The 56581-nt window shown below is 69.4% G+C and carries 50 protein-coding genes and 2 pseudogenes (1 of these 52 cut by a window edge); 32 read left to right on the forward strand and 20 right to left on the reverse strand.

The window, feature by feature from the left end; all coding sequences use genetic code 11:
• The first annotated feature begins 7 nt into the window (after positions 1–7).
• Positions 8–817 (forward strand): outer membrane lipoprotein, encoded by an 810-nt coding sequence (locus AC3A84_RS11975; RefSeq protein ID WP_487969844.1) that lies wholly within the window; start codon positions 8–10, stop codon positions 815–817.
• Between the two features lie 140 nt (positions 818–957).
• Here AC3A84_RS11975 and AC3A84_RS11980 read toward each other — a convergent pair whose 3' ends face one another.
• The gene (locus AC3A84_RS11980) at positions 958–1731 is read right to left on the reverse strand and encodes a ferredoxin--NADP reductase (RefSeq protein WP_487969845.1); all 774 of its coding nucleotides are present in this window, start codon (positions 1729–1731) and stop codon (positions 958–960) included.
• 245 nt (positions 1732–1976) lie between these two features.
• On the opposite strand from AC3A84_RS11980, the gene AC3A84_RS11985 reads away from it, so the two are divergent.
• The 4 genes from AC3A84_RS11985 to AC3A84_RS12000 are packed head-to-tail and all read left to right on the forward strand — an operon-like array spanning position 1977 to position 6664.
• On the forward strand, positions 1977–3200 hold the full coding sequence (locus tag AC3A84_RS11985; RefSeq protein WP_487969846.1) for an ABC transporter substrate-binding protein: 1224 nt from the start codon (positions 1977–1979) through the stop codon (positions 3198–3200).
• A gap of 25 nt (positions 3201–3225) precedes the next feature.
• Complete coding sequence (locus AC3A84_RS11990) at positions 3226–5136, forward strand: ABC transporter permease (RefSeq protein WP_487969847.1); 1911 nt, start codon at positions 3226–3228, stop codon at positions 5134–5136.
• Positions 5133–5915 (forward strand): ABC transporter ATP-binding protein, encoded by a 783-nt coding sequence (locus AC3A84_RS11995; protein WP_487969848.1) that lies wholly within the window; start codon positions 5133–5135, stop codon positions 5913–5915. Before AC3A84_RS11990 ends, AC3A84_RS11995 begins: the two co-directional genes overlap by 4 nt.
• Positions 5912–6664, forward strand: a complete 753-nt coding sequence (locus AC3A84_RS12000; RefSeq protein ID WP_487969849.1) for an ABC transporter ATP-binding protein — start codon at positions 5912–5914, stop codon at positions 6662–6664. The genes AC3A84_RS11995 and AC3A84_RS12000 overlap by 4 nt, the downstream gene beginning before the upstream one ends.
• A 116-nt stretch (positions 6665–6780) precedes the next feature.
• Here the strand turns inward: AC3A84_RS12000 and AC3A84_RS12005 are convergent, their stop codons facing one another.
• Complete coding sequence (locus AC3A84_RS12005; protein WP_487969850.1) at positions 6781–7695, reverse strand: LysR family transcriptional regulator; 915 nt, start codon at positions 7693–7695, stop codon at positions 6781–6783.
• A 113-nt stretch (positions 7696–7808) separates the two neighbouring features.
• Here AC3A84_RS12005 and AC3A84_RS12010 point away from each other — a divergent pair, with 113 nt between their 5' ends.
• The gene (locus AC3A84_RS12010; RefSeq protein ID WP_487969851.1) at positions 7809–8624 is read left to right on the forward strand and encodes an SDR family NAD(P)-dependent oxidoreductase; all 816 of its coding nucleotides are present in this window, start codon (positions 7809–7811) and stop codon (positions 8622–8624) included.
• Positions 8625–8959: 335 nt separating this feature from the next.
• On the opposite strand, the gene AC3A84_RS12015 is transcribed toward AC3A84_RS12010, so the two are convergent.
• Complete coding sequence (locus AC3A84_RS12015) at positions 8960–10507, reverse strand: YifB family Mg chelatase-like AAA ATPase (protein ID WP_487969852.1); 1548 nt, start codon at positions 10505–10507, stop codon at positions 8960–8962.
• Positions 10508–10754: 247 nt separating this feature from the next.
• Between AC3A84_RS12015 and glnK the strand changes: the two genes are divergently transcribed.
• Both glnK and AC3A84_RS12025 read left to right on the forward strand, forming a co-directional pair.
• Positions 10755–11093, forward strand: a complete 339-nt coding sequence (gene glnK, locus AC3A84_RS12020; RefSeq protein ID WP_092937737.1) for a P-II family nitrogen regulator — start codon at positions 10755–10757, stop codon at positions 11091–11093.
• 49 nt (positions 11094–11142) lie between these two features.
• The gene (locus tag AC3A84_RS12025) at positions 11143–12585 is read left to right on the forward strand and encodes an ammonium transporter (protein WP_487969853.1); all 1443 of its coding nucleotides are present in this window, start codon (positions 11143–11145) and stop codon (positions 12583–12585) included.
• Positions 12586–12863: 278 nt separating this feature from the next.
• Here AC3A84_RS12025 and AC3A84_RS12030 read toward each other — a convergent pair whose 3' ends face one another.
• From AC3A84_RS12030 to AC3A84_RS12040, 3 genes are read right to left on the reverse strand one after another with little or no spacing between them, the layout of a single operon-like run.
• Positions 12864–15425 (reverse strand): response regulator, encoded by a 2562-nt coding sequence (locus tag AC3A84_RS12030; RefSeq protein WP_487969854.1) that lies wholly within the window; start codon positions 15423–15425, stop codon positions 12864–12866.
• Positions 15426–15462: 37 nt separating this feature from the next.
• Positions 15463–15921, reverse strand: coding sequence for a response regulator (locus tag AC3A84_RS12035; RefSeq protein ID WP_487969855.1), 459 nt, complete (start codon positions 15919–15921; stop codon positions 15463–15465).
• On the reverse strand, positions 15914–18130 hold the full coding sequence (locus AC3A84_RS12040) for an ATP-binding protein (protein WP_487969856.1): 2217 nt from the start codon (positions 18128–18130) through the stop codon (positions 15914–15916). The genes AC3A84_RS12035 and AC3A84_RS12040 overlap by 8 nt, the downstream gene beginning before the upstream one ends.
• A 189-nt stretch (positions 18131–18319) precedes the next feature.
• Here AC3A84_RS12040 and AC3A84_RS12045 point away from each other — a divergent pair, with 189 nt between their 5' ends.
• The 5 genes from AC3A84_RS12045 to AC3A84_RS12065 all read left to right on the forward strand — a co-directional run bounded on the left by AC3A84_RS12045 (position 18320) and on the right by AC3A84_RS12065 (position 23694).
• On the forward strand, positions 18320–19252 hold the full coding sequence (locus AC3A84_RS12045) for an SMP-30/gluconolactonase/LRE family protein (RefSeq protein WP_487969857.1): 933 nt from the start codon (positions 18320–18322) through the stop codon (positions 19250–19252).
• A 97-nt stretch (positions 19253–19349) separates the two neighbouring features.
• Positions 19350–20477 carry a glycolate oxidase subunit GlcE gene (gene glcE, locus AC3A84_RS12050; RefSeq protein ID WP_487969858.1) on the forward strand — a complete coding sequence of 376 codons (1128 nt, stop codon included), beginning with the start codon at positions 19350–19352 and terminating at the stop codon, positions 20475–20477.
• A 14-nt stretch (positions 20478–20491) separates the two neighbouring features.
• On the forward strand, positions 20492–21310 hold the full coding sequence (locus AC3A84_RS12055) for a YoaK family protein (protein ID WP_487969859.1): 819 nt from the start codon (positions 20492–20494) through the stop codon (positions 21308–21310).
• A 58-nt stretch (positions 21311–21368) separates the two neighbouring features.
• Entirely contained in the window at positions 21369–22634 is a 1266-nt protein-coding gene (gene glcF, locus AC3A84_RS12060; protein ID WP_487969860.1) for a glycolate oxidase subunit GlcF, read from the forward strand.
• Positions 22635–22776: 142 nt separating this feature from the next.
• Positions 22777–23694 (forward strand): ProQ/FINO family protein, encoded by a 918-nt coding sequence (locus AC3A84_RS12065; RefSeq protein ID WP_487969861.1) that lies wholly within the window; start codon positions 22777–22779, stop codon positions 23692–23694.
• Between the two features lie 260 nt (positions 23695–23954).
• Here the strand turns inward: AC3A84_RS12065 and AC3A84_RS12070 are convergent, their stop codons facing one another.
• The 4 genes from AC3A84_RS12070 to AC3A84_RS12085 form a co-directional block, all read right to left on the reverse strand.
• Positions 23955–24440 (reverse strand): glutathione peroxidase, encoded by a 486-nt coding sequence (locus AC3A84_RS12070; protein ID WP_487969862.1) that lies wholly within the window; start codon positions 24438–24440, stop codon positions 23955–23957.
• Positions 24441–24504: 64 nt separating this feature from the next.
• Entirely contained in the window at positions 24505–25311 is an 807-nt protein-coding gene (locus AC3A84_RS12075) for an SPOR domain-containing protein (RefSeq protein ID WP_487969863.1), read from the reverse strand.
• Between the two features lie 36 nt (positions 25312–25347).
• A complete protein-coding gene (locus AC3A84_RS12080; protein ID WP_487969864.1) occupies positions 25348–26238 on the reverse strand; it encodes a biotin--[acetyl-CoA-carboxylase] ligase in 891 nt (296 codons plus the stop codon).
• Positions 26235–26846 carry an SET domain-containing protein gene (locus AC3A84_RS12085; protein ID WP_487969865.1) on the reverse strand — a complete coding sequence of 204 codons (612 nt, stop codon included), beginning with the start codon at positions 26844–26846 and terminating at the stop codon, positions 26235–26237. Before AC3A84_RS12085 ends, AC3A84_RS12080 begins: the two co-directional genes overlap by 4 nt.
• A 96-nt stretch (positions 26847–26942) precedes the next feature.
• Here AC3A84_RS12085 and AC3A84_RS12090 point away from each other — a divergent pair, with 96 nt between their 5' ends.
• The 4 genes and pseudogenes from AC3A84_RS12090 to AC3A84_RS12105 all read left to right on the forward strand — a co-directional run bounded on the left by AC3A84_RS12090 (position 26943) and on the right by AC3A84_RS12105 (position 31275).
• On the forward strand, positions 26943–29906 hold the full coding sequence (locus tag AC3A84_RS12090; RefSeq protein WP_487969866.1) for a DNA topoisomerase III: 2964 nt from the start codon (positions 26943–26945) through the stop codon (positions 29904–29906).
• Positions 29903–30181, forward strand: coding sequence for a hypothetical protein (locus AC3A84_RS12095; RefSeq protein ID WP_487969867.1), 279 nt, complete (start codon positions 29903–29905; stop codon positions 30179–30181). Before AC3A84_RS12090 ends, AC3A84_RS12095 begins: the two co-directional genes overlap by 4 nt.
• Positions 30182–30301: 120 nt before the next feature.
• Positions 30302–30628 (forward strand): annotated as a pseudogene (locus AC3A84_RS12100) (GNAT family N-acetyltransferase); the annotation flags it as partial.
• Between the two features lie 266 nt (positions 30629–30894).
• Positions 30895–31275, forward strand: a complete 381-nt coding sequence (locus AC3A84_RS12105; protein WP_487969868.1) for a hypothetical protein — start codon at positions 30895–30897, stop codon at positions 31273–31275.
• A gap of 44 nt (positions 31276–31319) precedes the next feature.
• On the opposite strand, the pseudogene AC3A84_RS12110 reads toward AC3A84_RS12105, so the two are convergent.
• Positions 31320–32296: pseudogene (locus AC3A84_RS12110) on the reverse strand (Fic family protein); the annotation flags it as partial.
• A gap of 153 nt (positions 32297–32449) precedes the next feature.
• Between AC3A84_RS12110 and AC3A84_RS12115 the strand changes: the two are divergent.
• The 9 genes from AC3A84_RS12115 (at position 32450) to AC3A84_RS12155 (ending at position 39955) form a co-directional block, all read left to right on the forward strand.
• Positions 32450–32833, forward strand: a complete 384-nt coding sequence (locus AC3A84_RS12115) for a VOC family protein (protein ID WP_487969869.1) — start codon at positions 32450–32452, stop codon at positions 32831–32833.
• 111 nt (positions 32834–32944) lie between these two features.
• Positions 32945–33550, forward strand: a complete 606-nt coding sequence (locus AC3A84_RS12120) for a class I SAM-dependent methyltransferase (RefSeq protein ID WP_487969870.1) — start codon at positions 32945–32947, stop codon at positions 33548–33550.
• Between the two features lie 78 nt (positions 33551–33628).
• Positions 33629–33814 carry a hypothetical protein gene (locus tag AC3A84_RS12125; protein ID WP_487969871.1) on the forward strand — a complete coding sequence of 62 codons (186 nt, stop codon included), beginning with the start codon at positions 33629–33631 and terminating at the stop codon, positions 33812–33814.
• A gap of 65 nt (positions 33815–33879) precedes the next feature.
• Complete coding sequence (locus AC3A84_RS12130) at positions 33880–34707, forward strand: tRNA-uridine aminocarboxypropyltransferase (protein ID WP_487969872.1); 828 nt, start codon at positions 33880–33882, stop codon at positions 34705–34707.
• Positions 34708–34850: 143 nt separating this feature from the next.
• The gene (locus tag AC3A84_RS12135; RefSeq protein ID WP_487969873.1) at positions 34851–35417 is read left to right on the forward strand and encodes a DUF1439 domain-containing protein; all 567 of its coding nucleotides are present in this window, start codon (positions 34851–34853) and stop codon (positions 35415–35417) included.
• A 181-nt stretch (positions 35418–35598) separates the two neighbouring features.
• The gene (locus AC3A84_RS12140; RefSeq protein ID WP_487969874.1) at positions 35599–36480 is read left to right on the forward strand and encodes an SDR family NAD(P)-dependent oxidoreductase; all 882 of its coding nucleotides are present in this window, start codon (positions 35599–35601) and stop codon (positions 36478–36480) included.
• Between the two features lie 13 nt (positions 36481–36493).
• A complete protein-coding gene (treF, locus tag AC3A84_RS12145) occupies positions 36494–38287 on the forward strand; it encodes an alpha,alpha-trehalase TreF (RefSeq protein WP_487969875.1) in 1794 nt (597 codons plus the stop codon).
• 160 nt (positions 38288–38447) lie between these two features.
• Positions 38448–39599: a mechanosensitive ion channel family protein gene (locus AC3A84_RS12150; RefSeq protein ID WP_487969876.1), complete on the forward strand. Its 1152-nt coding sequence runs from the start codon at positions 38448–38450 to the stop codon at positions 39597–39599.
• Positions 39600–39700: 101 nt separating this feature from the next.
• Positions 39701–39955, forward strand: coding sequence for a hypothetical protein (locus AC3A84_RS12155; protein WP_343590070.1), 255 nt, complete (start codon positions 39701–39703; stop codon positions 39953–39955).
• An 18-nt stretch (positions 39956–39973) separates the two neighbouring features.
• Here AC3A84_RS12155 and AC3A84_RS12160 read toward each other — a convergent pair whose 3' ends face one another.
• From AC3A84_RS12160 to AC3A84_RS12185, 6 genes are all read right to left on the reverse strand, one after another.
• Positions 39974–40471, reverse strand: a complete 498-nt coding sequence (locus AC3A84_RS12160; RefSeq protein ID WP_487969878.1) for an NUDIX hydrolase — start codon at positions 40469–40471, stop codon at positions 39974–39976.
• A 69-nt stretch (positions 40472–40540) separates the two neighbouring features.
• A complete protein-coding gene (locus AC3A84_RS12165; protein ID WP_487969880.1) occupies positions 40541–41098 on the reverse strand; it encodes a GNAT family N-acetyltransferase in 558 nt (185 codons plus the stop codon).
• Between the two features lie 212 nt (positions 41099–41310).
• The gene (locus AC3A84_RS12170; RefSeq protein WP_487969881.1) at positions 41311–42015 is read right to left on the reverse strand and encodes a riboflavin synthase subunit alpha; all 705 of its coding nucleotides are present in this window, start codon (positions 42013–42015) and stop codon (positions 41311–41313) included.
• A gap of 138 nt (positions 42016–42153) precedes the next feature.
• A complete protein-coding gene (locus tag AC3A84_RS12175) occupies positions 42154–43533 on the reverse strand; it encodes an esterase-like activity of phytase family protein (RefSeq protein WP_487969883.1) in 1380 nt (459 codons plus the stop codon).
• A 123-nt stretch (positions 43534–43656) separates the two neighbouring features.
• Complete coding sequence (locus AC3A84_RS12180; RefSeq protein ID WP_487969884.1) at positions 43657–44145, reverse strand: DUF2127 domain-containing protein; 489 nt, start codon at positions 44143–44145, stop codon at positions 43657–43659.
• A gap of 115 nt (positions 44146–44260) precedes the next feature.
• Positions 44261–46183, reverse strand: a complete 1923-nt coding sequence (locus AC3A84_RS12185; protein WP_487969885.1) for a methyl-accepting chemotaxis protein — start codon at positions 46181–46183, stop codon at positions 44261–44263.
• A gap of 417 nt (positions 46184–46600) precedes the next feature.
• On the opposite strand from AC3A84_RS12185, the gene AC3A84_RS12190 reads away from it, so the two are divergent.
• Positions 46601–46855, forward strand: coding sequence for a DUF2061 domain-containing protein (locus AC3A84_RS12190; protein WP_487969887.1), 255 nt, complete (start codon positions 46601–46603; stop codon positions 46853–46855).
• A 204-nt stretch (positions 46856–47059) separates the two neighbouring features.
• Here AC3A84_RS12190 and AC3A84_RS12195 read toward each other — a convergent pair whose 3' ends face one another.
• Both AC3A84_RS12195 and AC3A84_RS12200 read right to left on the reverse strand, forming a co-directional pair.
• Positions 47060–47404, reverse strand: a complete 345-nt coding sequence (locus tag AC3A84_RS12195; RefSeq protein WP_487969888.1) for a flagellar basal body protein — start codon at positions 47402–47404, stop codon at positions 47060–47062.
• A gap of 44 nt (positions 47405–47448) precedes the next feature.
• Positions 47449–48366 carry a LysR family transcriptional regulator gene (locus tag AC3A84_RS12200; protein WP_487970070.1) on the reverse strand — a complete coding sequence of 306 codons (918 nt, stop codon included), beginning with the start codon at positions 48364–48366 and terminating at the stop codon, positions 47449–47451.
• A 263-nt stretch (positions 48367–48629) separates the two neighbouring features.
• On the opposite strand from AC3A84_RS12200, the gene aptA reads away from it, so the two are divergent.
• Both aptA and AC3A84_RS12210 read left to right on the forward strand, forming a co-directional pair.
• A complete protein-coding gene (aptA, locus tag AC3A84_RS12205; RefSeq protein WP_487969889.1) occupies positions 48630–50006 on the forward strand; it encodes an omega-aminotransferase AptA in 1377 nt (458 codons plus the stop codon).
• A gap of 65 nt (positions 50007–50071) precedes the next feature.
• Positions 50072–51589, forward strand: coding sequence for a CoA-acylating methylmalonate-semialdehyde dehydrogenase (locus AC3A84_RS12210; RefSeq protein WP_487969890.1), 1518 nt, complete (start codon positions 50072–50074; stop codon positions 51587–51589).
• Between the two features lie 45 nt (positions 51590–51634).
• Here AC3A84_RS12210 and AC3A84_RS12215 read toward each other — a convergent pair whose 3' ends face one another.
• On the reverse strand, positions 51635–52408 hold the full coding sequence (locus tag AC3A84_RS12215) for an OmpA family protein (RefSeq protein WP_487969891.1): 774 nt from the start codon (positions 52406–52408) through the stop codon (positions 51635–51637).
• A gap of 272 nt (positions 52409–52680) precedes the next feature.
• Between AC3A84_RS12215 and AC3A84_RS12220 the strand changes: the two genes are divergently transcribed.
• The 3 genes from AC3A84_RS12220 to AC3A84_RS12230 all read left to right on the forward strand — a co-directional run.
• Positions 52681–53838 carry a sensor domain-containing diguanylate cyclase gene (locus AC3A84_RS12220; protein ID WP_487969893.1) on the forward strand — a complete coding sequence of 386 codons (1158 nt, stop codon included), beginning with the start codon at positions 52681–52683 and terminating at the stop codon, positions 53836–53838.
• A gap of 192 nt (positions 53839–54030) precedes the next feature.
• On the forward strand, positions 54031–56343 hold the full coding sequence (locus AC3A84_RS12225) for an NADP-dependent malic enzyme (protein ID WP_487969894.1): 2313 nt from the start codon (positions 54031–54033) through the stop codon (positions 56341–56343).
• Between the two features lie 155 nt (positions 56344–56498).
• A protein-coding gene (locus AC3A84_RS12230; protein ID WP_487969895.1) for a guanyl-specific ribonuclease crosses the window boundary here: on the forward strand, positions 56499–56581 show its 5' end (the start). The gene runs 322 nt beyond the window's last position; only the first 83 of its 405 coding nucleotides appear in the window; its start codon is at positions 56499–56501; the stop codon falls past the right edge of the window.

The following is a 56581-nucleotide window of genomic DNA, read 5'->3' on the forward strand; positions in this document are numbered from 1 at the left end:
CTTCATCATGAGTCTGATCGTTCAATCTCCCCATTCGGCTTCCTCTTCGTCCACGCCCGGCGCCACCGGCACGGGCGGCGCATCGGCCAAATGGATGTGGGCGGCCATCGGCGCACTGGGCGCCAGCGTGCTCGCCCTGGGCGCCACGCTGATCGTGCAGCAAACCCACCGCGATGCCGCTGCGGCCCAGCCGGTGGCTGCGCTTGCCGCACCGGCCGCCGCCGACACCCGGGTCGCCCAGGCGGCTCCAACGCCTGCACAGAATGCGCCCGCAGCCCAGGCACAGCGCCCGCAGGCCGCTATCCATCAAGGAGCAACGCGCGTCCGCAGCGGCTCCGGCCGCGAGGACTACGCTCAGGGCGGCTATGCATCGCCCTCATATTCCCGCCCCGTCTCGGCCCAGCCGGTGGCCCGCGCGCCCGTGTGCGCCAGCTGCGGGCGGGTGGAATCGGTGCAGGCCGTGCAGGAAGCGGCGCCGGCGACGGGCGTCGGCGCGATCGCCGGCGGCGTGCTCGGCGGCGTGCTGGGCAACCAGGTGGGCAAGGGCAATGGCCGCACGGCAGCCACCTTGATCGGCGCATTGGGCGGCGGCTATCTGGGCCACACGGTGGAGCAGCGCACCCGCACCACCACGGCCTACCAGGTCCGCGTGCGCATGGATGACGGCTCGATCCGCACCTTCACCCGTTCGCAGCCGGTGGCCCAGGGCACGCCGGTGCGCGTGGATGGCAGCTCCTTCCAGGTCTATCAGGGTGGCGGCGATGCCGGCTACTACGGCAACAACCAGCCAATGCGCGTGGTGAACAACACCTACTGACCCGCCGAAGCCGCCCGGGTGGCGGCAGGCAACGCAAAAGGCCGGCCCGGAAGCGATTCCGGGCCGGCCTTTTTCTTTGCTTGTGCGGCTGCGCGGCAGAAGGCTGCCTGCCGCGCGTGCCGTGCGGGTTTGGGGAGGGCTTACTTCTCCACGAAGGCGCGCTCGACGACGAAGTCGCCCGGCGTGCTGGTGTTGCCTTCGTTGAAGCCGCGCTTTTCCAGCATCTCCTTCAGGTCGGCCAGCATGGCGGGACTGCCGCAGAGCATCACGCGGTCGTTGGCCGGGTCCAGCGGAGGCAGGCCGATGTTGGCGGGGAAGGTGCCGTCTTCGATCAGGTCGGTGATGCGGCCCTGGTTGCGGAAAGGCTCGCGCGTGACGGTGGGGTAATAGACCAGCTTGTCCTTGAGGATCTCGCCCAGGAATTCATGCTCGGCGAGATCCTTCTCGAACAGCTGCTGGTAGGCCAGCTCTTCGACCTGGCGCACGCCGTGCACCACCACGACCTTGTCGAAGCGCTCGTAGGTCTCGGGGTCGCGGGCCACGGCCAGCCAGGGGGCCAGGCCCGTGCCGGTGCCGATCAGATACAGGTTCTTGCCCGGCAGCAGGTAGTCGATCAGCAGCGTGCCGGTGGGCTTCTTGCCGACGATGATGGTGTCGCCCACCTGGATGTTCTGCAGGCGCGAGGTCAGCGGGCCTTCGGGCACCTTGATCGACAGGAACTCGAGGTGTTCCTCGTAGTTGGGGCTGGCGATGGAGTAGGCGCGCAGCAGGGGCTTGCCGTCCACCTTCAGGCCGATCATGGTGAAGTGGCCGTTGGAGAAACGCAGGGCCGGGTCCCGCGTGGTGGTGAAGGAGAACAGGCGGTCGGTCCAGTGGTGAACGGTCAGGACGCGTTCTTCGAGAAAAGCGCTCATGGAATGGCTGTATCCGGGTAGAAAGAGGAGATCGGGAAGATCAGGGGCGGCGGCGGACCCGTATCGGGGCAGGGCCGGTGGCCGGAAGGGATCGAAGGGCCACGCACCGTGGGCGCGGCCTCCGCCGTTCCTGAAGCTGCCCCCTGCCGTGCGGGCAAACCCCAGCATTGTCGGGCAAACCGGCGGGGCGGGTACATTCCATTTCCGCTGAAGCTCATGCCATCTTGGACCTAAGACCTCACACCATGCCTTCGACCCGCCGCCCCCTCCTGGCCGCCCTGCTGGCCGCAATCGCCTCGTCCGCCCTGCTGCCCGCCGCCCGCGCCCAGGCGCAAAGCGCGTACAAGATCGGCGAGATCAACAGCTACAAGGCCCAGCCGGCCTTCCTGGAGCCCTACAAGAAGGGGATGGAGCTGGCGCTGGAGCAGATCAACGCCGGCGGCGGCGTGCAGGGCAAGAAGCTGGAGCTGGTCACGCGGGACGACAACGGCAACCCGGGCGACGCCGTGCGCGCGGCCGAGGAACTGCTGGCCCGCGAGAAGGTGGACGTGCTCATGGGCAGCTTCCTCTCGCACGTGGGTCTGGCGCTGACCGACTTCGCGCGGCAGAAGAAGGTGTTCTTCCTCGCGGCCGAGCCGCTCACCGACAAGATCGTGTGGGAGAACGGCAACCGCTACACCTTCCGCCTGCGGCCCTCCACCTACATGCAGGTGGCCATGCTGGTGCCTGAGGCGGTGCAGCTACGCAAGAAGCGCTGGGCCATCGTCTATCCCAACTACGAATACGGCCAGTCGGCCGTGGCCACCTTCAAGACGCTGATGAAGGCCGCCCAGCCCGACGTGGAGTTCGTCGCCGAGCAGGCCACGCCGCTGGGCAAGGTGGATGCCGGCAGCGTGGTGCAGGCCCTGGCCGACGCTAAGCCCGATGCGATCTTCAACGTGCTGTTCGCCGCCGATCTGGCCAAGTTCGTGCGCGAAGGCAACACGCGGGGCCTGTTCCAGGGCCGCGGCGTGGTGAGCCTGCTCTCGGGCGAGCCCGAGTATCTGGACACCCTCAAGGGCGAGACGCCCAATGGCTGGATCGTCACGGGCTACCCGTGGCAGGGCATTCAGACGCCCGAGCACAAGGCCTTCCTCGCGGCCTACCAGAAGCGCTTCGGCGACTACCCCCGCGCCGGATCGGTGGTGGGCTACAACGCCGTGCTCTCGCTGGCCGCCGGCCTGCAGCGCGCCGGTTCGGCCGACACCGAGCGCCTGATCGCCGCGTTCCGCGGCCTGCAGGTGAACACGCCCTTCGGCCCCATCACCTACCGCGCGCAAGACCATCAGTCCACCATGGGCGCCTTCGTCGGCACGACGAAGAACGAGGGCGGCAAGGGCGTGATGGTGGACTTCCGCTACCTGGACGGCGCCAAGTACCAGCCCTCCGACGCACAGGTGCGCCAGCTGCGGCCCGCCGCCGCGAACTGACCGGCGCTGTCCGTCCCTCACGCGCATGGATCTCTCCGGCCTGCTGCTGCAGCTGCTGAACGGGCTGGCGGGCGCTTCCACCCTCTTTCTGGTGGCGGTGGGCCTGTCGCTCATCTTCGGCGTGACGCGCATCGTCAACTTCGCGCATGGCTCGTTCACCATGCTGGGCCTCTACGCGGCCTATTCGCTGGTCGATCGCCTGGCGCCCAGCATCGGCTTCTGGCCCGCGCTGCTGCTGGCGCCGCTGGCCGTGGGGCTGCTGGGCGCGCTGGTGGAGGTGGCGCTGTTGCGCCGCATCTACCGCGCGCCCGAACTCTTCCAGCTGCTGGCCACCTTCGCGCTGGTGCTGGTCATCAAGGACGCCGTGCTCTGGGCCTGGGGCCCCGAAGAGCTGTTCGGCCCGCGCGCGCCGGGGCTGGAAGGCGCGGTGCCGCTGCTGGGCCGGCAGTTCCCGGCCTACGACCTGTTCCTGATCTGCGTCGGGCCGCTGGTGCTGGCCCTGCTCTGGCTGCTGCTGCACCGCACGCGCTGGGGCACGCTGGTGCGCGCCGCCACGCAGGACCGCGAAATGGTCGGCGCACTGGGCGTCAACCAGGCCTGGCTCTTCACCGCCGTGTTCGCGCTGGGCGCGCTGCTGGCCGGCCTGGGCGGCGCGCTGCAGCTGCCGCGCGAGCCGGCGAATCTGGAAATGGACATGGCCACCATCGGCGCCGCCTTCGTGGTGGTGGTGGTGGGCGGCATGGGCTCGCTGCCCGGCGCCTTCGTGGCGGCGCTGCTGATTGCGGAACTGAAGGCGGTGTGCATCTGGCTGGGCGTGGTGGAGGTGGCGGGCGTCGCCATCGCCTTCCCGCGCCTCACGCTGGTGGTCGAATTCCTGGTGATGGCCGCCGTGCTGGTCTGGCGGCCCTGGGGCCTGCTGGGCCGGCCGCAGGCCGTGCCGCGCCTGGCCGCCCCGGCCGAGGCCCCGCCGCGCCCGGCCAGCCGCGGGGCCCGCTGGGGCGCAGTGGCCGGCGTGGCGGCGCTGGCGCTGCTGCCGGTGGCGGCCGGCGCCTGGCCCTATGCCACGGTGCTGGTGCAGGACATGCTGATCGCCGCGCTCTTCGCCGCCAGCCTGCATGCGCTGATGGGGCCGGCGGGCCTGCATTCCTTCGGCCATGCGGCGTATTTCGGCGTGGGCGCGTATGCGGTGGCCCTGTTGGTGCGCACGGCGGGCCTGCCCGTGCCAGCCGCGCTGGCGCTCGCGCCGCTGGCGGGCGGCGCCTTCGCGCTGGCCTATGGCTGGTTCTGCGTGCGCCTCTCGGGCGTATATCTGGCGATGCTGACGCTGGCCTTCGCGCAGATCACCTGGGCCATCGCCTTCCAGTGGGATGCGGTGACCGGCGGCAGCAACGGCATCACCGGCGTATGGCCCCAGGGCTGGCTGGCCGAGGGCCCCGCCTTCTACTGGCTGGTACTGGCCTGCGTGGCCGGCGGCATCTGGGCGCTGCGCCGGCTGCTGCAGTCGCCCTTCGGGCTGGCGCTGCGCGCGGCGCGCGATTCGGCGCTGCGGGCGGATGCCATCGGCATCGACGTGCACCGGCTGCGCTGGGCGGGCTTCGTGGCGGCGGGCATGGCCGCCGGGCTGGCCGGGGCGCTCTACGCACTGTCCAAAGGCGGGGCCTCGCCTGGGGTGGTGTCGGTCGGCCAGTCGGTCGATGGGCTGGTGATGGTGCTGCTGGGCGGCGTGCAGTCGCTGGCCGGCCCGCTGGCGGGCGCGGCGGCCTTCACCTGGCTGCACGACACCATCGCCCGCCACACCGATTACTGGCGCGCCGTGCTGGGCGCGACCATGCTGGTGCTGGTGCTGCTGTTCCCGCAAGGGATTGCGGGCTTTGCCCAATCGCTACGCGGGCTGATTGCTATGAAAAACAAAGCAAAGCCGGAGGCGCGGCCATGAGCCTGCTGCAGGTGAGCGGCCTGGCCAAGGCCTTCGGCGGCGTGCGGGCGGTGGACGGCGTGGGCTTTTCCATCGCGCCGGGCGAGCTGCTGGCGCTGATCGGCCCCAACGGCGCGGGCAAATCGACCACCTTCAACCTGGTGGGCGGGCAGCTCAGGCCCGATGCGGGGTCGATCCTGCTCGACGGCCGCAGCATCGCGGGCCTGCCGCCGCGCGCCATCTGGCGCCGGGGCGTGGGCCGCACCTTCCAGATCGCGGAGACCTTCGCCTCGCTCACCGTGGTGCAGAACCTGCAGATGGCGCTGCTGGCGGCCGACCGGCGCGTGTTCGACGGCTGGCGGCCGGCCCACACGCACCGCGTGGCGGACGCGCTGGCCCTGCTGGAGCGCGTGGGCATGCACGCCCAGGCCGCGCGCCCCTGCAGCGAGCTGGCCTACGGCGACGTCAAGCGCGTGGAACTGGCCATGGCGCTGGCCCACGCGCCGCGCCTCCTGCTGATGGACGAGCCCACCGCCGGCATGGCGCCGGCCGAGCGCCTGGCGCTGATGGCCCTCACGCGCGAGCTGGCGCTGGAGCGCCGCATGGGCGTGCTGTTCACCGAGCACAGCATGGACGTGGTTTTCCAGCATGCCGACCGCGTGATGGTGCTGGTGCGCGGGCGCATCCTGGCCGAAGGCCCGCCCTCGGCCATCCAGGGCAACCCGCAGGTGCAGGCGGCCTACCTCGGCACCGGCCGCATCGGCGTGCACAAACCTGCCGCCGAAGGAGCCATGCCATGAACGCAGCGATCCCTCTGCGCGGCGATGCGCCGCTGCTGCAGATCGAGGCCCTGAAAGCCTGGTACGGCGCCGCGCAGATCCTCTTCGGCCTCAGCCTGGAAGTGGGGCGCGGTGAAGTCGTGGCGCTGATGGGCCGCAACGGGGCAGGCAAGTCCACCACCCTGAAGAGCATCGCTGCGCTGGTGCAGCGCCGCGAGGGCGCCGTGCGGTTCATGGGCAGCGATGTGGCGCGCCTGGCGCCGCACCAGATCGCGCGCCTGGGCCTGGGCTACGTCCCGGAAGAGCGCCGCATCTTCACCGACCTGACCGTGCTGGAAAACCTGGAGGTGGGCCGCCAGCCCGCACGCCGCTGGCCCGATGGTGCTGCCGCCCCGCTGTGGACGCCCGCACGGCTCTTCACCCTGTTTCCCAACCTGGGCGAGATGCCCCAGCGCCCCGGCGGCCGCATGAGCGGCGGTGAGCAGCAGATGCTGACCGTGGCCCGCACGCTGATGGGCCAGCCGCTGGTGGTGTTGCTGGACGAGCCGTCGGAAGGCGTGGCGCCGATCATCGTGGAGCAGATGGCGCAGACCATCCTGCAGCTGAAGAGCCAGGGCATCGGCATCCTGCTGTGCGAACAGAACCTGCCGTTTGCCGAGGCTGTGGCCGATCGGGCTTATGTGCTGGAGAAAGGGCAAGTCGTGCATGCGGCGCCGATGACCGACCTCGCCGCCGATGCCGCCGCGCGGCGGCTGTACCTGGGCGTTTGAGCCCCCGCCGCTTGGCGCGCACGAGAGGCGGCCCAGCCAGGTCGAGCGGGAACAACGGCCGTGCGAGGCGGGCTGGGGCGGTCGCTCGCGCCTCAGGGATGGCGATCCTGCACGGCCTAAGCGTCCTGCGTCAGGTGCGCACCCACCACCTCCGCCAACCAATCCATCACCGTCCGCACACGCCGCGGCAGGTTGCGGCGGTTGGCATACATCAGCGTGAGCGGCATCGGCGGGGCAGCGTATTGCGGCAGCACCTCCACCAATTCGCCGCGCGCCAGCAGGTCCACCACGCCCAGGCGCGGCACCTGGATGATGCCCAGGCCCGCGAGGCAGCCGGCCATGTACGCCTCGGCGTTGTTGACGGTGAGCGCGCCGGGCATGGGCGTTGACGCCAGCGTTCCGTCCACCAGCGCCTCGAAGCCCGCAGACCTCGCGCCCAGCGTGTTCACGAAGTGCACCAGCCGGTGGCCGGGCAGGTCGGCCAGCGAGTGCGGCGTGCCGTGGGCGCGCAGGTAGGCCGGGCTCACGCAGTTGACGAGCCGCGCCAGGCCCAGCGGGCGAGCGATGAGGCTGCTGTCCACCACCGCGCCGGTGCGCAGCACGCAATCGAAACCCTCGCGCACCACGTCCACGCGGCGCTCGGTGCTGCTCAGTTCCAGCTCCAGCGCGGGGTGGCACGCCAGCAGCTCGGGCAGGCGCGGAACGACCACGTTGCGGGCCATGCCGGTGGACATGTCGATGCGCACGCGCCCGCGCAGCCCCCCGGCGCCGTCGGCGTGCTGGAACATGGACTGCAGCTCGTCCACATCGGCCAGCAGATCCTTGCAGCGCTCGTAATAGGCCTGCCCATCCTGCGTGAGCTGCACGCGCCGCGTGGTGCGGTGCAGCAGGCGGGTGCCGAGCTGCGACTCCAGCTGCTGCACGGCAGTGGAGGCACTCCCCTTGGGAATGCCCAGCGCCTCGGCGGCCTGCGTGAAGCTGGCCAGTTCGGCGACGCGGGCAAAGATCTGCATGCGGTCGAAAGGGTTCATTGTTCGGCTGGAGTGAACGATCTGATTGATTTTGCGGGATTTATGGGCTGCGTTCCGATTAATAGACTGCATTCCGTCGCTTCTTTCCTCCACCCTCTCGAATGGACTTCGCCATGGCGCACACCGCAACTCCCGCCTCCGCATCTTCTGATCACCCCACCCCTGGCACCGCACAGCCTCCCATCGCCCTGATCACCGGCGCCAGCCGCGGCCTGGGCCGTCACGCAGCGATGCATGTGGCGCGCGCCGGCACCGACGTGATCCTCACCTACCGCAGCCAGGCCGCCGAGGCGCAGGCCGTGGTCTCGGAGATCGAGGCCCTGGGCCGCCGCGCCGTGGCGCTGCCGCTGGACGTGGCGCACCACCGCAGCTTTGCTGCCTTTACAGACCAGGTGCGCGGCGCGCTCGCCCAGCATTGGCAGCGCGAACGCTTCGACTACCTGGTGAACAACGCGGGGGTGGGCGTGCATACCTCCTTCATGGAAACGACCGAGGAACAGTTCGACGACATGGTCAACATCCACCTCAAGGGGGTGTTCTTCCTGACGCAAAAGCTCCTGCCGCTGATGAACGACGGCGGACGCATCCTGAACGTGTCCTCGGGCCTGGCGCGCTTCGCGCTGCCGGGCTACGCGGCCTACGCAACGATGAAGGGCGGGGTGGAGGTGCTGACGCGCTACCTGGCCAAGGAGCTGGGCGTGCGCGGCATCGCGGTGAACGTGGTGGCGCCAGGCGCGATCGAAACGGACTTCGGCGGCGGCGCCGTGCGCGACAACGCGCAGCTCAACGCCTTCATCGCCGGACACACGGCGCTGGGCCGCGCAGGCCTGCCGGATGACATCGGCGGCGTGATCGCGGCGCTGCTGCAGCCCGGCACCGGCTGGGTGAATGCGCAGCGCATCGAGGCATCGGGTGGCATGTTCGTCTGAGGGGCGACGCCCCGACCGCGTCACACCCTGCGCACTCCCCCCCGGCGCAGGGACAACCACCCGGCAAAGTCGACCGACCTCAGGCCTTTTGAGGCTCTAGCGCTTATCGCATAAGCACATATAGCTATCAATAAAATAGCAGCCCGAAGCCCTGACGGGGCCGGGGTGGTCATCGGGCCGCCCGGCAGATCGCAAGAGCGCCCCGCCGTTCCACGGCCGGCGGCTCCGCGTCACGGCGCTGCGGGCACGCCGCGCGCGGTGATCTGCCCCATGGCGGCATGGTTTCAGAACGAGGGCGACGCGCCGGCCCGTAGGCCATGGCGTGGCAGACGTTGTCAATGCGGCAGGCTGCGCAGCACCCGGCGGTACTGCACCGCCTCCGCCACGTGAGCGGGCTCGATCTGCGCGGCGCCCGCCAGGTCGGCGATGGTGCGTGCCACCTTCAGCGCCCGGTGCGTGCTGCGCGCAGACCACGCCAGCCGCGTGGCAGCCGTGCGCAGGAACTGGGTGGCCGCGTCCTGCAGCACCAGGTGCTCGTCGATCTGGCGGCCCTGCAGCGCCTGGTTGGTGCAGCCCTGCCGCGCCATGGCGCGCTCCCGCGCGGCCACCACGCGTTCGCGCACGGTGGCGGTGGATTCGCCGGGCAGCGCAGCCAGCAGTTCGTCGGTGGGCAGGGCGGGCACCTCCACATGCAGGTCGATGCGGTCCAGCAGCGGCCCGCTGAGCTTGCCCTGGTAGCGCGCCACCTGGTCGGGTGTGCACCGGCAGGCCCGCTGGGACGAGCCCTGGAAGCCGCAGGGGCAAGGGTTCATCGCCGCGACGAGCTGGAACCGCGCCGGAAAGTCCACCCGCCGCGCCGCGCGCGCGATGGTGATGCGCCCGGTCTCCAGCGGCTCGCGCAGGGCCTCCAGCGCGGTGCGGGCGAATTCGGGGAATTCGTCCAGGAAAAGCACGCCTTCGTGGGCCAATGAAATCTCTCCAGGGCGCGGGGGCGAGCCCCCGCCCACCAGGGCGATCGCGCTGCAGGTGTGGTGCGGATGGGCCGTGGTTCGCTGCATCCAGCGGCTGGCATCGAAGCGGCCGGCCAGGCTGGCCACGGCCGCGCTCTCCAGCGCCTCCTGCACCGTCATGGCCGGCAGCAGCGAGGCGAAGCGGTGTGCCAGCATGGACTTGCCCGAGCCGGGCGGCCCCACCAGCAAGAGGCCGTGGCCGCCGGCGGCGGCGATCTCCAGCGCCCGGCGGGCGGCGGCCTGGCCCTTGACGTCGGCCAGGTCGGCTTCGGGCGCCCGCACGGGCGGCGGGACGGGCAGCACACGGGCCCAGCCGCCCTCGCCTTCATCGTCAGGCTCCGCGGCGCCCTGCCCTGCGGGCAGGAAGTGCCGCACCACGTCCAGCAAATGGCGGGCGCGATAGACCTCGGTGTCCGGCACCAGTGCGGCCTCTTCGGCGCTGCCGGGCGGCAGCACCATGCGCGGGGCCTCGCCCAGCGTGCGCAGCGCCAGGCTGGTGGCCAGGGCCCCGCGCACGGCGCGCAGTTCGCCCGAGAGCGATAGCTCGCCCGCGAACTCGTGCCCGGCCAGCCGCGCCCCGTCGATCTGACCGCTGGCCGCGAGAATGCCCAAGGCGATCGGCAGGTCGAACCGCCCGGAGTCCTTGGGCAGATCGGCGGGCGCCAGGTTGACGGTGATCTTCTTGTTGGCCGGGAACTCCAGCCCCGCGTTCTGCAGGGCCGAGCGCACGCGCTCGCGCGCCTCCTTGACCTCCACCTCGGCCAGGCCGACCAGCGTGAAACTGGGCAAGCCGTTGGCCAGATGCACTTCGACGGTGACCGAAGGCGCCTGCAGCCCCAGCAGCGCACGGCTTTGCACCAAAGCAAGACTCATATCGACCCCTCTCCCCATACAGGTGCATCAGGAACGCATCCCTATGCGTGGCTTTCTGGTTTGCACCACTCGAGTGCATTACGTTACGGCGTGCGTAAAGGGTAACGCAGCGGTACAGGCCGTGACTGTAAGCACGGCCCACCAACACGGCCGCACCCGAGTGCGATGGCACGTTCCATGCTTTGAGGCCCTTATCCTGATACCCACTCACAGCAGGCGCACTGCGCCCGACCCGGAGGAAACGCAAATGAAAATGGTGACAGCCATCATCAAACCCTTCAAGCTCGACGAGGTGCGCGAAGCCCTCTCGGACATCGGTGTGCAAGGCATCACCGTGACCGAAGTCAAGGGCTTCGGTCGCCAGAAGGGCCATACGGAGCTGTACCGCGGCGCCGAGTACGTGGTGGACTTCCTGCCCAAGGTCAAGATCGAAGCCGCCGTCGCGGACGAGCTGGTCGAGCGTGTCATCGAAGCGATCGAAGGTGCAGCGCGCACCGGCAAGATCGGCGACGGCAAGATCTTCGTGGGCCACCTGGAGCAGGTGGTGCGCATCCGCACCGGCGAAACCGGCAAGGAAGCCCTCTAAAAGCCGGCCGCACACGCCCCGTACCCCGATACACATCCCGAGTACTGCCATGAAAAAACTGCTTGCTTCCTGCCTTCTGGGCTTGAGCCTGATGACCGCCGGCACCGCCGTGCTGGCCCAGGCGCCTGCCGCCTCTGAACCCGCCGCCGTGACGGCGCCCGCCGAAGCCGCATCCGCTGCCGCGCCGGCGCCTGCCGCTGCTGCCGAGCCAGCCGCCAAGGCCGATGCAGCACCCGCTGCCGCTGCCCCGGCTGCCGCCCCCGCTCCCAAGGTGGACTCTGGCGACACCGCCTGGATGCTGACCTCCACGCTGCTGGTCATCCTGATGACCATTCCCGGCCTGGCCCTGTTCTACGGCGGCCTGGGTCGTTCCAAGAACATGCTGTCGGTGCTGATGCAGGTCTTCGTGATCTTCTCGCTGGTGTCGCTGCTCTGGGCCATCTACGGCTACAGCCTGGCGTTCTCCGGCGAGGGCAAGTTCTTCGGTGGCTTCGACAAGCTGTTCCTCAAGGGCGTGACCCAGGAAACCTTCGGCGCCCTGACGACGATCCCTGAATACGTGTTCTTCGCGTTCCAGGGCACCTTCGCCGCCATCACCGTGGCGCTGATCGTGGGTTCGTTCGCCGAGCGCATCAAGTTCGCCGCCGTGCTGATCTTCTCGGTGCTATGGTTCACCTTCAGCTACGTGCCCATGGCCCACATCGTGTGGGGCGGCGGCCTGCTGGGCGCCGACGGCGCGCTGGACTTCGCCGGCGGCACCGTGGTGCACATCAATGCCGGTATCGCCGGTCTGGTGGGTGCCTACATGGTGGGCAAGCGCCTGGGCTTCGGCAAGGAAGCCTTCACGCCCCACTCGCTGACGCTGACGATGGTGGGCGCCTCGCTGCTGTGGGTGGGCTGGTTCGGCTTCAACGCCGGCTCCGCCGGCGCCGCCAACGCCAACGCCGGCCTGGCCTTCGTGAACACCGTGCTGGCCACCGCTGCCGCCACGCTGTCCTGGATCGGTGCCGAAGCCCTCTCCAAGGGCAAGGCCTCCATGCTGGGCGCTGCCTCCGGCGCCGTGGCCGGCCTCGTGGCCGTAACGCCCGCTGCCGGCTTCGTGGGCCCCATGGGCTCGATCGTGATGGGTCTGCTGGCGGGCGTGGTCTGCCTGTGGGGCGTGGGTGGCCTCAAGCGCATGCTGGGTGCCGATGACGCGTTCGACGTGTTCGGCGTGCACGGTACGGGCGGCATCCTCGGTGCCATCCTGACCGGCGTGTTTGCATCGCAAAGCCTGGGCGGCACGGGCGGCCTGACGCCCGACACGTTCAGCATGGGTGCTCAAGTGTGGGTGCAGGTCAAGAGCGTGCTGTTCACCATCGTGTGGTCCGGCGTCGTGGCTTTCATCTCCTACAAGATCGCCGATCTGCTGGTGGGCCTGCGCGTCAGCGAAGAAGCCGAGCGCGAAGGTCTGGACATCACCTCTCACGGCGAAACGGCCTACCACCGTTGATGCCCCCCGATCCCGCCCGGTGTCTGGTGGCATCGGGTGGGTGGTAAGCAGAGCCCCTGACGGGGTTCATTGACGAGTGACTCCTCTATGGATATTTGGCCCGCCGCCCGGCGGGCCTTTTTTTTGCCCGTGCGGCCCTGATGAAAAGCCGGCACGGGGAGGCGCGCAGGCTGGCCGGCGACGGCGCGTCTGGGCAGCGCTGGGCCGCCGCAGCGCTGGGCCGGTGGACGCGGCCGGAGGGGAATCGGGGGCCGCTGCCGCTGGCCAGACAAGAGCCGCTACCGGCCTGCAGACGACTGCATCAGCGCCTGGATGCGCTGACTGAAGACCTGCAGTTCGAACGGCTTGGTCAGCACCTGCATGCCTGCGGGCAGGTGGCCATGGCTGAGCACGGCACTTTCGGCATAGCCGGTCACGAACAGCACGCGCAGCGACGGGTACAGCTCGCGTGCCGCATCTGCCACCTGCCGGCCGTTCATGCCGCCGGGCAGGCCCACGTCGGTGACGAGCAGGGCGACATCCGCATGGCGCTTGAGCACATCCAGCGCCTCGGGACCGTCTTCGGCCTCCAGCACCTGGAACCCCATCTCGCGCAGCATCTCCACCATCAGCACCCGCACCGGGGCCTCGTCGTCCACGACCAGAACGGTCTCGCCGCGGCCCACGGGGACCACGGGCGCCGGCGGCGCGCCGGCGTCTTCCATCGGCAGGTCCGCGCCCTGGTAGCGAGGCAGGTAGATGCAGACCGTGGTCCCGACACCGACTTCGGAATAGATCCGCACCTGCCCGCCCGACTGGCGGGCGAAGCCATAGACCATGGACAGGCCCAGGCCAGTGCCCACGCCCAGAGGCTTGGTCGTGAAGAAGGGGTCGAAGGCCCGCGCCATCACCTCGGCGGGCATGCCTGCGCCGTTGTCGCTCACCGCGATGGAAACGTACTGGCCGGGGGAGATATCGTCCTCCCTGGGTACGGGCCCGTCGATGGTGCGGTTGGACGCCTCGATCACCAGCCGCCCGCCGTCCGGCATGGCGTCGCGGGCGTTGATGCAGAGGTTGAGCAGCGCGTTCTCCAGCTGGCCCGGGTCGGCCTGCACCGGCCATACACCCTCGCCGGCAATCACGTCCAGCGTGATCTGCGGACCGATGGTGCGGCGCACGAGTTCGTCGAAACCCGCGATCAGCTGGTGGACCTTCAGCACCTTGGGCTCCAGCGTCTGCCGGCGCGAAAAGGCCAGCAGGCGGTGGGTCAGCGCGGCGGCGCGTTTGGCGGCGTTCTGGCCGATGTCCACGTAGCGGATGCCGGGCGATTCCGGGCCCAGGTTGCGCCGCAGCAATTCGAGCGCGCCGGAGATCGCGCCCAGGATGTTGTTGAAGTCGTGCGCCAGCCCGCCCGTGAGCTGGCCCACGGCCTCCATCTTCTGCGACTGGCGCAGCGCCGCCTCGGATTTCATCAGCTCGGCCGTGCGTTCCTGCACCTTGCGTTCGAGCGAATTGGCCAGCGCATGCAGCTTCTGCTCGACGCGGCGCCGCTCCACGGCATGCCGCGTTCGGTGGGCCACGTCGCGGATGAGGCTCATCTCTTCCGCCGTCCAGTGCCGGGCGCTTTCATGGTTGAGGTAGAGCAGGGCGACCAGACCGCCCTCCTCGCTCACCGGCATGTTGATGACCGACTGCGCGCTGATGGCGATCAGCGCGTCGGCGTTGTCGCGCGTGCGCGGGTCTCGGCGCGCGTCGGCGAAAACCACCGTCTCGCCGCGCTTCAGGTCATCGATGTAGCTGCCGTAGTCGCGAAAGCTCAGGGTGCCGGCCAGCGTCTGGATGCCCGGCGCGTTCCAGTCGCGCTCGATGGTGATGGTCTCCGCCTTGCGATCGACCAGGCCGTAGCCGGCACGGCTCACGTCCAGCGCGCGCCCCAGCGCCTCGGCGGCGCGGTAGGCGATCTCGCGCGGATCGGGGATGACGCCATAGACCTCGCGGTCCAGGTAGTCCAGCAGCTCGGCGCGGCGCAGCGACAGCATGGTGTCGGTGATCTCCTGCGAGACGCCGGCGATGTTGACCGGGCGGCCCTGGGCGTTCTTTTCGAGCCGACCCATGACGCGCACCCAGGCCAGCTGCCCATCGGGCCGCACGATACGGTATTCGATCCGATAGTCATCACCCGAGGCCTCGGTGTGCGCCACGGCGGCCAGCATGCGCGGGCGGTCGTCCGGATGGACGGCCTCCAGCAGCTGCTCGTAGGAAAAAGGCAGGTGTTCGTCGCGGCCGAAATGGCGCTTGCAGTGGGCGGACGCGATCAGCTCGTTGCGGACCAGGTCGAGCTGCCAGACGCCCAGGCCGCCCGCATCGGTGGCGGCGCGCAGGCGGGCCTGGCCGGCCTCGACTTCGCGCACGCGCTCGGCCAGTTCGGCCGTGAGGCGCTCGGCCTCTTCCTTGGCCGCGCGCAGCTCGCGCTCCGCGCCGGCGCGGGCCTGGCGCTCGGCTACTTCGCGCAACGCGCGGTCCAGCACCGAGGCGAGGCGCGAGAGGCGGCCCTTGCTCACGTAGTCCCGGGCGCCGCGCTTGAGCAGCTCGACCGCGTTGTCCTCGCCGATCACGCCGGATACGAAGATGAACGGCACCTCGGGCGCTCGCTCGCGCGCGAGGGTCAGGGCCTCGGTGCCGCTGTAGCCCCCCAGTTCGTGGTCGGACAAGATGATGTCGATGCCGCCGCGCTCCAGCGCGGCCGCGAAGCTCGCGCCGTCGCCCACCAGCTCCAGCCGGGCGCGGGGATAGGCGGCGAGCAGCGCCTCGTGCAGCAGCTCGGCGTCGAACGCCGAATCCTCCAGAAGGAGGACCTGCAAGGGCTGCTGGGACGGCACTGGGGAGCCCGCCGCCCGCTCAGTCATAGCGGCGGTTGGCCCGCAGCGAACCCGGCGGCGGCTCGTTGAGCACCGCCCAGAACACGCCCAGGTCGGCGATCGCCGAGACGAACTGCTTGAATTCCACGGGCTTGACCACGTACGCATTGACGCCCAATTCGTAGCTGCGCAGCAGGTCGGACTCTTCCTGGGAAGACGTCAGCATGACCACCGGGATGCTGCGCAGCACAGGGTTGTTGCGCACGGCCTCCAGCACTTCCAGCCCGTTGACCTTGGGCAGCTTCAGGTCCAGCAGGATGACGGCGGGATTGCCCTCCTCGCGGACCGCATGCTCTCCCTCGCGGCGCAGATAGGCCAACGCCTCGGCGCCGTCGCGCAGCACTACGACTTCATTGGCCAGCTGGCTGCGCTCCAGCGCGAGCAGCGTGAGTTCCTGGTCGCGCAGGTCGTCTTCGACCAGCAGAATCGGTTTAAGCATGATCGGCCGAGGCTCCATCGGGGGAATGCATGGCGGCATTTTGCCGGGCTTCGGGCAGCACGAAGCCGAAGCGGGCGCCTTGTCCCGGCTCGCCCCAGGCCCAAACCTGGCCGCCGTGGCGCTCCACGATGCGCTTGACGTTGGCCAGGCCGATGCCCGTGCCCTCGAACTCCTCGCTCTGGTGGAGCCGCTGGAAGACGTTGAAGAGCTTGCCCACGTACTGCATCTGGAAACCCACGCCGTTGTCCTCCACCTCCAGGCCCTCGCCCTCGGGGCGGCGCAGGGCGCGCACGGTGATGACGGCCGGGTCGCGCTCGCGGCTGTACTTGACCGCGTTGCCCATGAGGTTGCGTACCGCCACCTGCAAGAGCAGCGGGTCGGCGGTCAGCTCGGGCAGGTCGGGCGCGATGCGCCATTCGATGCGGCGCCCGGGCTCGTGGCGAGAGAGCTCGCGCGCCAGGCCCTGCACCAGGCCGACGGTCTCCACCCGCTTGAGTTTGAGCGCCGTGCGCCCCATGCGGGAGAAGTCGAGCAGCGCGTCCACCAGTTGCCTGGCGAACGCCGCCGCGCTCTTGACGTGCCGCATGTAGCGGTGGGCGCGCTCGCTCAGGGCCGCGCCCTCGGTGTCCATCACCAGATCGACATAGCCCGCGATGTGGCGCATGGGCGCGCGCAGGTCGTGCGAGACGGTGTACGAGAACGCCTCCAGCTCCTTGTTGACCCGGCCCAGCTCGCCGGCGATGGCGGCCAGCTCCTCGGCGCGCCGCAGCACGATGCCGATCAGCGCCTGCCGCAGCTCGCCCGCGGCGGACACCTCGGCGCCCGACCAGGGCAGGCAGCGGCCGCCGATCTGCTGGGCCCAGCGCTGGAAACTCAGGCGCGGGTGGATGCGCCCGCGCGCATCGGGCTGCTGCGACTTGCGCGGATCGCCCGCCCAGGTCACGGTCTGCACCACTTCGGGCCGGAACCACAGGATCACGTGGCGGTGCACCTGCGAGATGGAGATGGCCAGCACGCCGGCCGCAGTGCCCTGCCAGCCGGCGGCCGGCGGATAGTGGACCGCGAGCTGATCGCTCTGATAGACCTCGGAGCCCAGCCCCGCAACCCAGCCGGCCAGCTCCACCAGCGCCAGAGGCGGCGGCGTTTCGCCCGTCGTCCAGACCTGCTCGTCCAGCACCACGGCGGCTCCGCTGGCGCGAGCCATGCGCAGCAGGACGGCGGGCTCGTCCAGGATGCGGCGCAGGCTGGCGTCGCTATCCGCAAGATGGGCGACGAGTTGCAGGGTCAGCTGGCGCAGGTCCAGGCGGGCCGCCACCTCGGCATTGGCCTGCTTGGCCTCGATCTGCATCGACAACAGCTGCCCCAGGTGGCTGCAGGCGGCGCGCACGCTGGATTCGAGCAGGCGCGGCTCGTGGTGGTGGCAGGACACCAGGCCCCAGAGACGGCCATCGACCACGATGGACACCGACATGGACGCCAGCGTGCCCATGTTGCGCATGTATTCCAGGTGCACCGGCGAGACGCTGCGCAGGAAGGCCTGCGACAGGTCGATCTCCCCCGGGGCAGGGCCGTCCGGCGCCGCGAGCAGCGGCACGGGTTGGTAGTTGGCGTCCGGAATCAGCCGGAAACGGTTGGACAGGTAGAGCGCGCGCGCCTGCTGGGGAATGTCGGAGGCAGGGAAATGCAGCCCCAGGTAGCTCTCGTAGCCCGGCATCAGCGCTTCGCCCAGCACCTCGCCATGCCCCTCATCGTCGAAGCGATAGACCAGCGCGCGGCCGAAGCCCGTCAGGCGCTGCAGTTCGTGCGCGGCCAGGGCGACCAGCGCCTGCACCGTGCCGGCGGCCTGCAGTCGTGGCAGGAAGTCGCGCGCCAGGCCGTAGATGGGCGCCTCGGGCCGCAGAAGCTCGGCCTGGGGCTCGCATTCCACGATCAGCTGCGTGGCGTTGCGGTGCGCCCAGCAGACGTGCCGGCAGCCCGCCAGATCCATCACACCCACCTGTACCGAAGAGCCGTCCGCCGGGGTGTCGTTCAGCACGTGGGGATCCAGCGCGCTCAGGGCCGCGGTCGCGCCATCGGCCCAGTTGGCGCTCCAGGCCCGGAGCGCATGGGTCGTTCCATCCAGCACGAGCATACGGCCGTGCGGCTGGATGGCGCCGGGCACCCGGATGGGCTCGCGGTCGCAGACGTGGAGGTCGGGAATCGGTTTCAAGATGTAATGCCGAGAGGAATCAGCGCGCAAAAGGGGCCTTTGAAAAGGGCCGGGAACCCTGCGCCGCCGTCGGTCCGGTGGCGCCGCGAAGCGTCGATCATGCCAGCGCCGGGCATCGAAGGTTGGAGTAGATTCCCCCGGCAAGTCCCCTGGCACTCGCCTCCCACCGCTTTCAAGGAACCCCTCTGCATGACCTGGACCGCTGCCACCACCGAGCCCTCCCAACTGGGTGAATCACCCTTCTGGCACCCCGATGAGCGGCGCCTGTACTGGGTGGACATCTCCGGGCGCAGGGTGTCGCGGCTGGACCCGGCCTCGGGCGCCGTCGAGCACTGGCCCATGCCCACAGAACCCGGCTGCATCGCGCCGGTACCGGGCGGCGGCCTGGTGATGGCGCTGCGCGCCGAAGTCGTCCTGGCCCGGCAGTGGCAGGGTGTGCTGGAGCCCATCGCCCGCCTGCCCTTCGACCCCGCCACCCAGCGCGCCAACGACGGCAAGTGCGATGCGCTGGGCCGCTTCTGGGTCGGCTCCATCCATGAACCGCAGGCCGGGCCGCGCCAACCCGTCGCAGCGCTCTACTGCATCGACGCGCGCGGCGCCGGCCCGGCCACCGTGCGCCGCGTGTTGGACGGCGCGGCCACCGCCAATGGCCTGGCCTGGTCGCCCGACGGCAGCACCATGTACTGGTGCGACACGCCCTCGCACGCCATCCACGCCTGGGCCTGCGATGGCGACCTGATGCCCCAGGGCGCGCCCCGCGTGCTGCGCAGTTTCGAGCCCAAGCCGGCCGGCTGGCAGCCCGGCCAGACGGGCTACGGCGGCCGCCCCGATGGCGCGGGCGTCGATGCCGAAGGCGCCTACTGGAGCGCGCTCTACGAAGGCGGCCGTGTGGTGCGCCTCTCGCCCCGTGGCGAGCTGCTGGCCGACCTCGCCCTGCCCCTGCGCTGCCCGACCATGCCCTGCCTGGGCGGCGACGACGGGCGCACGCTGTTCGTCACTTCCGCCAGCCACGGCCGCCCGGCCGATGAACTGGCCGCGCTCCCGCAATCGGGCTGCATCGTCTCGACGCGGGTGGAGGTGCCGGGCCTGCCGGTGGCCTTCTTCGACGCCGGCTCGCACTGAGGTTCGCCGCCTGCCGGGCAAACCTCACGCGCCCCGTTCAAAAAATTCAAGCCCGGCCGACGGCCCCTGCACGGGGCACTGCCGTACCATCCTCGGCATGGATTCAGCCCTCAGCCAGATCGTGGAGCGCGTGCGAGCCAGCGCCTCCGACCGCCGCCCGCTGCGCTTGCGCGGCGGCGGCACCAAGGATTTTCACGGCGCAGCCGTGCTGCAGGGCGAAGTACTCGACCTGCGCCCGCTCGCCGGCGTCATCAGCTACGAGCACAGCGAACTGGTCGTCACCGCCCGCGCCGGCACCCCGCTGGCCGAGCTGGAGGCCCTGCTGGCCTCCCAGGGCCAGTGCCTGCCCTTCGAGCCCCCGCATTTCGCGCCCGGCGCCACCGTGGGCGGCATGGTGGCCTCGGGCCTCTCGGGCCCGGCCCGTGCCAACACCGGATCGGTTCGCGACTACGTGCTGGGGCTGGAGACCGTCAACGGCCGCGCCGAACTGCTGCGCTTCGGCGGCCAGGTCATGAAGAACGTCGCGGGCTACGACGTCTCGCGCCTCATGGTGGGCGCCTGGGGCACGCTCGGCGTCATCACCGAGGTGAGCCTGAAAGTGCTGCCCGTGACACCGGCCGACGCCACCCTGCGCTTTGCCTGCACCCAGGCCGAGGCGCTGGAACGGCTGCACGCCTGGGGCGGCCAGCCCCTGCCCTTGAACGCCAGCCGCTGGCAGGCCGATGCCCCGGGCTGCGCAGGATCGGACGGCGCAGGCACCCTGCACCTGCGCCTGCGCGGCGCCACCGCCGCCGTGCAGGCCGCCTGCCGCACGCTGGGCGGCGAGCGCGTGCCCGACGCCGAGGCCGTGCAGGCCTGGGCCGATTGCCGCGACCAGGCCCTGCCCTGGTTCGCCGCCCGCACGCCCGGCCAGGCGCTCTGGCGCCTCTCGGTGCCCGCCACCGCGCCGGTGCTGTCGCTGCCCACCGGGGTGGCGCCGCCCCTGATCGAGTGGCACGGTGCGCTGCGCTGGGTGCAGGCCGCACCGGACCACGGCGAGGCGCTACGCGCAGCTGCCCGTGGGGTGGGTGGAGATGCTACGCTTTTCATAGCTGCCAGCGCAAACCCAGTGGGCGCACAAAGCACTTCCGGCCTGCAATCTCCGGCGCTGGCGCAGATCCATGCGCGGCTGCGTCACGCGTTCGATCCCGCCGGTATCTTCAACCCCGGCCGGCTCGGTTACTGAGCCGGTCTGTCGCCATGCGGCTGCTGCGCCACCTGACCGGACTGCACCGGACGCACTTCACCAACCGCATGCTGGGCCTGCTGCTGGCCTTCAACGCCGGCGCGGTCAATGCAGGCGGGTTCCTGCTGCTGGCCCGGTACACATCGCACATGACGGGCTTCACCTCGCAGGTGGCCGACTCGCTGGTGATGGGCGACATGCAGATGCTGCTCGGCGCGCTGGGGGCCATCGTCTCCTTCCTGGCCGGCGCGGCCACCGCCGCCATCCAGATCAACTGGGGCCGGCAGTACCGGATGCGCCACCTCTACGCCCTGCCCCTGCTGCTGGAAGCCGCGCTGATGCTGCCCTTCGGCCTGATGGGTGCCATCACGCTCGAATGGACCACGCCCTTCGCCGTGCCGCTCACGGTGCTGCTGCTGTCCTTCATGATGGGCGTGCAGAACGCGGTGGCCTCCAAGGTTTCGGGCGGCAAGATCCGCACCACGCACATGACCGGCAACTTCACCGACTTGGGCATCGAGATCGGCAAGGCCCTCTACTGGAACCGCAAGCGCACCGAAGCCAACCGCGTGCAGCCGAACCTGCAGCGCGTGCGGCTCTTCGGCGGACTGATCCTGGCTTTCGTGCTGGGCGGCGTAGCCGGCGCGGCCGGCTTCAAGTACGTGGGTTTCATCTGCGTGCTGCCGCTGGCCGCGCTGCTGCTGTGGCTGTCCCTGCCCGCCTATCTGGACGACCTGCGCCGCAACCGCGCCCTGCGCGAATGGACCTTCGGCTGGCTGCGCCTGCGGCGCCCGCCCCGCCCCGCCTCCGACGATGCCCCGCCGCCAGGCTGACGGGGCCCCTGCCCGCCTGCACGCCAGCCCCTTCCCGCCCCACACCCCCAAGACCACGATGCAAACCACGCTAGCCCCCCAATACCAGGGCACGCCCGAAGGGCAGGAGGCCGAAGCCATCCTGCGCAAGTGCGTGCATTGCGGCTTCTGCACCGCCACCTGCCCTACCTACCAACTGCTGGGCGACGAGCTCGATGGCCCGCGCGGCCGCATCTACCTGATCAAGCAGGTGCTCGAAGGCGCCGAACCCACGCGCAAGACGCAGCAGCACCTGGACCGGTGCCTGACCTGCCGCAACTGCGAGAGCACCTGCCCGAGCGGCGTGCAGTACGGGCACCTGGTGGACATCGGCCGCAAGCTGGTGGACGAGCGGGTGCCGCGCCCGCTGGCCGAGCGCGCCAAGCGCTGGGCGCTCAAGGAAGGGCTGCCCTCGCCCCTCTTCGGCCCCGCCATGAAGGCCGGCCAGGCCGTGCGCAGCCTGCTGCCCGAGTCGCTGCGCGCCAAGGTGCCCGCCCCCCAGCAAGCCGGCGCCTGGCCGGTGCGCGAGCACGCCCGCAAGGTGCTGATGCTCGCCGGCTGCGTGCAGCCCGCGATGCTGCCCAACATCAACCGTGCCACGGCCCGCGTGCTCGACGCCGCAGGCATCCAGACGGTGATCGCCCCGCAGGCCGGCTGCTGCGGCGCGGTCAAGTTCCACCTGAACGACCAGGCCGGGGGCCTGGCCCAGGCGCGCGCCAATATCGACGCCTGGTGGCCCTACGTGGAGGCTCAGGGCGGCGTCGAGAGCATCGTGGTCAACGCCTCGGGCTGCGGCGTGATGGTCAAGGACTACGGCCATCTGCTGCGCGGCGATGCGGAATACGCCCAGCGCGCCGCCCGCATCAGCGCCCTGGCCCGCGACCTGTCGGAGCTGCTGCCCGAACTGCTGCCCGAACTGGCCGAGCGGCTGCAGGGTCGCATCGACCCCGCCCGGGCGCTGCTGGCCTACCACCCGCCCTGCACCCTGCAGCACGGCCAGAAGCTGCGCGGCGGCGTGGAAACGCACCTGACCGCGCTGGGTTTCCGCGTGCGCACGGCACGCACCGAATCGCACCTGTGCTGCGGCTCGGCCGGCACCTATTCGGTCCTGCAGCCCGAACTGGCCTATCCGCTGCGCGACCGCAAGCTCGCCGCGCTGGATGATGCCTTCGCCGAAGGCGAGCAACCCGTCGCCATCCTCTCGGCCAACATCGGCTGCATCACCCACCTGCAAAGCGGCACCGACGTGCCCGTGCGCCACTGGGTCGAAGTGCTGGACGAGGCGCTGCGCCCCGGCGCCCTCTAGGCACCGATGCGGGTGGCGTGGCGGGGCCACCGGCCCTGCACTGCGGCGAACTGGCATGATGGCGGGTTTTCCGCCGCGCAAGGCGCGCCCCGCAGCCGGGCCGCATCGCCCGACAACCGACCGCCCGCAACTTTCGATTGCCATGACCGACAACGCGACCGCTGAAGCCTCCCAGAACCCCGTCCCCGCCGCTGCCGCCACCGAGGGCGCGGCCGCCGTGGACCACGCTGCGCCGGCCCCAGCAGCCACCGCCGAAGCCGCCGCACCGGATGCCGCAGGCGAAGCCACCCTCACACCTGCTGCTGACGGCGAGGCCCGCGCTGCGCGCCCGCCCCGCAACGGCTCCCGGCGCGGTGGCCGGGGCCGGGGCGGCAACCGCGCGGCAGGCACGACCGCCCCAGCGCCTGCATCCGCCGCCCCTGCGCAGGGCCAGCCCGCACCCAAGGCCCAGGGCCCGCGCCGCACCCACCCGGTGCTGGAACAGCTCGCGGGCTTCTACCCCCACCTCTTCGGCGCGCAGTTCCTGCCGCTCAAGCGCGGCATCTTCCAAGACCTGCAGGACGCCCACCCGGGCGCCTTCGAAAAGGAAGACCTGAAGGCCGCGCTCGGCATCCACACCCGCTCCACCCGCTACCTGCAGGTGGTGGCCGAGGGCCGCCAGCGCCACGACCTGCAAGGCCAGGCCGTGGAAGCCATGGCGCCCGAACACATCCACCACGCGCTGCTGGAGGTCTTCCGGCGCAAGAAGCCGCGCGACGGCGAAGACCTCGTCGCCAAGCTGCGCCGCCGCATCGCCCAGGCGTATGAAGCCTCGGGCCTCACGCGCGAGGCCTACGACACGCTGGTGCGTGGCCGCGACGAGCACGCCAACGCCCTGCTCGACGAAGCCTTCGCCGAGGTCGCCGAGCGCGACGCCAAGGCTGAAGCCCTGCTGCGCGCCTACGAGGCCAGCGGCAGCACGTCGGTGGAGCAGTTCGCCGACATGTACGGCATGGACCAGCGCAACGTGCACCAGATGCTGGCGCGCGCCCGCCAACTGCGCGGTCCGGCAGCGGCCTGATCCCGCCAGGCCCAGGCAGCGCAAGGGCTGCCGAGTGCCGCGGCCGTGGGCGCATCGAGGCCTTCGCCCGCCGAGGGCGGGAACCGGTCCGTGCGACCGGCACCCTTCGGCGCTTTTCGCGGTGATGTCGCAACGGCTCGTTGCGGGGCATTCATGGCGGGGCAACCGCCTGCCCGCGCCTTAGCGGGCGTCCGCAAACCCCGCCAACCCCTGCGGGTATCTCGCGCGTCGGATGGACCGCGATGGGCTCGGGGGCGGGCTCAGGCGGCCAGCGCGGCCTCGATGTCCTGCGCCAGCGACGCAGGCTTGTCGGTGGGTGCATAGCGGCGAATGACCTGGCCGTCACGGCCGATCAGGAACTTGGTGAAGTTCCACTTGATGGCCTTGGTGCCCAGGATCCCCGGTGCCTCGGCCGTGAGCCAGCGGTAGAGCGGCGCGGCGTCGGCGCCGTTCACGTCGATCCTGGCCATCATCGGGAAGCTCACGCCGTAGTTCAGCTGGCAGAAACTGGCGATCTCGTCGTTGCTGCCCGGGTCCTGCCCGCCGAACTGGTTGCACGGAAAGCCCAGCACCGCCAGGCCCCGGCCGGCGAACTGCTGGTGCAGCGCCTCCAGCCCCGCGAACTGGGGTGTGAAGCCGCAGGCGCTGGCGGTGTTGACGATGAGCAGCACCTGGCCCTCGTACTGGCGCAGCGGCACCGGCGGGCCGCTCATGGGCTGGGCTTCGAAGTCGTAGAGGGTGGTCATGGGCGGTAACTCCTGGGGGTGAGGACGCGAAAAGCCCATTGTGGCGGCCGTCGCCGCGGCGGCGTCAGCTGCAGGGGCGCAGCGTGCGGCCCACGAGCGCCGGGCGGGCGCGCTCCAGCCGGGCGGCCTGTGCGGCATCGCCAGCGGGCAGGTTCAGGCGCAGCATGTATTCGCTGGGCGTGCCAGTGCGCTCCTGCACCACGCGGGCCGTGCGCACACCCTGCACCGCCAGCGCATTCAGGGCGCGCTCCGCGGCCTCCTGGGTGGCATAGCGGCCCAGCGACAAGCCGGGCTCCAGCGCGCTGCCCGGACGGTCATAGGCCACCTTGCGCGCCTTCAGTTCGGCGCGCTTGCGGGCCAGAGCGTCCTCGTCGGGGAAACGGCCCATGTAGACCATCCAGCGGCCGGAGGTGGGCGTGAAGTCCAGGCTCCAGCTGCCGGCCGTGAAGCCCGCTGCCGGCAGGGCCACGCGCAGGGTGTCGGCCTGGTTCTGGTCGAAGGGGCCGGCCTGCTGGCAGACGGTGGCATTGATGGGCCCGACCGCGCCGATGGCGGAGCTTGCCGGGGCCTCTGCAGAGGCCCCGGGTGCGCTGGCCGCCTCAGGCACTGAGGCTGCAGCGGATGCCCCCGGCGCCGCTGGCAGGGCCGCCGGCGCGCTGGCTGCCGCTGGAGCAACGGGTGCAGCAGCGGATGCCGCAGGCTGGGGCGGCGGCACATGCAGCTGCAGGACTTCCGGGTGGATCTGCTGCGCCAGGCGCTGCGGCTCCGACGGTTCCTCAGGCCCTGCCCCCCAGCCGCGCAGCATGCCGCCCGACCAGGCGTAGTAACCGGCGTTGGCCAGCAGCAAAACGAGAAAGGCGATGCGCAGCATGGCGAGGCGGACCGTACGAGTGGAAAGGACGACAGGCTACTGTGCCGGAAGCGCCTGCCCGGCCGGGCGCACGCTGATCTCGGAGCTGGTGACGGTCTGCAGCCCGCACGGCGTCTGCACCAGCAGGGCGCCGTCGGTCGCCACACCCTGGGCGATGCCGGTCTGGCCGTCGCTCAGGGTCACGTCCCGGCCCGCCAGCGCGTCGCGCAGGGCGAAGCGCGGCTGCACGGGCGCGAAGCCCTGGCGCTCGAAGGCCTGCAGCATGCCCACCAGCGGCGCAGCGATGCGGGCCAGCGCGGCGGGTGCGTCCAGCGCGGCATCGATCTCGCTCAGGCTGGCAGGCGGCCGGTTCATGCCGTCGCCCGGGCGCGGCAGCAGGTTGATGCCGATGCCCACCACCACGTAGCGCGCGCCGCCCGGGGCCGATCCGCCGGCCTGGGGCGCGACGAAGCTGGCGGTTTCGACCAGGATGCCGGCCAGCTTGCGGTCGCCGTCCAGCCACACGTCGTTGGGCCATTTCAGGCCGATGCGCGGGGCGCCGCTGCCGGGCGCGGGCAGCACGGGCTGCAGGCTTTCGGCCACGCTCACGCCCACGGCCAGCGACAGGCCCGACCAGTCGGCCGGCGCCAGCGGCAGGCCCAGCGAGAAGGTGAGCGAGGCCAGCGCGCCCGAGCCTTCGGCCGGCGTGCCCTGCGCCTGGCTCTGCCACGGCCGGCCCATGCGGCCCCGGCCGGCGGTCTGCGATTCGGCCACCAGCAACGTGGGCTCGGCGCGGCCGGCGCGGGCTCGGCGCATGAGTTCGGTGCTGGTGGAGTCGATGCTGGGCAGTACCTCAACGGTGAAGCCAGGCAGCACCGGCTCCACGGCCAGCCAGATGTCTTCGGCGAACCAGCGCACGGGGGCGGTGCCGTTGTTGTTGTTGCTCATGCCCGGCGCCCCCGGCCCGGGGCGGGCGCCGGCGCTGCGGCCTGGGGCCGGGGCGGGCTCTTCTTCTGCCTGGCCTCGGCCGGCTTCGCCTGGGGCTTGGGCGCCAGCCCCGGCGGCACCCAGCCGCGCTTGGGCGCCAGCAGCGTGCCCCGGCAGTTGGCGCTGCCGCACCAGCAGGGGTATTCGGCCTTGAGCTTGGGGGTATAGCGCTCCTCGACGATCAGGCCGTAGTCGTAGCTCAGCTCTTCGCCGGCACGGATGTTGCGCAGCGCGGTGATGAAGATGCGGCCGCCCTGCTCGTCGGCGAAGCAGTTGGGGTCGCAGCTGTGGTTGATCCAGCGCGAGGAGTTGCCGCCGTAGTTCGCGTCGATCACGCGATCTTCATCGACGTGGAAATAGAAGGTATGGTTCGGCTGCGCGGGATCGTGCGGATGCCGGTCCTGCGCTTCCTGCCAGGAAATGATCTCGCCGGTGTACTCGATGATGGGCTCGCCCTCGGCGATGTCCTGCACCGCGAAGACACCCTTGCCGTGCACGCCCGAGCGCCGGGTCTGGATGCGCCGCCCCGGAGCGAATGGGGAAACGGCGGACGAGGCAATGCGGGGCATGGCAAAACTCTGTTAGTTTGAATAGGCACACATGCGTGCGCATGCGCGCGTGAGGCTCACGAATTGTAGAAGCGCCTCTGGAGGCGAGACCCCAAAATGAACAAGACTCTGGTAATTGCAGAAAAACCATCGGTGGCGCAGGACATCGTGCGTGCGCTCACCCCCATTGCCGGCAAGTTCGACAAGCACGAAGACCATTTCGAGAACGACCGCTATCTGGTCACCAGCGCGGTGGGCCACCTGGTGGAGATCCAGGCGCCCGAGGAGTTCGACGTCAAGCGCGGCAAGTGGAGCTTCGCGCACCTGCCGGTGATCCCGCCGCACTTCGACCTCAAGCCCGTGGACAAGACCAAGAGCCGCCTGAACGCGGTGGTCAAGCTGGCCAAGCGCAAGGACGTGGGCGACCTGGTGAACGCCTGCGACGCGGGCCGCGAAGGTGAACTGATCTTCCGCCTGATCGAGCAGTACGCCGGCGGCGCCAAGGGGACCTTGAGCAAGCCCATCCGGCGCCTCTGGCTGCAGTCGATGACGCCCCAGGCCATCCGCGACGGCTTCGAGAACCTGCGCAGCGACCAGCAGATGCAGGGCCTGGCCAGCGCCGCGCGCAGCCGCTCGGAGGCCGACTGGCTGGTCGGCATCAACGGCACGCGGGCGATGACGGCCTTCAACTCCCAGGGCGGCGGGTTCTTTTTGACCACCGTCGGCCGGGTGCAGACGCCCACGCTGTCGCTGGTGGTCGAGCGCGAGGAGAAGATCCGCAAGTTCGTCAGCCGCGAGTACTGGGAAGTCCACGGCGGCTTCCACGCCGAGGCCGGCGAATACCTGGGCAAGTGGTTCAACCCCCAGTGGAAGAAGAGCGAGGACCCCGAGGCCCGCGCCGACCGCATCTGGGAGATCCACGAGGCCCTGGCCATCGCCGAGGCCGTGCGCGGCAAGGCCGCCACCGTCACCGAAGAAAGCAAGCCCACCAGCCAGGCATCGCCCCTGCTGTTCGACCTGACCAGCCTGCAGCGCGAGGCCAACGGCAAGTTCGGCTTCTCGGCCAAGACCACGCTGGCGCTGGCGCAGAGCCTGTATGAACGCCACAAGGCGCTGACCTATCCGCGTACCGATTCGCGCGCCCTGCCCGAAGACTATCTGCCCGTGGCCCGCGACACCTTCGGCATGCTGGCCACCAGCGGCATGCGCCACCTGGCGCCCTTCGCGCAGCAGGCGCTGGACCAGAACTACGTGCGCCCCACCAAGCGCATCTTCGACAACGCCAAGGTCAGCGATCACTTCGCCATCATCCCGACCACGCAGGCGCCCAGCGGTCTCTCGGAAGCCGAACAGAAGCTCTACGACCTGGTCGTGCGCCGCTTCATGGCCGTGTTCTTCCCCAGCGCCGAGCATCTGGTCACCACCCGCATCAGCCAGGTGGTGGGCCACAGCTTCAAGACCGAGGGCAAGGTCCTGGTCAAGCCCGGCTGGCTCGCCATCTACGGCAAGGAAGCGGCGGGCGAGGTCGAGGACGGCAAGGCCGGCGACAAGGGCCAGCCGCTGGTGCCCGTGCAGCCCGGAGAGATGGTGCGCACCGAATTCGCCGAGGCCAAGGGCCTGAAGACCAAGCCGCCCGCGCGCTACTCCGAAGCCACCCTGCTGGGCGCCATGGAAAGCGCCGGCAAGCAGGTGGAAGACGAGGAACTGCGCTCCGCCATGCAGGAAAAAGGCCTGGGCACCCCGGCCACGCGCGCGGCCATCATCGAAGGCCTGCTGACCGAGAAGTACATGCTGCGGGAAGGCCGCGAGCTGATCCCCACCGCCAAGGCCTTCCAGCTGATGACCCTGCTGCGCGGCCTGGAGGTGGACGAGCTCTGCCGCGCCGACCTGACCGGCGAGTGGGAATACAAGCTCTCGCAGATGGAAAAGGGCCAGCTCAGCCGCGAAGCCTTCATGCAGCAGATCGCCGCCATGACCGAGCGCATGGTCAAGAAGGCCAAGGAATACGACCGCGACACCATCCCCGGCGACTACGCGACGCTCTCGGCCCCCTGCCCCAACTGCGGCGGCGTGGTCAAGGAGAACTACCGCCGCTACGCCTGCGTGGGCAAGTCCGGTGACGGCTCAGACGCCTGCGGCTTCTCGTTCGGCAAATCGCCCGCCGGCCGCACCTTCGAGACCGCCGAGGCCGACCAGCTGCTGCGCGACCGCCGCATCGGCCCGCTGGAAGGCTTCCGCTCCAAGGCCGGCTGGCCGTTCACCGCCGAAGTCACCATCGTGCGCGACGAAGAGGCCGGCAACTACAAGCTCGAATTCGACTTCGGCGACGACCGCGCCGCCGAGGAATCGGGCGAGCTGGTGGACTTCGGCGAGCAGGTCAGCCTGGGCGACTGCCCCGTCTGCGGCGCGCCCGTCTATGAACACGGCGCCAACTACGTCTGCAGCAAGTCCGTGCCCACCGCCGCCCAGCCCACGCCCAGCTGCACCTTCAAGACCGGCAAGGTCATCCTGCAGCAACCCGTGGAGCGCTCGCAGATGAGCAAGCTGCTGGCCACCGGCAAGACCGACCTGCTCGACAAGTTCGTCAGCATGCGCACCCGCCGCAACTTCAAGGCCTTCCTGGCCTGGGACAAGGAAGCCGGCAAGGTCAACTTCGAGTTCGAGCAAAAGGCCAGCAAGTTCCCGCCGCGCAAGACCGCTGCGGGCAGCACCACCGCCGCCGCTACCAAAACCGGAGCAGCCAGCGCAAGCCGCACGGGCGCTGCCGCCAAGAAAACCACCAAGCCCGCCGCCAAGAAGGCCGCCTCTGGCACCACCGCCGCCAAGGCCCCGCGCAAGAGTGCTGCCGGCAAACCACCCAGCCCCGCCCTGGCCGCCGTGATCGGCCCCGAACCCGTCGCCCGGCCCGAGGCGGTCAAGAAAATCTGGGAATACATCAAGGCCCACAACCTGCAGGACCCCAAGGACAAGCGCACCATCGTCGCCGACGCCAAGCTGCGCGCCGTGTTCGGCAAGGACAGTGCGGGCATGTTCGAGCTGGCGGGCATCCTGGGCAAGCATCTGCAAGGAGATGGCGAATGACGACGATCACCACGGCCACCGGCGAGAGGGGCCCCGCCCCTTCTTCTTCTGCCGCCACGGCCCGCGAGGGCCAGCCCCTGGCCCCAGGGCGCGCGCGCCGCGCCGGCGCGGCGGCCTTGCTGGCCTGCTGCGCAGCCCTGGCCCTCAGCGGCTGCGGCACCATCGCCTCGCGCCCCTCCAACGACCCGGCCACCAGCACCCAGGCGAGCGAAAGCGGGGTGACGGTGTTCGGGACGGTCGATGTGGGGGTGGGGGGAGTGCGGTCTTCGCGGTGAGCTGTGGGAGATAGGAAAACGCCCAGGCTGGCTGTGGCTTCAAGGCACCACATCGACAACGCAGAACCTGTCGGCCCGTGGAGACCAGCATCCAACTCCTGACGCGCTTGGTTTTCATCGCCGCACGCCATTCCGCTCGGTGCATTCGATGGCGTCAGGCTTGTCGGCGTAGCTCTCGTGTCTGCATCCAGCCTCAGCCTTTGCTATGTGGGGCCCGAAGCCCTCCACTGCGGCATAGGCAAGAGCCTTCTGGCCGCCGCCGAAGCAATGGCTCGCCAAAGAGGTGTCGAGGAGCTCCATTTGGAAAGCACCCGCACGGCAGAAGCGTTCTACCGGAGAAATGGGTTTCAGCCGTCCGGCCCGGTGCAGGTCTGGGCGGACCTGCGGGCGCTTCCGATGGGCAAATCTTTAATTTCCCTCCATCCTCTCGGGCAACCTGAGCATTAGATAGCCATGGCAGTGAAGAGTGGGCATGGAAACCCCAAATGGACACGCGAAGAGGTCATCCTCACCCCAAGAGCTTTACATCGAATGAGGGGAAAGAACTCATCCAGCATCGGACTGGAATTCGGAAGGCCGCTGGATCGACTTTGTGGAAGCAAGAAAATCCATCTACGGCGAATAACCTCTGACAAAACCACCCAGAAGACATCGAAATTCTTCTCAGTTAGCACCCATAAAGCGCACATTGAAAATCAACATCCCGGAATCTCATGGGCGTAGAACTGAACATCACCCGCGCAGAATTTTTCGCAGATAACGAGAACGCATCCATCGCTGCCGAGGAATGGCTGGCTTACGTTCATGGCGATTCAGAAATGGCATTGATTTCAGCGAATAGCCCATATCACGCTGTCTGGCTGGGCAAATCCCTTCATGAAGAACCTTGGCTCGACTGGCGCCACGGCAACATATACACAAAGTGGCCGGACACCGCGCTCTATCTGAAGATGCTGGACATTGCCAAACATTTCGGCGGAAGCGTTCAAGATGACAACGGCACGGTCTATACGCAACCCGCGGACTGGGAATACGACCCCAAAACGAGGGTGGTTCTGCCCATCCCCCAAAGGCCATGGTGGAAGCTCTGGTGACATGGCCTGGTTGACTGATTGATTGGCGGGCCCGTGTGCCGCCGAGAACATTTGGCAAGGGCTGCCCACTCGGCGTTGTTCAGGTTCCCCTCCATGCCGCCCAGCACGCGGTTCAGCGCCAGGGTCTGCCGGGCATTCATGGGCGCATCCGCCCAGCGCTGCCAGAACTGCGCCTTGGCCAGCACGTCGGCCACCAGGCCATCGGCGCGCTGTACGGCGCGCAGCAGGCAGCCCAGGAACCAGGCCAGCCAGGGCGTGACGTCGAGCGTGCCGCGCTGGGTGGCTTCCAGCTGGTCGTAGTAGTGCTTGCGTTCGCGCTGGATCTGCGCGCTCAGCGCTGTAGAAGCGCTGGGCGCTGCCTTCGGCGCGGGTCAGGGCCATATCGCCCACGGCGCGGCTGATGCGGCCATTGCCGTCGTCGAAAGGGTGCAACGTGACCAGCCACAGATGCGCCAGCCCGGCATGCACGAGGGGATCGCCCTGGGGCGAGGGGTGGTTGAACCACTCGAGGAACGCGGCGGTTTCCGCGGGCAGCGGGCGGTGCTTCGTAATGCACTGTCTCGCGCCGGATGGGGCCGGAGACGACCTGCATGGGCCCTGCGGCATCGTTGCGCCAGGCGCCGGTCTGGATGCGCAGGCGGCCGCCGTAGCCGGTGGGGAAAAGCGCTGCATGCCAGCCGAAGAGGCGTTCGGCCGTCAGCGGCTCGGCAAAGCGCTGGGTGGCATCCAGCACCATGTCCCCCACACCGTCCACATGCCGGTCGGCGGGGGCCAGCGCACCGATGTCCACGCCCAGGCGGCACGCGATGGACGAGCGCACGGCCTCACGGCTGAGCGCTTCGCCTTCGATGGCGCTGGTGGTGATGACTTCTTGCGTCAGCGCCTGCAAGGTGGCCTGGGCGCGGTGCACTTCGGCCAGGGCGGCGGCATCGAACCGCCACTGCGGCCAGCCGGCGCGTTGCCGGAAGTAGGTGCGGCGGCGGGGCTTTTTCTGACCACATGCGGTGACTATGCGGCGCATCCACCGCAATAACTGCGGCGAATCAACCCCCTATTCCCCGCAACCCGTGCGAGACAGACCCCGCGCCGGCGCCCGGCTAATATCCCCAGCCCTGCCCACCCAGGCCGGTTTTCTTTCTTTCCCCCTTCCTACTACCCACGGAGATAGCACCTCATGTTCAGCCATGTCATGGTCGGCGTCGCGGACCTCGAACGTTCCAAGCGTTTCTACGACGCCCTGCTGGGCACCCTGGGCGTCGGGCCCGGCGTTGCCAACAAGAGCCGGTTCTTCTACCGCAGCCCCTCCGGCTTGTTCGGCATCACGCTGCCCATCAACGGCGAGCCAGCCACGCACGGCAACGGCAGCACGATCGGCTTCACCATGGCTTCGCCCGAGCAGGCCGACGCCTTCCACGCCGCCGGCGTGGCCCACGGCGGCACGACCTGCGAAAACCCGCCGGGCTGGCGCGAATTCGGTGACAGCAAGATCTATCTGGCCTATCTGCGCGACCCGGACGGCAACAAGCTCTGCGCCCTCTTCCGGCCGCAGCAGGCGTGAGATAGCCCACCGCCCATTGCTTCACTTTTGATAGCTGCTGGCGCCCATTCTTCGTGCGCTGGCAGCCGATTTCACTTCCAACCTTTCGCCCACCCCACCAAGGAACCCGCATTGCAATCCGCCAGCCCCAGCACCTTCGACGCGGCCTATTACCAGCGCTTTTATTTCGACAAGAAGACCAGCGTGGTGGACCCGGCCCACATGGAGCGGCTGGGCGCATTCGTGTGCAGCTACCTGCACTACCTCCGGGTGCCGGTGCTGCGCGTACTGGACGTGGGCTGCGGCATTGGGCTGTGGAAGGGCATCGTGGAAAAGCACATCCCGGCCGCCCGCTACCGGGGCGTGGAGTTCAGCCCCTATCTGTGCGAGCGCTTCGGCTGGCAGCAGGGATCGGTGGTGGACTATGCGGCGCCCGAGCCGTTCGACTTCGTGATCTGCCAGGGCGTGCTGCCCTACCTGAGCGAGCCCGACCTGCAGGCCGCGCTGCGCAACCTGGGCCGCCTGTGCCACGGCGCGCTCTACATCGAGGCGGTCTCGCGCGAGGACTATGAGCGCGACATCATCGACGAGGACCTGACCGACGGCCGCGTCTTCCGCCACAGCGCCGAGCTCTACCGCAGCGGCCTGCGCGAGCATTTCGTGGAGCTGGGCGGCGGGCTGTGGCTGAGCCGGGAGGCGGAGGTGCCGCTGTTCGAGCTGGAGCATGTCGGCCGCTAAGGCCACTGGCTGCCGCTGGCACCGCAAGCCAGAAAGACAATAGCGACAGCGCGGGCCGCACCGGAATTCAAGGAGTTCTTGCGCAAAGCCTTGTTTGAGCAACGTACCAGCCTGCTCCTGATCGGCCTGATCGCCTTGGGAAGTATGTATTTCCTCGGCGTTTCGGCACTTCGCTGCAAGAGTGCCCGCGAATTGCGCGCACGCCAGCTCGATCCCGCAATGCCCGCACAGCAGCTGGAGCTGGATTTCGGCAACCCGCCGTAAGCAGGTGACAAGGGCCGCAACAGCCAGGCCGGCGAAGGGAGTCGTCAGTCACAATCGCGGGCCCGATGCATGCGCCCATTCCCCCCTCCCCCCACGCCGTCTCCCGCCTGCGCGCCGCGCGCCTCGCCCGCAGCGCCAAGCCCTTCCTGGCCCGGGGCGGGCCGCGGGGCGAGCGCTGCCCGGGCTGCCGGCTGCCGCCCAGCCACTGCCTGTGCGCGGCGCGGCCGCAGGTGCCGGTGGAGGCGGGCATGTGCCTGCTGATGGCCGACATCGAGCCGCTCAAGCCCAGCAACACCGGCTGGCTGATCGCCGATGTGGTGGCCGACACCTTCGCCTTCGGCTGGGCGCGCACGCAGGTGGACCCGGGCCTGCTGGCGCTGCTGCGCGATCCGCAGTGGCAGCCGTATGTGGTGTTTCCGGGCGAGTTCGTCGATCCGCAGCGCGTGGTCACGCAACTGCTGCCGGCCGCCGCGGCGGCCAACGCCGCTCAGGCGGCACAGGAAGCGCCAACGGCAGCCCCCCGGCGACCGCTCTTCGTGCTGCTGGACGCCACCTGGCCCGAGGCACGCAAGATGTTCCGCAAGAGCCCCTATCTCGACAGCCTGCCGGTGCTGAGTCTGGAGTCGGGCCAGCTCTCGCGCTACAGGCTGCGGCGGTCCACGCGGGGCGACCATTTCTGCACATCGGAGGTGGCGGCCCTGTGCCTGGAGCTGGCGGGCGAGACCCGCGCCGCCCGCGTGCTGGAGGCGTATCTGGATGTCTTCACTCACCACTATCTGCAGGCCAAGCACCAGCTGCCGCCGCACTGGGACGGCGACGAGCACCGGCAGCTGCGGGCCCTGGCGGCGGGCGATGCGCTGCCGGATGAGGCCGTGGAGCCCCCCTCAGCCTGACCCTGCGGCCCGACAGCCGCTGAGAACGTGTTCACGATCTCGCGGGGGATCGTGAACACGCTCTTACATCCGCCCCACGATCGGGCGATAGGATGGCCGGCCCGACATTCACCGCGGCCCGACCGCCGCAGCCGCACAACTCCATGCAACGCCGCCTCCTGATCGCCACCGCCCCTGCCGCCGTCTTCGCCGCCCTGCTGGGCTGCGCCGCGACGGCATCGGCCGGGCCGCGCTACACCATTCCCCGCGAAGAGATCGAAGAGACGCTGGCCCAGCGCTTTCCGCGCCGCTTTCCGCTGGCTGGGCTGGTGGAGCTGAACGTGCAGGCGCCGCGCATCGCGCTCAAGTCCGAGCGCAACCGGCTGGCTGCCGAAATGGCAGTGGACGCAGGCGGCCCGCTGCTGCGGCGCAGCTACCCCGGTCGGCTGAACGTGGAGTTCGGCCTGCGCTACGAGCCCAGCGACCGCACCGTGCGGGCGCACGACATCCAGCTGAACACGCTGGAGTTCCCCGACCTGCGGCCCGATGCGGCGGCGCTGCTGGCGCAATACGGGCCGCAGCTGGCGCGCGAGTCGGTGGGCGAGGTGGTGCTGCACACCCTGCGCCCGCAGGACCTGGCCCTGCCCGACGGGCTGGGCATGCAGCCCGGCGCCATCACCGTGACCGACCGCGGGCTGGCGGTGGAACTGGTGCCCAAGCCGCTGTCCTGACGCACAGCGTCCCCACCGCGCCGGCCACGACGGCGCCCACAGCGCTATGAAAAAGAGAGCTAAATGCGCGCACTCCACCTGGGCCGGCGGCATGAATGGCATGCAGGGCGGCCTGCCGGGTGACTTGCAGGTGCGCTGCCGTCCTGCACCGCGCGCGCGGCGTTGGGTCCACCCTGTGAGGATGAACGCCCCAGCCGCTCCCACCCCCACCACCTCCCACGCCCCAGCGTCCTCCGCCGCGCCTGGGGCCCACTCCACGCAACAGCCTGAGCCCGCCGGCACCCCGCAGCCCAGTCCGCGCCTGGCCGGCCAAGTGGCGCTGGTCACCGGCAGCGCGCAGGGCATCGGCCTCGCGGTGGCCGAGCGGCTGGCGCAGGAGGGCGCGCACATCGCCCTGCATGTGCGCAAGGAGGACGAGCGCTCCGCCCGCGCGCAGCAGCGCATCGCCGCCACCGGCCAGCGCTGCGAGGTGTTCGCGGGCGACCTGAGCGACGTGCCGCGCATGCAGGCCCTGGTGGCCGAGGCCGATGCCGCCTTCGGCCGGCTGGACGTGCTGGTCAACAACGGCGGGCTGGAGCTGCGCGCCGACTTCCTCGACACCACCGAGGCCGACTACGACACGGTGCTGGACGTGAATCTCAAGGGCGCGTTCTTCACCGCCCAGGCTTTCGCCCGCCAACTGCGCGACGCCGGGCGGCCCGGCCGCATCATCCACATGAGCTCGGTGCACGAAGACCTGCCCTTTCCGCACTTCACCTCGTACTGCGCCAGCAAGGGCGGCCTGCGCATGCTGATGCGCAACATGGCGATCGAGCTGGCGCCGCTAGGCATCACCGTGAACAACGTGGCGCCCGGCGCCATCCGCACGCCCATCAACGATGCGCTGATGCAGCAGCCCGCCAAGCTGGCAGCGCTCAAGGCCCAGATCCCGCTGGGCCGCCTGGGCGCGCCGCCCGACGTGGCGGGCGCGGTGGCCTTCCTCGCCTCGCCCGATGCGGCCTACATCACCGGCGCCACGCTGGTGGTGGACGGCGGACTTTTATGGAACTATGCGGAGCAATGAGGACCGCACAGACATGAGCAGCATGAGCGCCACCACCGCACCGCCCTCCGTCGCCCCGGCTGCCGCGGCACCCGCTGCGGCCAGCCAGCGCATTTCCGACCGGCACCCGGCCTACCGCATCCACCTGAACCTCGCGCGCGTGCAGGCGCCGGGTGCGCCGCCCTGCGACCACTGCACGCCCGCCGACCGCTACCAGGAACTGTTCATCGCAGTGCAGAGCCAGCAGGTGTTCGCCGACAGCAAGACCTTCGTGGACTGCGCCCCGCTGCAGGAGCCCGAGACGATCCTGGCCGCCTACCGAGCGCTGCACGCGCAGCCCGGCTTCGACCTGGGCGCCTTCGTCATGGAGCATTTCAGCTCGCCCGAGGTGACGAACGACGACTACGTCGGCACGCCAGGCCTCTCGCTGGCCGAGCACATCGACGCGCTCTGGCCCGTGCTCACGCGCAGCCCCAAGGAGCACCCGCAGCGCGGCTCCGCCCTGCCGCTGGCCCACCCCTACGTGGTGCCGGGCGGGCGCTTCGCGGAGCTCTACTACTGGGATTCGTACTTCGCCATGCTGGGCCTGGCGGCCTCGGGCCGCACCACGCTGCTGCACCACATGACGGACAACTTCGCGCGGCTGATCGACGCCTTCGGCTTCGTGCCCAACGGCACGCGCACCTATTACCTGAGCCGCTCGCAGCCGCCGCTCTTCGCGTCCATGGCCGAACTGGGCGCGCTGGCTGGCGGTCCGCCCGTGTCGCACTACCTGCCGCAGCTGCTGCAGGAACACGCCTTCTGGATGGACGGCCTGCACGTGCTGCACCCCGGCGATGCGCGCCGCCGCGTGGTGGCGCTGCCCGGCGGCGAAGTGCTCAACCGCTACTGGGACGACCGCGACACCCCTCGCGAGGAATCGTGGCGCGAGGACGTGGAGACCGCGTCCCTGGCCGACCGCCCCTCGCCCGAGGTCTATCGCGACCTGCGCGCGGCCTGCGAGTCGGGCTGGGATTTCTCCACCCGCTGGCTGCGCGCCCCCGACGCGGCCGATCCGGCCACGCTGCAGCTCTCGCAGATCGTCACCACGCAGCTACTGCCCGTGGATCTGAACGCCTTCCTCTACCGGCTCGAAGTCTCCATCGCCAAGGCCAGCCAGAGCCTGGGCGACGCCGCCACGGCGCGTCACTTCCACGAGCTGGCCGCGCACCGGCGAGAGGCCGTCAACCGGCTGCTCTGGAACGAGGCCGAGGGCGCCTATTTCGACTACGACTGGAAGGCGGGCACGCTGCGCACCTGCCTGACCGCCGCCACGCTGGTGCCGCTCTACGCCGGCATGGCCACCGAGGCGCAGGCCGCCGCCGTGGCCCGCACGGTGCAGGCACGGCTGCTGGCGCCCGGGGGACTGTCCACCACCGAATGCGCCAGCGGCCAGCAGTGGGACCGGCCCAACGGCTGGGCACCGCTGCAGTGGATGGCCGTGCGCGGGCTGGAACGCTACGGCCACCGCGAGCTGGCGCTGGAGGTGCGCCGCCGCTGGATCGACACCGTGCGCGCCGTCTATCAGCGCGAAGGCAAGCTGGTCGAGAAATACGCCCTGCGCGCCCATGAGCACGACACCGCCGCGGGCGGCGATGGCGGCGAATACCCGCTGCAGGACGGCTTCGGCTGGACCAACGGCGTGGTGCAGTGCTGGCTGGATCCGCGCTATGACACCGAAGCCGCCGCCCACGCCATCTACTACGGCCCCCCGGACGAAAGCCTGATGCGCCAGGGCTGGGCCGACGAGCCCACCGCCACGGACGACAACCCCGCGCCCGGCGGCTGATCCGCCGGCGGCAGGCACGGGCGCATCCGTCTGCGCCCGGCCTCGCGCCACTGCCTCAGAACCCGCAGAGCCACGCGCTGCAGCCGCGCCGCAGCGGCGTTCCCGCCTTCGCCAACAGCTTTCAAACCTTCGTCATTTCACAGAGAGAGGATTCACCCGCATGGATAAAGAGCTCGCTTCCGCCACCGCCTGGCTGCACACCGAAACCTTCTGGGGCCTGACGGCCTCCAGCCTGCTGATCGCTGCAGCAGCCTCTCTGCTGACCTACCTGGTGCTGACGCTGCTGCTGCGCTGGGCCGTGGGCCGGGCGCAGAAGGTCGCGGCGGAGCAGGCTCCCGATGCGCCGCGCGGCGGGCCGGCCTCCATTGCGCTGCAGGTGCTGGCCGGCACCAGCCGCCTGCTGATCCTGCTGGCCGCGCTGCTGGTGGGCGCGGGCCTGCTCGATCTGCCAGGCCGCTGGCCGGCCAAGGTGGACCAGCTCTGGTTCCTGGCGCTGGCGCTGCAGGTGGGCCTCTGGGGCACGCGCGCCACCGCGCTGGTGGTGGACCGCTACCGCCAGCACCACGGCGCCACCGGGCCGGCGCAGATGAGCGCATCGGCCACGCTCATGTCCTGGGGCCTGCGCACACTGCTCTGGGCGACAGTGCTGCTGGCCATCCTCTCGAACCTGGGCGTGAACATCACCGCCTTCGTGGCCAGCCTGGGCGTGGGCGGCATCGCCATCGCGCTGGCGGTGCAGAACGTGCTGGGCGACCTGTTCGCCTCCATGGCCATCGCCGTGGACAAGCCGTTCGAGGTGGACGACTTCATCGTCGTGGGCAGCGTGGCGGGCACGGTGCAGCAGATCGGCGTCAAGACCACGCGCATCCGCGCTTTGAGCGGTGAACAGGTGGTGATGAGCAATACCGACCTGCTCAAGCAGACCATCAACAACTACCGCCACATGCGCGAGCGGCGCATCGTGTTCAACTTCCGCGTGCCCTACGGCACCCGCGCCGACACGGCCGAGGCCATCGCCCAGGCCGTGCGCCGCATCATCGAGGCCGAGCCCAACGCGCGCTTCGACCGCGCCCACCTGCAATCGTTCAGCGAGACCGGCCTGGCCTACGAGGTGGTCTATATCGTTCTGGATGCGGGCTACAACGTCTACATGGACCTGCAGCAGAAGATCAACCTCGCGCTGATGCGCGAGCTGGAGGCCCTGGGCGTGGACTTCGCCGTGCCCGAACGCCGCCTGCACGTGGCCAGCCTGCCGCCGCTGCCCCCGGCAGCGCCCCTGCAGGCGGGCACCAGCCAGCCCTTGTCGGCATGATGCTATGAATTAAATAGCAGACCACCCTCGTAGAATCCGCGCTCCGCCCCGCAAGGGCCGGAGCGTTTTTTTCCCCCACCCGTTTTCCGGACACCCTCCCCATGACCCGCGACACCGCCCGCCAGAACGAACTCAAGAAGATGGAGCTGTGCGAGCCGTGCTCGGGCATCCAGCGCAACTGGCGCCGCGCGCCTGGCCATGCCGAGCTGGTGCAGCGCGGCAGCCGCAAGGAAGAGCGCGAGGACGGCCGTATCGTCACCGTCACGCGCTATCGCTGCGACCGCTGCGGCACCGCTTGGGAATACGAGAACGACAAGGCCGACCAGCACGTGGGCTGGTCCGTCGTAGGCGGCTGAGCGGCCCTCGGCCCGCGCTCAGCGCAGGCTGCCGGGCGGCGGCTGCAGCACCGAAGGGTCGGTATGCACCAGCTCCAGCGGAAAGCGCTGGCCGGCCAGGTAGTCGCGGATGCATTCGAGCACCAGCGGGCTGCGCAGCCGGTCGGCGCAGCATTCGATCTCCTCGAGCGTCATCCACACCGTGCGCACGATGCCGTCGTCCAGCGTGCGCCAGGCATGCGGCGCGCCCACGCTGCCCGCGAAGGCGAAGCGCATGTAGGTGATGTCATCACCCGTGCGCGTGCGTGTGAAGCGGTTGAGATAGACGCCCACCAGCGCGGCGGGCGTGAAGTCGCAGGCGGTTTCTTCGAGCACCTCGCGGATGCAGCCCTGCACGGGCGACTCGCCCGGGTCCAGGTGGCCCGCAGGATTGTTCAGGCGCAGCCCGTCGGCGGTGTCTTCTTCCACCAGCAGGAAGCGGCCTTGCTGCTCGACGACGGCGGCCACGGTGACGTTGGGTTTCCAGCGGTTGGGCATGGGGCGCATTATGACGACGCCCGCCGCCCGCCCGGACAAGCTCGCACCCAGCCCTGACAGCCCGCGCCGCTAGAGCGCCCGCACCATGTAGACCGCCCCGGTGCCGTAGCTGTCCAGATGCCGCTGCTGGGCCGCGTCCGCGAGCGGCTGAGCCCCATAGCCCTGGCGCTCCCAGAACGCCTGCGTGCCCTGTACCGACACCAGGGCCGAATGGCGCAGCCCCTCGGCCCGGGCGCGCTGCCATGCGGCCGCCAGCAGGCACTGGGCCAGCCCGCGCCCGGCCCAGGCGGGCGCAACGGCCAGGTCGTGCAGATAGAGCGCATCGGCCTGCGGCGCGCTGTGGAAGTCGCCCTCGAAGGGCGTGACGGCACCCCGACGGCTGCGGTAGGCCGCCAGGTAGGCCACCAGCGCCGGCGACGGGCCATCTGCCTCCACCAGTGCCAGCGAGCACTGCGCCGCGCTGGCCAGCCGCCGCACGAACACCGCTTCCCCCTCGATCAGCCCATCGCCGTAGCAGGCACGCTGCACGGCCAGCAGGCCGGGCACGTCGGCCGGCCGCAGCGGGCGCAATCCCAGTCCCGGCCCGGGCAGGCCGCAGCCGATGGTTGCAACGTCACGTTCAGGCATGGTCATTGGAAGGAGACGTCAGCGAGGCGCCGCGGAGCACGCCTGGTGGGCCGCAGGACGGTGCGGGGCGGCAAGGGCTGGAAGGCAGCGCCCGTTTGTGCGCGTCGCCGCGGACCTGAGTCGCCCGTTGCACCTTGAGAGCCTGAGCCTGATGCTGGCGGCCGTATCCGCCACACCACGGCCCAGGCGTCATAGCCGGCGCCAAAGCTGCTTCAGCGCGGCAGTGTCGGCGGCTGCACCAGGTCGTCGAGCGACAGGCCCTTTTCCTGAAGCAGCGCCTCCAGCACGGGCTTCAGTCGGCCCAGGCTTTCCTGCACGGCCTCGCGCACCGTGTCCACCACCACCTGGGTGCTGCGCTCGATCTCGATGTTGAGGCGGTCGCCCTCGCGCTTGCCTTCGAACACCGTGGCGCGGCGGGTTTCGGGAATCAGCCAGACCTCGAACCAGCCGTCCTGCCGGTTGACCTCTGCCACCGTCAGGCTGGCGCCGTGGATGGCGATGTAGCCCTTGGCGAACACGTAGCGGCGGAAGGGCTCGGGCACGGCCACGCGCCAGACCAGGTTGTTGTCGAACTCGCGGCGTTCCACGAGCGTGCCGGTGAAATCGATGTGGCCCGACAGCGGATGGCCGCCGATCTCGGCACCGTCCTTGGCGGCGCGCTCCACGTTCACGCGGTCGCCTTCGGCGTAGCTGCCCAGCGTGGTGATGTTCAGGCTCTGCAGCATCACGTCGAAGTTGGCACGCGTGGGCGAGACCAGTTCGGTCACCGTGAGGCACACGCCGTCGGTCGCCACGCTGGCGCCGATGGCGAGGTCTTCGCAGAAGCCTGCGGGGAAGTCGAGCGTGAAGGTGCGCAGGCCTGCGCGGTCGGTGATGGCGGCAATGCCTGCCGTGGCCTGGACGATGCCGGTGAACATGGTGGACGGTTTTTTAGGGGGAGGAGAAGGCGGCGAAACGGGCAAAAGGCGATTCTGCCAGCCGCCTCCATCCTCCTGCGGCGGACATAAGAAAGGCTGCCCACCGGGCAGCCTGTGCGGTCGGCGCAGCGGGCTTTTTCAGCGGGCGCGCAGGAAGTTGCCCACGTCGAGCAACACCAGCTCGTTGTCGTCGGCCTGGTTGGGCTCGCGGCTGGAACTGAAAGGCAGGTTGTTGTCGTTGCCGACCACGATGTGGGTCGGGTCCACGATGTCCACGTTCTCGATGGTGAAGAACGGGAAGGCGAGCGCGCCGCCCGTTAGCGGCTTGCGGGCCAGGTGATGCGGGTCGTGGATGTTCAGCAGGTCGATGTAGGCCACCTTGCGAAGCGGGCCGCCGGCGTTGGCGTCGGCCAGCTCCACCTTGTAGATGCGCTTGAACTTCGCCACGTCGTGGAAGCAGTCGGGGCGCTTGACGCCTTCGGGGCAGGCCTTGTCCGGCGTGCCTTCGCCGTTATCGCGTTCGATGACGAGGCCCGTGCTGCCGTCGATCATGTTGAAGTCGCCGATGGCGTTCTGGTTGGCCTCCAGCACGTACTTCCAGTGGCGCCCGGTCCACTTCTCGGCCTTCACGTCGAATTCGAGCACGCGCAGGTACTGCTTGCCGCCCGCCACCGACTCATAAGCCTTGGCGGATTCATCCCACACCGGGCCTTCGAGCAGCGCGTAGAGCTTGCTGCCGTCGGGGCTCGCGGCCATGCCCTCGAAGCCCTTGGAGCGCTTGATGTCGAAGGCCGGAGCCTTGGCGTCGGGTGCGCCGGCGGTGGTGACGGCGGGGTTGTCGGGCGAGCGCACCACGCGGCCATCGACTTGCGTGTCGAACACGGCCAGCACGCGGCCGTTCAGGTCGGCCTTGATGAGATAGGGGCCGAACTCTTCACCGATCCAGAGCGCGCCGCCCGCGAACTGGAAGCTCTCGGGGTCGAAGTCGGCGCCGGTCAGGTAGCGCTGCTGGGTGCCTTCCTCCGCGATGCGGAAGGGCACCTTCTTGTCAGGGTCGTGCAGGAAGACGGTTTTCAGGCGCTTGAACTGGCCGCTCTTGAAGTCCACCTGGTAGTGGTTCAGGTAGAGCATGAAGTCAGGCGAGTTGGCCTTGGAGCCGGCGCCGTTGTCGGTCAGGATCCAGAAGCTGCCGTCGGACAGGTGCTTGATGCCCGAATGACCTTGCGCGGGCTGGCCCTCGAAGGGCAGCGACACGCCCGTGGGCCGGCCGGCGGACTGGCCTTCGACAGTGCCCACGGCATCTACGCGCCGGGCGGTGGTGAACTTGCCACTGGTGCGCAGGTCAGCCGGCACATCAGCGGGCGGGGCGATGAAGGAGCGCGCCGGCAGCACGGCGTGTCCGGCCAGCACGGAGGGAAAGGCTTGCGGGGCGGTCTGCGGCTGGGCTCGTGCCGGCAGGACGGCGATGCAGGCCAGCGCGGCGCAGGCGGCCAGGCGGAAGGTCGAAGGGAACAACATGGGATGCGCTCTCTCACAGCGAATGGAAGAGCCGCCACCTTGCCCATGACCCATGACGCCGCCATGACGCGGCAGCCCCGCCCACGCTCTGCACGGGCGCGTTCGGTGGCAGCAGGTGCGGGCTCAGCCGCCCGCGCGCCGCCGTTGTGCCAACTGCCATCCCAGGTAGGCGATCACCACCGCGTTGAGCGCGATCACCGCCGTGGCCGCGGCCGTGGGCCGGTGCAGCCAGTGCCAGAGCTCGAACGGGATATAGAGCCCGCCGGAGAGCGCGCCCAGCCATTCCCCCCAGGCGCGGTCTCGCCAGAGGCCGTAGGCCTCGGTGAAGCGCAGGGCCGCATATCCCGTGGCCACGGCGGTGAGCATCTGCCAGTCGCCGTGGCCGGACCAGCGGTCGATGCCGGCCAACAGCAGCGCCGGGTAGTACGCGCCGGGGTTCAACCCCACATGGCCGATGAGTGCGGCCGCGATCTGGTGCAGGTCCTTGTGCAGCAAGCCCAGGACGCCGACGCCGGCGACGAGCGCCACGGCACCCTTGAGCGCCTCGAAGGCCGCGATGGTGCGCAGCGCCCGGCGGGTGCGGGGCGGGGCGGGGGGAGGAGAAGAAGCCATGGGAGAGTGCGAAGAGGGCGATGCGGTCCGGGCCGGCCACCGCAGTATCCAACGCCCGGCAGGCCCGGCCATCGAATGAGGCAGCGGCCCCGCCTAGCGCGCCGTGGGGATGCCGTCAGGCCAGGCGAAAGACCGCCACGGCCCGCACCAGCTGTTGTGCCTGCTCGTTCAGGCTGTTGGCGGCAGCGGCGCTTTCCTCCACCAGAGCGGCGTTCTGCTGCGTGGTGGTGTCCATCTGCGTGACCGCCTCGCCCACCTGGGCGATGCCCGAACTCTGCTCGGAAGTGGCGGCGCTGATCGCCCCCACCAGTTCGCTCACCTTGCGGACGGAATCGACGATCTCCTGCATGGTGCTGCCCGCCTGGGTGACCAGTTGCGCACCCTGGCCGGCCTGGGTCACGCTGGTGGTGATGAGTTCCTTGATCTCCCGCGCCGCGGCGGCCGAGCGCTGCGCCAGGCTGCGCACCTCGCTCGCCACCACGGCGAAGCCCCGGCCCTGCTCGCCCGCGCGGGCGGCTTCCACGGCGGCATTGAGCGCCAGGATGTTGGTCTGGAAGGCGATGCCGTCGATCACCCCGATGATGTCCGCGATGCGGCTGGAGCCGGCATGGATGTCCTGCATGGTCTGCACCACCTGCTGCACCACCTCGCCGCCGCGAGTGGCGACACCGGCCGCGCTGCGCGCCATCTCGTTGGCCTGGCGGGCGGTTTCGGCGTTGTGCTGCACGGTGGAGCCGAGCTCTTCCATCGAGGCGGCGGTTTCCTCCAGCGCGCTGGCCTGGGTCTCAGTGCGCTGGCTCAGGTCGCTATTGCCCTGGGCAATCTGCGCGCTGGCGGTGGCCACGCTTTCGGAGTTCTGCCGCACCGAGCCGACCACGCTGCTCAGACGTGCCGTCATGGACTGCAGGGCCGTCATGAGCTGGGCGATCTCGTCGCTGCCCTCAACCCGCACGCGTACCGACAGGTCGCCGGCCGCCACCGACTCGGCGAGCTGCACCGCCTGGCCCAGCGCCCGGTTGGTGGTGCGCGTGATGGTCGCCATCACCCAGACCGCCACGCAGGCCAGCGCGGCCAGCACAGAGAGCAGCACCAGCAGCAAGTGGCGCTGCCGGGCGATCTGCTGATCCAGCGAGGCATCCAGCAGGGCGAACGAGGCATCCACCAGCGCGAACTGCGCATCGACGAAGCCCGTCATGCGGGTGATCCAGGCCGTGGCCGGCAGCGTCAGCGCCTCGGGGCGCACGATCGCCTCCTCGGCCAGCTTGAACGCGTCCTGGCCCGCGGTCTCGGCAGCATCGCGAGCCGACTCCACGGCGGCGGGCAACTTGCCGCCACCGGCCGCCAGGTCGAGCGCCTTGCGCGAGTCTTCATAGTACTGGCGGGCACGGTCGGCCAAGGCCTGCAGTCGCGCACGCTCTTCCAGCGAGGCCTCGCCGCTGCCGAGCAACACCGCGCCCCGCGCCCGCATCTGTCCGAGCGATTCGGCCAGTTGCGGCAGGTGCGACAGCACCGCGCGCTGAACGAAGTAGGTGGAGGCATCGGGGTCCAGCGCGAGACCGGAGCTGTTGGCCACGTCGTCCAGGATGCTGAGCAGCCGTGCGATGAGTGCGGTGTGCCGCTGGTTGCTCTGCGGGCCGGAGAGGGTCTTGCCCGCCACGGCACTGGCCAGCGCGTTGAAATCCGTGGCCATGCTGTCGAAGCGTTCGGAGAGCGCCTTGTCCGCCAGAGGGGGGAGTTCCTTGCGCACCTGGGCAATGGTGGCGTCGATCTCCTGCTGGCGCTTCTGGCGGTCGCCCTCTTCGGAGGAGGAGCCGCTCAGCACCGCAGCGGACAGGCCCCGATGTTGTTGAATCTGCTGCAGCATCCGCAGCATGTCGGCGGCCGGGTCCAGACCCAGCCGCTCTGCGCGAGCCACGTCGAGCTTCTCCATCGCGATGCTGACCAGCATGACGGTGGGCACGAGAAAGAGCGCCAGCGCCAGTGCCCCGATGAGAGCGAACTTGCGCGAAAAACGGAGATGAGTGATCCAGGATGCCATTTTGATGCGTTATATGTTGCTATTTGCGCAGATATTGACCACAAGAATCACCATCTGCATGCCTTGGCAAGAGTGCAAGGCGCCTCTCGTGCGCACCTGACTCCGCGTCCACTATACATATCGTTACCAAGACACAGCGTGGGCACCGACCGACTTCGATGACCTGTTGGCAGGAAGCCTCTGTTTGCAGCCATGCCGCGTGGGTTGCACCTGCGGAGCATGGGAATGCCGCACCGTTGCGGCCGGCCTGCGCTTCAGGGGGACGCCTCCCTTCCTTGCGGCGCCCCCACCCCGATACAGCAACGCGTCGCACCGCCCGAAGCGATAGTTTCTATCTCTCGATTAGGAATGAGCAATTGGCCAAGCCGACCATCGGCCTCTAGCATTCACGCATCGCCGATTGAGAGGAGCACCAACATGTCCCGCCTGCGCGCCACCGCCCGCCAGAACATGCCCACGCTGATGAAGACGGGCAGCTACTACCTGATCCATATCTGCGTCGCCGCCCTGGTGGCCTACGCAGTCACGGGCAATCTGATCGCGTCGCTCACGCTGAGCCTGCTGGAGCCTACGGTCCAGGCGGTGGCCTTCTTCTTCCATGAAAAGGCCTGGGAACGCGCGGCCCGCCGCCGCGAGGCCGCAGCGCCAGAAGCCGCGGCCGCCGCGGCCTGAGCGCAGCGAAACCCCGCAGCAGACGAAAGGAACGCGCCATGCCCTCGAACCCACCGAACCGTCGTAACACGCCAGCCGCAAGGGCGTTTCAGCATTGGCTGATGGACCGCCTGGCCGGACTGGCCTGGGCGCAGTGAACCGGTGAATCAGCGCCGCCGCGAAGCCCCGGGCGAAGAAGAGCGAAGAGAGGGGAGAAAAAGGCCGTCAGGCGCGCACATCGAGCAGCGCACCCATCATGCGGTCGCTGGTTCGCAGCACCTGCAGATTGGCCGTGAAGGCATAGCTGGCGGATAGCTGGTCCACCGCCTCGCCCTCGAGCGAAGTGCCGGAAGGCGCGCCCCCCTCGCCGCCCTGCGCGGGGGCCGGCGCACCCGTCGCCGGCTTCACGCGGGCCGCGACGCCGCCCTGCCCCGGCACGGCCTCTTCCTGCACCGACTGCGGGCGAAAGCCCGGCGTGCTCGCGTTGGCCACGTTGTTCGCCGACACGTCCATGCGCATCTGCGCGGCGCGCAGGCCGGAGGAGGCGATCGCCGAAACGCTGCTGTTCATGTGCGGGCTCCGAGGGAAGAAGGGGGGATCGAGACGAGCGCCAATTATGCGTGGGAGCGCGTTTCAGCGCCCGGCGGCACTGGGGCATGCGCACGTTCCAGGCACTGCACGAACACCTGGACGGCGCGGCTGGGCGTGGGCGAGCGGCGCACCAGGCTCACGAACTGGCAGCGGTAGAAGAAAAGCTCCGGCCGCACGGCCTGCATGCGGCCCTGGCGCTCGAAGCTCTCGGCATAGTGGTCGGGCAGAAAGCCCAGATAGCGGCCCGAGAGCACCAGCGTGGCGATGGATTCCTGGTCGAACCCGGTGGCGCTGCGCGTGAGGCGTGCCTGGTGGCTCAGCTCCATGTTGGGCGAGTGGTAGCCCAGGCCGGCGAAGGGGTGGGCGCGCAGCGCGTCCCAGTCGAGCGCGGCATGCTGCGCGCCAAAGAGCGGATGGCCCGCGCCGCAATAGAGCTGCATGGTCTCGCCGAACAGGTCGGCATAGACCAGGCTCTGCGAGGCGCGATGCGCCGGAATGATGCCGACCTGCCAGCTGCCGTCGATCACGCCGCGCTCGATGGCATTGATGGAGGCCACATGCAGCTGCAGCTGCACGTCGGGCGCCTGCGCGGTGAAGGCGGCGATCGCCTGGCCGATGCGGGCGGCCGGGTTGCTGGCGGTCTTGTCGAACACGGCCACGGCCAACTGACCGCCCATGCGGGCGTGGATGTCGTCGATGCCGTCGCGAAAGCCCCGCACGGCGGCCAGCAGGCGCAGCGTCTCTTCATACACCCGCTGCCCCTCGGGCGTGAGCGCGAAGCCCGCGCGCCCGCGCCGGCACAGGGTGAGGCCCAGGCGCGCCTCCAGGTCCTTGACGTGGCGGCTCACGGTGCTGGTGCCGATGTTCAGTTCCAGCTCGGCCGCGGCCATGCCGCCGCATTCGACGACGCTCTTGAACACCTGCAGCAGGCGCAGATCCATATCGGCCACCTGGCCGAGCACGGCGCGCTGGCGCGGCACGGGCACGGACGGGGCGGCGGGGGCGGAGGCAGAGGCAGAGGCAGAGGCGGAGGCATCAAGCATGGGCGTTGCGGGTCATTACTTGCACTAACGCGCAAGTGAACGGTGATATTGCGGCATTCAAGGGATTATCGGCCGCACGAACAATGACGCATCGCATCGGCTTGCTGCCATGCGGCCCTTCGCTTCGCCACGTTCCGCTTTCACTCTCACCGGAGTCCCGCATGAGCTTCGTTCCCCTGGATACCCCCCTCGCCGACCCCAAGGACGCCGGCGCCGCGCCGCGCATGGACGCCGCCTGGCTCGACGCCCACTGGATGCCCTTTACGGCCAACCGCCAGTTCAAGGCCAAGCCGCGCATGATCGTCGCGGGCCAGGGCGCCTATTACACCGACTCGGACGGCCGCAAGATCTTCGACGGCCTCTCGGGCCTGTGGTGCGCGGGCCTGGGCCATGGCCGCCGCGACATCGCCGAGGCCATCGGCCGCGCCGCCGCCACGCTGGACTACGCGCCGGCCTTCCAGTTCGGCCACCCGGCCTCGTTCACGCTCGCCAACACGATCCGCGAGCTGACCCCGGCGGGCCTGGACTACGTGTTCTTCACCGGCTCGGGCTCCGAATCCGCCGACACCTCGCTCAAGATGGCCCGTGCCTACTGGCGCGCCAAGGGCTTGGGACAAAAGACGCGCCTGATCGGACGCGAGAAGGGCTACCACGGCGTGAACTTCGGCGGCATCTCGGTGGGCGGCATCGTGGGCAACCGCAAGACCTTCGGCCAGGGCATCGAAGCCGACCACCTGCCGCACACGCAGCCGCCCGCCGGCTCCTTCGTGCAGGGCATGGCCGAAGACGGCGGCCGGGCGCTGGCCGACCGGCTGCTGGACGTGATCGCGCTGCACGACGCGAGCAACATCGCGGCGGTGATCGTGGAGCCGTTCTCGGGCTCGGCCGGCGTGGTCATCCCGCCCAAGGGCTACCTGGAACGCATCCGCGAGATCTGCACGCAGAACAACATCCTGCTGATCTTCGACGAGGTCATCACCGGCTTCGGCCGCTGCGGCGCCTGGACGGGCGCACAGGCCTTCGGCGTGACGCCGGACATCCTCAACTTCGCCAAGCAGGTGACCAACGGCGCCCAGCCGCTGGGCGGCGTGATCGCCACGCGCGAGATCTACGACACCTTCATGGCGGCGGGCGGCCCCGAGTACATGCTCGAATTCCCGCACGGCTACACCTATTCGGCCCACCCGGTGGCCTGCGCGGCGGGCAACGCGGTGCTCGACATCCTGCAGAAGGAAGACGCTCCGGGCCGCGTGAAGGCGCTGGCGCCCTACTTCCAGCGCGCCGTGCACGGGCTCAAGGGTGCCAAGCACGTGGCGGACATCCGCAACTACGGCCTGGCGGCCGGCTTCACCATCGCCGCCCTGCCGGGCGAGCCGGCGCGCCGGCCCTATGAAATCGCCATGAAGTGCTGGGACAAGGGCTTCTACGTGCGCTACGGCGGCGACACCATCCAGCTGGCACCGCCCTTCATCAGCACCGAGGCCGAGATCGACCGCCTGGTCAGCGCCCTGGGCGATGCCCTGCACGAAACCGCGTAACTCTGTTTTTGATAGCAGGCAGCGCAGGCACCACCTGCGCCGCAGGCACTTTTGACCTTGAAACCATGCACCACGAGAAATCCGTGACCTCCACCGTCGGCCATCTGATCGACGGCCAGCTCGTCGCCGACACCGCCCGCACCCAGCCGGTGTTCAACCCCGCCACCGGCCAATCGACCACCAGCGTGGCCCTGGCCGACCAGGCCACCGTGGAGGCCGCCATCGCCTCGGCCGAGGCCGCCTTCCCCGCCTGGCGCAACACGCCACCGCTCAAGCGCGCGCGGGTGTTCGCCAAGCTCAAGGTGCTGCTCGAAGAGCATGCCGACGAGATCGCCGCCCTCATCACCGCCGAGCACGGCAAGGTGCTCTCCGACGCGCACGGCGAGCTGCAGCGCGGCATCGAGAACGTGGAATACGCCAGCTACGCGCCCGAGCTGCTCAAGGGCGAACACAGCCGCAACGTGGGCCCAGGCATCGACAGCTGGAGCGAATTCCAGGCGCTGGGCGTCACCGCCGGCATCACGCCCTTCAACTTTCCGGCCATGGTGCCGCTGTGGATGTGGCCCATGGCTGTGGCCTGCGGCAACACCTTCGTGCTCAAGCCTTCGGAGCGCGACCCCAGCAGCACGCTGTTCATCGCCCGGCTCGCGCTGGAAGCGGGCCTGCCACCTGGCGTGCTGAACGTGGTCAACGGCGACAAGACCGCCGTCGATACGCTGCTGCGCGATGCGCGCGTGAAGGCCGTGAGCTTCGTCGGCTCCACGCCCATCGCCGAATACATCTACGCCGAAGGCTGCAAGCATGGCAAGCGCGTGCAGGCCCTGGGCGGCGCGAAGAACCACGCCGTGCTGATGCCCGACGCGGACGTCGGCAACGCCGTGAGCGCGCTGATGGGCGCGGCCTATGGATCGTGCGGCGAACGCTGCATGGCCATCCCGCTGCTGGTCGCAGTAGGCGATGCAGTGGGTGACGCGGTGATCGCAGGCCTCAAGACCGAGATCGCCAAGATGAAGGTCGGCCCCGGTACCGACAACGGCAACGACATGGGCCCACTGGTCACCCAGCCCCACTTCGAAAAGGTGAAGGCCTATGTGGACAGCGGCGTGGCAGAAGGCGCCACGCTGGTGGTGGACGGCCGTACGGTAAAGGTGGCGGGCCACGAGGAAGGCTACTTCCTGGGTGCCTGCCTGTTCGACAACGTCAAGCCCGGCATGAAGATCTACCAGGAAGAGATCTTCGGCCCCGTGCTGGGCGTGGTGCGCGTGAAGACGCTGCAGGAAGCCATGCAGCTCATCAACGACCACGAGTACGGCAACGGCACCTGTATCTTCACCCGCGACGGCGAAGCGGCCCGCTACTTCACCGATCACATCCAGGTCGGCATGGTGGGCGTGAACGTACCCCTGCCTGTGCCGGTGGCCTACCACTCCTTCGGTGGCTGGAAGCGCAGCCTGTTCGGCGACCTGCACGCCTACGGCCCCGACGCCGTGCGCTTCTACACCAAGCGCAAGACCATCACCCAGCGCTGGCCCTCGGCCGGTGTGCGCGAAGGCGCAGTGTTCAGCTTCCCCAGCAGCCGCTGAGGTCCCTCTCCCCCTCCCGCCCGCACGGGCTGCGGCCAGCCGGGCTCACTTGCCGGCTGCGCTGGGGGCGGGCTTCTTATGCGCCGCATGGCCCGCCGGATGGGCGGGCGCCTTGTGCGGTGCGGCCTTCTGGGCCGCCGCCTTGCGCGCCCCGGCCTTCGCTGGCGCGGCCTGGGTCCGGGAAACGGGTGCCTTGCGTTCCTTCTTGTCCTTCAAGGACTTCGCGGGCGCCTTGGCGGCTGGGGTCGCCTGGGACGCCTTGGCTTCTGCGTACTTGTGCGGCGGCAGGGCCTGCGCCGCAGGAGCCAGGGGTTGCAGCGCCGTGACTGCGGGCTGAGCAGCGGAGGCTGCCCCCTGCGGCAGCACCGTCACCACCTCGCGCGCCTCTTCGGTGCTGTACTTGACCCGCAGGTTCTGCGACGGCACGCCCCGCAGCACCAGTTGCTTGCGCACCGACAGGGCCCGTGCCAGAGCGGCCTCACGCGCCGGTTCGGGCTTGTTGGCCTGCCGGTCGCTGTAGCCCTTGATCTCCCAGAGCGCCGTCTTGTCGCGGGCCAGCACGTCCAGCAGGGCCGCGGTGCCCGGCGGCAGGTCGGTCGCGAGGCCGGAAAAGCGCGCCAGCGTGCCGTCGTCGGGCATGCGCAGCGCCACCGGGGCGGCCGACGCCGGAGCGGGTGCGGCCACAGGCAGCGCAGCAGGGGCGGCCGCAGCGGCGGCCACAGGCGCGGCGGATGGCTGAGGCGCTTCGGCCAGGGGCGCCGTGCAGCCCGCAGCCAGCACGGCAGCACCCAGCAGCAGCGCGGGAACAACAACAGGCACGAAGGGGAAAGAGGCCAGGCAAGGCCGGTCTGAACGCATGGGATACGGTCGGTTGAACATGGAAAAAGTACGCCGGGGCCGCTCGCACCGCGCCCACGCGGCACGCCGGCGCGACGAAGCCGCCACGGCGGCGATTGTGCGCCGACCGGGGCGGTCCCTTGTGGGCCCGGCTGCACACTCGCTTCGCCACCATCCACTGTTACAGTTGTTTCACCAGCCTGCGTCCGATCACCCTTGCGCCTCACCCCCGCCTGCTAGCCCGCTCTCAGCCCATGCCCGCACCCGCTGCCCAGGCCACCACCACCCCGACGCCCCGCAAGGTGCATTGGCTGGTCCGCATGAACCGGCGCAACCGCTCGGTTTTCTACGCCATGCTGGGGCTGTCCATCGCATCGCACCTGTGGTTTACCGGGGCCAGCCCGCTGCTGTGGGCGGTGATGGTCTTCCAGTTCTTCATCTACCCGCAGCTGGCCTACTGGCGCGCCGTGCGATCGCAGCACCAACGCGCCGTCGAGTTGCAGAACTTCAATCTGGATGCGGTCTTCGGCGGACTGTGGTCGGGCTTTCTGGGCATGCCGCTGTGGCTCAGCTTCTCCCTCATCATCGGCAACTGCATCAACATGGTGGTGTTCTACGACCTCAAGGGCCTGCGCATGCTGGCGCTCACCACCGGCGGCGGTATCGCGTTGGCTGCCGGCGGCTGGCTGGCGGTGGCCGGCACCTGGCCGCTCGACCCGTCCACCCACACGGTCACCGGTCTGTTTTGCATCGCATCGCTCACCGTGTACTTCGTGGCCTTCGCGCACGACGGATACGTGCGCGCCATGAACCAGTACCGCGACAACGAGACCCTGCGCCTGCAGTTCGAGGAAATCCTGTCGCTGCAGACGCGGCTGCGCGACCTGGCACTGCGCGACCCGCTGACAGGCCTCTTCAACCGCCGCCAGCTAGATGCCGTGCTGGCCCCGGAACTGGAACGCTGCCGCAAGGCCGGCACGCCGCTGGCGCTGCTGATGATCGACATCGACCACTTCAAGCGCATCAACGACACGCACGGCCACGCGGCCGGCGACGCCATGCTGCAGGCACTGGCGCAGCTGCTGCAAAGCCACGTGCGCCCGCAGGACCTGGCCTGCCGCCACGGCGGCGAAGAGTTCGTTCTGCTGCTGGCCGACACGCCGCTGCCCGTGGCACTGGAGCGCGCCGAGGCCCTGCGCGAAGCCTTCCAGGGCCTTCGGGTGCGCTACGGCGAGGTGAGCATGTCGGCCACCCTGTCCTGCGGCCTCGCGGCCTTCCCCGAGCACGCCTCGCTGCCGCAGACACTGACCGCCTGCGCCGACCTGGCGCTATATGCGGCCAAGCTGCAGGGACGCAACCGGGTGGCGGTGCATGGGTCGGACACGGAATCCCAGCGCGATGCGCATTCATGACACCATGCTCATCGCGGCTCCGATCCGCTGGATTCCGGCGCCCACAGCAAAGGTGTTTCGCCGATCTAAGAGGAATTGCTTACTAGGGTTTCCACCGAACGCTGGCCTACAATTCTGATCCCCTACAAAGCTGGCACCACCACGGCTGTCGTGATGCGGAGTGCAGCAACTACCCTTCAGTGGAGACGCTTGATGTCCGATACCCCCCCGGTTAACGCCACGCCTGACAAACGCGCCCTGCTGCGCCAAGCAGCCCTCGAATACCACGAGTTTCCGAAGCCGGGAAAGATCGCCATCGCCGCCACCAAGCAGATGGTCAACCAGCACGATCTGGCGCTGGCTTACTCGCCGGGCGTGGCCGCTCCCTGCGAAGAAATCGTCAAGGACCCCGCCGCCGCATTCCGCTACACCTCGCGCGGCAACCTGGTGGGCGTGATCTCCAACGGCACGGCCGTGCTGGGCCTGGGCGACATCGGTGCGCTGGCCTCCAAGCCCGTCATGGAAGGCAAGGCGGTGCTCTTCAAGAAGTTCGCCGGCGTCGATGTCTTCGACATCGAAATCAACGAAAAGGACCCCGCCAAGCTGGTCGAAGTCATCGCCGCCCTGGAGCCGACCTTCGGCGCAATCAACCTCGAAGACATCAAGGCGCCCGAGTGCTTCTACGTGGAGCGCGAGCTGCGCAAGCGCCTCAATATCCCCGTCTTCCACGATGACCAGCACGGCACTGCCATCACCGTGGCCGCCGCCATGATCAACGCCCTGAAGGTGGTGGGCAAGGACATCGGCGCAGTGCGCCTGGTCGCCTCCGGCGCGGGCGCCGCGGCGCTGGCCTGCCTGAACCTGCTGCTGAAGGTGGGACTGAAGCGCGAGAACGTGTTCGTCACCGACCTGGCCGGTGTGGTCTACGAAGGTCGCACCGAGCTGATGGACGAGGACAAGATCCAGTTCGCCCAGAAGACCGACGCCCGCACGCTGGCCGAAGTCATCGAAGGCGCCGACGTGTTCCTGGGCCTGTCGGCCGGCGGCGTGCTCAAGCCCGCCATGGTGGCCAAGATGGCCGCCCGCCCGGTCATCTTCGCACTGGCCAACCCCAACCCCGAAATCACCCCCGAAGACGCCCACGCGGTGCGCGGCGACGTGGTGATGGCCACCGGCCGCACGGACTACCCGAACCAGGTCAACAACGTCCTGTGCTTCCCGTACATCTTCCGCGGTGCGCTGGACTGTGGCGCGACGACCATTACGCTGGAAATGGAGATCGCCGCCATCCACGCCATCGCCGAGCTGGCCCAGGCCGAGCAAAGCGAAGTGGTGGCCGCCGCCTATGTGGGCGAGCCGCTGGCCTTCGGCCCGGAATACCTGATCCCCAAGCCGTTTGACCCGCGGCTGATGATCAAGATCGCACCGGCCGTGGCGCAGGCCGCCGCCGACAGCGGCGTGGCCCAGCGCCCCATCGCCGACATGGACGCCTACCGCGACCATCTGCAGACCTTCGTCTATGCCTCCGGCACGATGATGAAGCCCATCGTCAACGCTGCCAAGCTGGCCGCCAAGAAGCGCGTGGCCTACGCCGAAGGTGAGGAAGAGCGCGTGCTGCGCGCAGCGCAGATCGTGGTGGACGAGAAGATCGCCCGCCCCACGCTGATCGGCCGTCCGGCCATCATCGCCCAGCGCATCGAGAAGTTCGGCCTGCGCCTGAAGGAAGGCGTGGACTACGACGTCGTCAACGTCGAAAACGACCACCGCTACCGCGATTTCTGGCAGACGTACCACCGCATGACGGAGCGCAAGGGCATCACGGTGCCCATCGCCAAGATCGAGATGCGCCGCCGGCTGGCGCTGATCGCCGCCATGCTGCTGCACAAGGGCGAGGTGGACGGGATGATCTGCGGCACCTGGGGCAACACGGCGCACCACCTGAACTACATCGACCAGGTGATCGGCAAGCGCGCCGGCGTGAACACCTATGCCTGCATGAATGGCCTGCTGCTGCCCGACCGCCAGGTGTTCCTCGTGGACACGCACGTCAACTACGACCCCACGGCCGAGCAGCTGGCCGAGATCACCGTGATGGCGGCCGAGGAAATGATGCGTTTCGGCATCAAGCCCAAGGCGGCGCTGCTGTCGCATTCCAACTTCGGATCCAGCAACCAGCCCAGCGCCGTGAAGATGCGCGAGACCCTGGACCTGCTGCGCATTCAAGCGCCCTGGCTGGAAGTGGACGGCGAGATGCACGGCGACGTGGCGCTGGATGCCGCGCTGCGCGCCCAGGTCATGCCGCACAGCACGCTGTCCGGCAGCGCCAACCTGCTGGTGCTGCCCAACATCGACGCGGCCAATATCTCCTACAACCTGCTGAAGACGGCCGCCGGCGGCGGCATCGCCATCGGCCCGGTGTTGCTGGGAGCTTCCGAACCGGTGCACATCCTGACGGCGAGCGCCACTGTGCGCCGCATCGTCAACATGACGGCCTTGACCGTCGCCGACGCCAACGCGGCCCGCTAAGCCCGTAGGACCGAGCAAGCGCTAACTTTTTGGCGCACTTTCAGTGCATGGCGCCTGCCCAACAATTGGGCAGGCGCTTGCTTTTTGAGCACCTTTCCGTCACACTAATGGCTCGAAATTCCGGGTTAACCCGTAGTTTCTGAAAGGCGTAGTGGATGTTGAAGGCTGTCGCCCTGCAGGCGTACAAAGCAAGTTGGGCAGGTGTTCTGGGACTGGCGTTCGCGCTGGCTCCCATGGC

The organism is Paracidovorax sp. (assembly GCF_057642795.1).

Coding starts and splice junctions, on each gene's coding strand:
- AC3A84_RS11980 (WP_487969845.1), bottom strand. CDS start 1,731: ATGAGCGCTTTTCTCGAAGAACGCGTCCTGACCGTTCACCACTGGACC.
- AC3A84_RS12010 (WP_487969851.1), top strand. CDS start 7,809: ATGGCGCACACCGCAACTCCCGCCTCCGCATCTTCTGATCACCCCACC.
- AC3A84_RS12150 (WP_487969876.1), top strand. CDS start 38,448: ATGGATAAAGAGCTCGCTTCCGCCACCGCCTGGCTGCACACCGAAACC.
- glnK (WP_092937737.1), top strand. CDS start 10,755: ATGAAAATGGTGACAGCCATCATCAAACCCTTCAAGCTCGACGAGGTG.
- AC3A84_RS12070 (WP_487969862.1), bottom strand. CDS start 24,440: ATGACCACCCTCTACGACTTCGAAGCCCAGCCCATGAGCGGCCCGCCG.
- AC3A84_RS12085 (WP_487969865.1), bottom strand. CDS start 26,846: ATGCCCCGCATTGCCTCGTCCGCCGTTTCCCCATTCGCTCCGGGGCGG.
- AC3A84_RS12055 (WP_487969859.1), top strand. CDS start 20,492: ATGCGGCTGCTGCGCCACCTGACCGGACTGCACCGGACGCACTTCACC.
- AC3A84_RS12080 (WP_487969864.1), bottom strand. CDS start 26,238: ATGAGCAACAACAACAACGGCACCGCCCCCGTGCGCTGGTTCGCCGAA.
- AC3A84_RS12035 (WP_487969855.1), bottom strand. CDS start 15,921: ATGCTTAAACCGATTCTGCTGGTCGAAGACGACCTGCGCGACCAGGAA.
- AC3A84_RS12160 (WP_487969878.1), bottom strand. CDS start 40,471: ATGCCCAACCGCTGGAAACCCAACGTCACCGTGGCCGCCGTCGTCGAG.
- AC3A84_RS12140 (WP_487969874.1), top strand. CDS start 35,599: ATGAACGCCCCAGCCGCTCCCACCCCCACCACCTCCCACGCCCCAGCG.
- treF (WP_487969875.1), top strand. CDS start 36,494: ATGAGCAGCATGAGCGCCACCACCGCACCGCCCTCCGTCGCCCCGGCT.
- AC3A84_RS12180 (WP_487969884.1), bottom strand. CDS start 44,145: ATGGCTTCTTCTCCTCCCCCCGCCCCGCCCCGCACCCGCCGGGCGCTG.
- AC3A84_RS12000 (WP_487969849.1), top strand. CDS start 5,912: ATGAACGCAGCGATCCCTCTGCGCGGCGATGCGCCGCTGCTGCAGATC.
- AC3A84_RS12175 (WP_487969883.1), bottom strand. CDS start 43,533: ATGTTGTTCCCTTCGACCTTCCGCCTGGCCGCCTGCGCCGCGCTGGCC.
- AC3A84_RS11975 (WP_487969844.1), top strand. CDS start 8: ATGAGTCTGATCGTTCAATCTCCCCATTCGGCTTCCTCTTCGTCCACG.
- AC3A84_RS12225 (WP_487969894.1), top strand. CDS start 54,031: ATGTCCGATACCCCCCCGGTTAACGCCACGCCTGACAAACGCGCCCTG.
- AC3A84_RS12045 (WP_487969857.1), top strand. CDS start 18,320: ATGACCTGGACCGCTGCCACCACCGAGCCCTCCCAACTGGGTGAATCA.
- glcF (WP_487969860.1), top strand. CDS start 21,369: ATGCAAACCACGCTAGCCCCCCAATACCAGGGCACGCCCGAAGGGCAG.
- AC3A84_RS12195 (WP_487969888.1), bottom strand. CDS start 47,404: ATGAACAGCAGCGTTTCGGCGATCGCCTCCTCCGGCCTGCGCGCCGCG.
- AC3A84_RS12015 (WP_487969852.1), bottom strand. CDS start 10,507: ATGAGTCTTGCTTTGGTGCAAAGCCGTGCGCTGCTGGGGCTGCAGGCG.
- AC3A84_RS12115 (WP_487969869.1), top strand. CDS start 32,450: ATGTTCAGCCATGTCATGGTCGGCGTCGCGGACCTCGAACGTTCCAAG.
- AC3A84_RS12165 (WP_487969880.1), bottom strand. CDS start 41,098: ATGCCTGAACGTGACGTTGCAACCATCGGCTGCGGCCTGCCCGGGCCG.
- AC3A84_RS12090 (WP_487969866.1), top strand. CDS start 26,943: ATGAACAAGACTCTGGTAATTGCAGAAAAACCATCGGTGGCGCAGGAC.
- AC3A84_RS12220 (WP_487969893.1), top strand. CDS start 52,681: ATGCCCGCACCCGCTGCCCAGGCCACCACCACCCCGACGCCCCGCAAG.
- aptA (WP_487969889.1), top strand. CDS start 48,630: ATGAGCTTCGTTCCCCTGGATACCCCCCTCGCCGACCCCAAGGACGCC.
- AC3A84_RS12095 (WP_487969867.1), top strand. CDS start 29,903: ATGACGACGATCACCACGGCCACCGGCGAGAGGGGCCCCGCCCCTTCT.
- AC3A84_RS12200 (WP_487970070.1), bottom strand. CDS start 48,366: ATGGATCTGCGCCTGCTGCAGGTGTTCAAGAGCGTCGTCGAATGCGGC.
- AC3A84_RS12025 (WP_487969853.1), top strand. CDS start 11,143: ATGAAAAAACTGCTTGCTTCCTGCCTTCTGGGCTTGAGCCTGATGACC.
- AC3A84_RS12130 (WP_487969872.1), top strand. CDS start 33,880: ATGCATGCGCCCATTCCCCCCTCCCCCCACGCCGTCTCCCGCCTGCGC.
- AC3A84_RS12075 (WP_487969863.1), bottom strand. CDS start 25,311: ATGCTGCGCATCGCCTTTCTCGTTTTGCTGCTGGCCAACGCCGGTTAC.
- AC3A84_RS12135 (WP_487969873.1), top strand. CDS start 34,851: ATGCAACGCCGCCTCCTGATCGCCACCGCCCCTGCCGCCGTCTTCGCC.
- AC3A84_RS12155 (WP_343590070.1), top strand. CDS start 39,701: ATGACCCGCGACACCGCCCGCCAGAACGAACTCAAGAAGATGGAGCTG.
- glcE (WP_487969858.1), top strand. CDS start 19,350: ATGGATTCAGCCCTCAGCCAGATCGTGGAGCGCGTGCGAGCCAGCGCC.
- AC3A84_RS11995 (WP_487969848.1), top strand. CDS start 5,133: ATGAGCCTGCTGCAGGTGAGCGGCCTGGCCAAGGCCTTCGGCGGCGTG.
- AC3A84_RS11985 (WP_487969846.1), top strand. CDS start 1,977: ATGCCTTCGACCCGCCGCCCCCTCCTGGCCGCCCTGCTGGCCGCAATC.
- AC3A84_RS12065 (WP_487969861.1), top strand. CDS start 22,777: ATGACCGACAACGCGACCGCTGAAGCCTCCCAGAACCCCGTCCCCGCC.
- AC3A84_RS12105 (WP_487969868.1), top strand. CDS start 30,895: ATGGGCGTAGAACTGAACATCACCCGCGCAGAATTTTTCGCAGATAAC.
- AC3A84_RS12005 (WP_487969850.1), bottom strand. CDS start 7,695: ATGAACCCTTTCGACCGCATGCAGATCTTTGCCCGCGTCGCCGAACTG.
- AC3A84_RS11990 (WP_487969847.1), top strand. CDS start 3,226: ATGGATCTCTCCGGCCTGCTGCTGCAGCTGCTGAACGGGCTGGCGGGC.
- AC3A84_RS12210 (WP_487969890.1), top strand. CDS start 50,072: ATGCACCACGAGAAATCCGTGACCTCCACCGTCGGCCATCTGATCGAC.
- AC3A84_RS12185 (WP_487969885.1), bottom strand. CDS start 46,183: ATGGCATCCTGGATCACTCATCTCCGTTTTTCGCGCAAGTTCGCTCTC.
- AC3A84_RS12190 (WP_487969887.1), top strand. CDS start 46,601: ATGTCCCGCCTGCGCGCCACCGCCCGCCAGAACATGCCCACGCTGATG.
- AC3A84_RS12170 (WP_487969881.1), bottom strand. CDS start 42,015: ATGTTCACCGGCATCGTCCAGGCCACGGCAGGCATTGCCGCCATCACC.